A 56,589-nucleotide genomic window follows, 5' to 3' on the forward strand; every position below is an offset into this window, starting at 1 on the left:
CCTGAAACCCGCGAGCGGCGGTCCCTGCCACCCCACCCGGGGCCGAAGCAAGCAAGCTCACACTCGCTCTTGATGCCCCGGCACGCGCCGCGCGAATCCGCTATCAACCGGACGCTTCCCCTGGACGAACATCCGAGGCCTCATGACTCCCCCCAGTCCCTTCCAGGCCGGTTCCACGGCGGTGTCGTCCACGGAAGGGGGAATGGACTGGCTGTCCGGCGGCGGTGAGATGGGGCGGTTGATCCGCTCCATGGACTGGTCGAGGACGCCGCTCGGGCCGGTGGAGACCTGGCCGCAGAGCCTGCGCACGACGGTCAGCCTGTGCCTGTCCTCCACCTTCCCCATCCTCATCGCGTGGGGGCCGGAGCGCGTGCAGCTCTACAACGACAGCTACCGGCCCATCTGCGGCGCGAAGCACCCGGAGTCCATGGGCCAGCCCTTCCGCGACTGCTGGGCCACGGCGCTGGCGGCGGTGGGCCCCGTGTTCGAGAAGGCGGGCACGGGCATGGGTTCCTACATCGAGAACCAGCGCATGTTCCTGGACCGGTACGGCTACCTGGAGGAGGCCTTCATGACCTTCTCCTTCAGCCCCATCCGCGACGAGTCCGGAGGCGTGGGCGGACTCTTCCACCCCATCACGGAGGTGACGGAGAAGATGCTCAGCGCGCGGCGCACGCAGACGCTGCGCGAGCTGTCCGCCCTCCTGGGCAAGGTGAAGACGGTGGAGGACATCGGCGCCGCGCTGCCGCGGTTGCAGCAGGACGCCGCGCTAGACGTGCCCTTCCTCCTCTTCTACCGCCGCGACGAAGCGGCTCCCCGCGTCCAGTGGGTGGGCGGCATGGGCCTGCCCCCGGGCACCGCGTGGAGCCCGGTGGAGGCGGGGCTGGACGGACCGTGGCCCTTCGCCTCCGCGGGCGCGGACTCGGTGGACGTGCCGCGCGCGCCGCTGGACGCGGACCTGCTGCTGGGGCCGTACGAGGAGCCGCCGGCGCATGCGCGCGTGCTGCCCATCCACCCGGCCGGCATGGCGGAGCCCTTCGGCTACCTGGTGGCCGGCGTGAGCCCCCGCCGCGCCATGGATGATGCCTACCGCAACTTCTACGAGCAGCTCCAGGCCACGGTCACCAACGCCGTCGTCAGCGTGCGCACCTACGAGGCGGAGGCCCAGCGCGCGGAGGCACTGGCGGCCATCGACCGGGCGAAGACGGCGTTCTTCTCCAACGTGTCGCACGAGTTCCGCACGCCGCTCACGCTCATCCTGGGTCCGCTGGAGGAGTCGCTCGCGGACGCGTCCGCGCCCCTGCCGCCATCGCAGCGCGCGCGCCAGGAGCTCACCCACCGCAACGCGCTGCGCCTGCTGAAGCTGGTCAACTCGCTGCTGGACTTCTCGCGCATCGAGGCGGGCCGGGTGAAGGCGAGCTTCCACCCCACGGACCTGGCGCGGCTCACCGAGGACCTGGCCAGCGTCTTCCGCTCCGCCATGGAGAAGGCGGGGCTCCAGTACACCGTGGACACGCAGGACGTGGGCGAGCCCGTCTACGTGGACCGGGACATGTGGGAGAAGGTTGTCCTCAACCTGCTCTCCAACGCGTTCAAGTTCACGCTCCAGGGCTGCGTCACCGTGCGGCTTCAGCGCGAGGGGACGCGGGTGCGGCTCACCGTGCGGGACACCGGCACCGGCATCCCGGAGGCGGAGCTGCCGCGCGTGTTCGAGCGCTTCCACCGCGTGGAGTCCTCACGCGGGCGCACGCATGAGGGCACCGGCATTGGCCTGGCGCTCATCCAGGAGCTGGTGAAGCTGCACGGCGGCACGTTGGGCGTGCACAGCGTGGAGGGCGAGGGCAGCACCTTCTTCGTGGAGCTGCCGCTGGGCCGCGCGCACCTGCCCGCCGAACAGGTCCAGGAGGACGAAGGGACCCCGCACGCGGGCAAGCTGGGGTCCGCCTTCAGCGAGGAGGCCCTGCGCTGGCTGCCGGATGCGCCGGAGTCCTCACCGCCACCGGGTGCTGAGCCGATGAGGGCTTCCGTCGAAACCACCGTGCTGGGAGACACGGGCGCGGGGTTCTCGCTGCCCATGGGACGCGGGCGCATCCTCGTCGCGGACGACAACGCGGACATGCGCGCGTATGTGAGCGGCCTGCTGTCGGCCCACTGGACCGTGCGCGCGGTGGCGGACGGCGAGGCGGCCTTCGAGGCGGCGCTCGAGCTGAAGCCGGACCTCATCCTCAGCGACGTGATGATGCCCCGGCTGGACGGCTTCGGGCTGCTCCACAAGCTGCGCGGCGACGCGCGCACGCGCGGCATCCCCTTCATCATGCTGTCGGCGCGCGCGGGCGAGGAGGCCCGCATCGAGGGGCTCCAGGCCGGCGCGGACGACTACCTGGTGAAGCCCTTCTCCGCGCGCGAGCTGCTGGCGCGCGTGGACAGCCAGCTCCAACTGGGGCGGGCCCGGCAGCAGCTGTCCGACTTCTTCATGCAGGCCCCCGCGGCCATGTGCGTGATGATGGGCTCGGACCTCGTCTTCTCGGTCATCAACCCCATGTTCGCGAACCTGATGGGCCGGGACATGCTGGGCAAGCCCGCGCGCGACGCCCAGCCGGAAGGGGGCCACGGCGTGCTGCTCCAGCACCTGGAGCGCGTCTACCGCACCGGTGAGCCCTTCGTGGGCCGCGAGGTCCCGGCGCGCCAGCCGGACGGCCAGGGCGGCCTCAAGGAGCTGCTGCTGGACGTGGACATCCACCCCCAGCACGACGGCGGGGGCCGCATCCAGGGGCTGCTCGTCGCGGTGCAGGAGGTCAGCGAGCGGACCCACGCGCGCCAGCAACTGGAGGCCCTCACGCGCGACCTCCAGCACGCGGTCGCCGCGCGCGACAGCTTCCTGGGCGTGGCTTCGCACGAGCTGAAGACGCCCGTCACCGCGCTGCTCCTGCACCTGGAGATGACGCGCCGGCGCCTGTCTCCCAAGCGCGGCGATCCGCCCTCCCCGGAGAAGCTCACGTCGGCGATGGACTCCGCGCTGCGGCAGGTGGAGCGGATGTCGCGGCTGGTGGACGAGTTGCTGGACGTCTCACGCATCCGCGCGGGCAAGCTGGACTTCCACATGGAGGAGAGCGACCCGATGGAGCTGGTCCACGAGGTCCTCGACACCTTCCGCGAACAGATGGAGCAGGCCGGCTGCATCCTGCAGCTGCGGGCGGAGCTGAACCTGCGCGTGTGGTGGGACCGCTCGCGCATGCAGCAGGTGCTGACGAACCTGGTGTCCAACGCCATCAAGTACGCGCCGGGCACGGCGCTCGGCATCGGACTCAGGAAGCACGGCGACCGGCTCATCCTCTACGTGTCGGACGGCGGCCCGGGCATCCCGCGGGAGCACCAGGACCGCGTCTTCGAGCGCTTCGAGCGCGGCGGCCCGCCCCGCTCCGTGCACGGCCTGGGGCTGGGCCTCTTCATCGCCCAGCAGATCGTCCAGGGCCACCACGGCAAGCTGGTCCTGAAGAGCGCCGCCGGACAGGGCGCTACCTTCATCATCGACCTGCCGCTCCCCCCGCGCGCCCAGGCCTGAAGCACGCGCCTTCAGTGCGCGACGCTCGGGGGCTTCACCGGGCCGGGCAGGATGTTCTGGTTCACGTGGAAGAGGTTCTGCGGGTCGTAGGCCCGCTTCACCTCCACCAGCCGCGCGTAGTTGTCGCCGTAGGTGGCCTGCACGCGCTCCTGGCCCTCCTCCATCATGAAGTTCACGTAGGCGCCGCCCGCCGAGTACGGGTGCAGCGCGTTCCAGTACTCCTTCGCCCAGGTGGAGATGTCCGCCGCCCGCTCCGGTGACGGATCCACCCCGACGATGACCTCCGACCAGCGCGCGTCGCGGAAGCGGAAGGCCGTGTCATGCGGGCCCACGCGGTGCGCCGCCCCGTCGATGGGGTACAGGTGCATGGTGGACTGCATGGACGGCAGGCGCTCCGCGAAGGACACGTGGCGCTCGATGGCCGCGTCCGGGATCTCGCGCACGAAGTCCGCGCGCCAGTACCACTGGTGCCCCGGCGGATAGAGCGCGTCGAAGGCGGTCTGGAGCATGGGGAACGGCATGGGCATCACGCCGTGCAGCGCGGGCTTGAGCGCCAGCACGGGCTTGAACAGCTCGTCCGCGCGCGCGGGGTCGCCCGTGTAGCACCACACCACGCCGCACATCTTCTGGAGGTGGAGCTCCTCCGGGAAGGGCGGCGCGGGCGGCACGGTGATGAAGGCGAAGAAGCCGGTGAGGTCCTCCGGCGCGGCCGGGAGGAACTCGCGATACCAGCGCATCACCTCCGCCGCGCGGTCCAGGGGCCAGAGCGTGGGGCCACCGATGACGATGTCCACGGGGTTGGCGCGGAAGAGGAACGACGTCACCACGCCGAAGTTGCCGCCGCCGCCGCGCACCGCCCAGAACAGGTCCGGGTGCCGCTCCTCGTTCGCGGTGACGAAGCGGCCGTCCGCGAGCACCATGTCCACGGCGAGCAGGTTGTCGATGGTGAGCCCGAAGCGGCGCGTGAGGTGCCCCAGGCCGCCGCCCAGCGTGAGCCCGGCCACGCCCGTGGTGGAGATGATGCCGGAGGGCACCGCGAGCCCGAAGGCATGGGTGGCGTGGTCCACGTCCCCCCAGACGGCGCCGCCGGAGACGCGCACCGTGCGGGCCTCGGGGTCCACGCGCACGCCGCGCATGCGAGACAGGTCGATGACCAGTCCGTCATCCACCAGCCCCAATCCGCCGCCGTTGTGGCCGCCGCCGCGCACGGCCAGGGGCAGCTTGCGCTCGCGGGCCAGGGCCACCGCGGCGATGACATCCGCCACGTCCGCGCACCGGGCCACCATGGCCGGGCGCTTGTGGATCATCGCGTTGTACAGCTGGCACGCCTCCGCGTAGTCGGCGTCGCCCGGCTGGATGAGCGCGCCGCGCAGCTGTGCCCGGAACAGCTCCACGCTGTCCGGCGTCAGCCCGGCGGGCAGGCCGGGGCCTGTCTGCGGACGGTGGGTTTCGAGTGTCACGGCGGTTCCCTCCTCAAGAGCCGGCACCGGCACGGCGCCTGACTCAACGGATGCGCACGGTGACGGCCTCGCAGCACCAGAGGGCAGGAGGGGGCTGCCCGGCACGCGCTGGTGGGCGGGTACGGACGCAGCGCTCCGCCACTCCGCCCCCCGGGAGGGACGGCTCAGCCCGCCGCCACCTCGCGCAGGCTGTCCTCCACGCCCTGAAGCAGCAGGTCCAGGTCCGCGTCCGGGATGTTGAGCGCGGGCGCGATGTAGACGGTGTTGCCCATGGGGCGCAGGTACAGGCCACGGCGGCGAGCGGCCTCGTAGACACGCCAGCCGCTGTCCGCGAAGTAGCCTCCGCCGCCCAGGTCCACCGCGCCCACCATGCCCACCGCGCGCGGGCGCACGAGCCCGGGGAGGGTGGCGGCCATGCGCTCGAAGGCGGCCTTCACACGCGGCGCCTTGCGCTGCACCTGCCCCAGCACGTCCTCGTCGCGGTACACGGCCAGCACCTCGCGCGCCACGGCCGCGCCCAGCGGGTTGCCGCAATACGAGTGCCCGTAATACAGCGCCCGGTCCTTCGCCCCCAGGAAGCCCTGGAAGATGCGCTCCGACGCGAGCGTGGCGGCGAAGGGCAGCATGCCCCCGCTGAGCGCCTTGGCCAGGCACAGGAGGTCCGGCACCACGCCAGCCAGGTCCACCGCGAAGCGAGCGCCGGTGCGGCCCATGCCGGTGAAGACCTCGTCGGCGATGAGGAAGGTGTCCACCGCGCGGGTGGCCTCGCGCACCTCGCGCACGAAGTCCGGCGACGACATCCACATGCCCGCCGCGCCCTGGAGCACGGGCTCCAGGATGACACCGGCGATGCCGTCCGGATCCGCCGCGAGCGCGGCCTTCACCTGTGCCAGGGCGCGCGCGTGGCCGTCGGGTTCAGCGGGGGACGGCACGTGCACCACGTCGAAGAGGAGCGGGCCGAACACGTCGCGGAACTCGTGCACGCCACCCACGCTGGTGGCGCCAATCGTCTCGCCGTGGAAGGCGCCGGTCAGGGTGATGAAGCGGGTGCGGCGGGGGCGGCCGTTCTGCGCCCAGTACTGCGCGGCCATCTTGATGGCCACCTCCACCGCGGTGCTGCCGTTGTCCGAATAGAAGACGCGCGACAGCTTCTGCTCCGAGGGCACGTCCGCCCGGTCCGCGCCCGGGGCCAGCGCGGTCAGCTCCGCGCCCAGCAGGGCCGCGGGGCCGTGCGTGATGCCCGCGAGCGAGACGTGGGCCAGGCTGCCCAGTTGCTCGGTGAGTGCGTGCACGAGGCGCGGGTGGCGGTGTCCCAGGGTGGACACCCACCACGAGCCGTTGGCGTCCAGGTAGCGCCGTCCGTCCGCGTCATGGAGCCAGACGCCCTCCGCGCGGACGATGACCAGGGGGTCCGTCTTCGCGATGTACTGCTCCATGGCGGTGTAGGGGTGCCAGACGTGCTGCTTGTCCAGTCCGACGAGGGTTGCCCGATCCACGGTGGAGGCTCCTGGGCGCAAGGGGAGTGAAGCCCGGGGTGACGCGCCGCGTGCCCTTCTGCCCTCCCTCGGGACGGCCCGCAACGTCGCGGTGCGACACGAGGGACGGGGGCGAATGGGTGGCCGCACCGGGCCTTATCCACCAGCGGACAGGCAGCGGAATGGGACGCTCAATGGCGTGCGTCCGGGACGGGACGGTGGGGCCAGGTCGGTGCCGGTGACGTGGGGAGCGCTGACATTGCCATGACAGCGGGGGTGTTAGCCCTGTGTCTGTCATCACGGGAGAGTCATGGCCATCATCATCTTCTTCATCAGTCACTGGCTGCTCTGCGTCTTCTTCCAGAGCTTCTTCCAGCACCGTTACGCGGCGCACCGCATGTACAGCATGGGTCCGCGCACGGAGAAGGTGATGCACCTGCTCACCTACCTGGTGCAGGGCTCGTCGTACCTGTCGCCGCGGGCCTACGCCATCCTGCACCGTGAGCACCACGCGTACTCGGACACGGAGAACGACCCGCACTCGCCGCACTACTTCAAGGACGTGATGCGGATGATGTGGCACACGAAGGAGCGCTACACAGGCATCCTGACGCGGAAGATCCAGCCGGAGCCCCGCTTCGAAGGTGGCTATCCGGAGTGGAAGCTCGTGGACGAGACGCTGGGCCAGTCCTGGTTCGCGGTGCTGGGGTGGGTGGCGCTGTACACGGCGTTCTACGCGACGTTCGCGACGTCGCCCTGGATGTTCCTGCTGTTGCCGGTGCACTTCGTGATGGGGCCGGTGCACGGCGCCATCGTGAACTGGTGCGGGCACAAGTACGGCTACCGGAACTTCAAGGGCGCCGACAAGTCGCGCAACACGCTGCCGGTGGACGTGCTGTGCATGGGTGAGCTGTTCCAGAACAACCACCACAAGTACGGCAGCAGCCCGAACTTCGCGGCGCGCGCCTTCGAAATCGACCCCACGTGGCAGGTGATGCGCGTGCTGTCCAAGCTGGGCGTCATCCGCATCACCACGCCCCAGCGCGCCGTGTACCCGGAGCCGCGTGAAGTGGCCCGCCAGGGTGGCGCCGGAGCGCAGGCGGCCTGAGTTTCGGCACAGACGTGAAGCAACGCGGGGGAGCCGTCCGTCAGGGACTGCTCCCTCGTGGTGTTTCTCAGGCCTGCTGGAGCGCCGCGGCCAGCGTCGTGGTGGGCCGGCCGATGAGACGGCTCAGCGTGCGGCTCGTATCATTCAGGTCGCCTCGGGCGATGCCTTCGTCCGAGTTCGCCAGCACGTCGGCGTAGCCCTTGGGCAGCCCCGCCTGCATGAGCGCGGCGGCGAACTCCGCGGGCGGCAGGTCCTGATAGGGCACCGTCCTGCCGGACTGGCGTGACAGCTCCGCTGCGTACTCCTCCAGCGTGAAGCCGGTGTCGCTCGCGAGCTCATACACCTGGTTCTCATGGCCCGTGCCGGTGAGCACGGCGACAGCGGCGTCCGCGTAGTCCTGGCGGGTGGCAGGAGCGACGCGGCCGTCCTTCGCGCAGCCCCGGAGCACGCCCTGATCCAGCGTGCGCTTCGCGGCCTCCGTGTAGTTCTCCAGGTACCAGCCGTGCCGCAGGAACACGAACGGAAGCCCTGACGCGCGGATGGCCTCCTCCGTGAACAGGTGCTCGCCTGCCAGAATCATCCGCGACGTGTCCGCGTGCAGGATGCTCGTGTAGGCCAGCAGCTTCACGCCGGCCTTCTTCGCCGCGTCCACCACGGTCTGATGCTGCTTGCGCCGCTGGCCCACCTCACTGGAGGAGATGAGCAGGACCGTATCCCCGCTGGAGCACACGCCGTCCCACGTCTCCGGGCGGCTGTAGTCCGCCTTACGTACCTGCACGCCACGCGCGGCCCACTCCGAGGCCTTGTCCGGATTGCGCACCGCGACCGCGACCTGGTTCGCGGGGACCTGCTTCAACAGGCCCTCGATGACGAAGCGGCCCAACCGGCCCGTGGCTCCCGTGATGACGATCATGGCTGCCTCCGTGTTGATTGTAGCAGGGAGCATTCCAAGCCCCCGGCCCCCCTGCTCTACACCTCCCGGCCCGGTGCGGTCCCAAACCTGTCCGACTGTCGGACAAGTTTGAGCGAAGCGCAGCCGCCGGGGAGGCCCAGCAGGTCTCTCGCTTTCTCATCCCCGGGAACCGGACTCCTGTCCGACGACTTAGAGGAACTCGTCCACGATGAAGACGCCCCCGCCGGAGAACTCAAGGACGGCGGTTCCGGGGGCTGAGCCAGGGAGCTTCCTCATCTGTCCCTTGGCCGTCCGCGCCACCGCACAGATGGGCACCCGCTGTGATGCACCCGGTGGAAGTGCCTCGAAATAGCGGATGACTGCCTGGGGTCCGCTCGTCCAGACATATCCATAGAGACGCGCCGGTGCCTCCAGCGTCCCCAGGTCGTCGTTCAACACACTCTCGACACTCCCTTCGTGCAACGTGATGGACCGGCCATGCATCTGGTTCACATCGAATTCGACGGTCGCACCGTCCCCCACGCCCAATCGCAGATAGCGCATTGCCTTGAGCGCCTCTTCCGGGCATTTCTCGGGCCCAGGAGTTCCGTCGGACCGCAGACTCACCTTCCCTGTCGCGGTACCAGCGCAACCCGTGATCAGGGCCATGCAGAAGAGACCGCACGCGAACTCAAACGTCCTGGAAGCCATCCCGTGGACCTTAGAGGAACTTGTCCACGATAAAGACGCCGCCTCGTGAGTACTTGATGACGGCGGTTCCCGGGAGAGAGCCGGACAACTTCAGCATCTGTCCCTGGGCCATGCGAACCACCGCACAGATGGGAACCCGCGCCGCCGAATCCGGGGGGCGCGCCTCGTAGTAGCGGATGACCACCTGCGGCCCGCTTGTCCACACGTAGCCATAGAGCCGAGTGGGCGAGTCCAGCGGCCCCAGGTCACTCAACAGCATGCTCTCGACCCGGCCCTCGTACAGCGTGGTGGGTTCGGCGTCGCCCTGGTTCACATCGAACTCGACGAGCGCGCCGGCTCCCACCGCCAGACGCAGATAGCGCATCGCTTCAAGCGCTTCTTCCGAGCACCGCTCGGGTCCTGGAGTCCCATCAGATCGAAGCGACACCCGTCCCATTGTCGAGCCCGCGCATCCCGAGGCCAGTACCGACAAGGCAAGGCAACACACGCGTTCGAGCTTCCTGGAGACCATTGCCCGGCTCTTACTCACGCACCAATTGGGGGTCCAGCCGCACAGAGGCCTGGAGGCGCCCATCGTGCTGGTAGACCTCCAGCGCCAGCTCCTCGAACTTTCCCTCTGGGTTGAGGAATGCACTGCGGTCCACCACGAACGCGATGGCACCTTTCTGGCCTGCGGCGATCGACTCGCGTTGAGCCCGGATGGCCACGGTCCTCGGCGAGCGACTGGATGACGCGAAGAGCTTCGTCTGGGACAAGTGCCAGGTCCGACTCTCACTCTGATTCATCACGCTGAGCATGACCGCCGCCTTGCCCTTACCCGAATAGACCGTCATCGAGATCTGGGCATCCACGTCATATCCACGCCACGTGTGCTGCCGCTTGAACGGCGTTTGCGCCCCCGCTCCCGACACCAGCAGCGCCGCCAAGGCGTGGTCCGCGGAGGTCTCCTCTTCACGCAGCCGCGCGTTCTCCTCTTCCAACTCGCTCTTCGCCCTGAGCGTGCGTGTCAGGACGGAGACCAGGGCCTGATAGCTCTCCCGGTCCTTGAAGACGTCTACCTGCTGATCCGTCCAGCCGCCCTCCTCCGTGAAAGGCGGCCGCAGCAGGAACGACATCGCGGTCCCATCCGCGAGCGTCACGAGCAGGGGAACGCTCTCATCCGGCCCGAGGGCGCGGAGGGGTTCAATCACCACGCGCTTCCCCGCGACCACCAGCGGCTCGAAGCGTCCCTCCCACCCGAGCAGCTTCGTCTTCAGAGGGTCGCAGGGTTGCTCGAACCGGAGCACCGTGACGATCTGCCCCGCCACGTGGATGCGATGAGCCGCGTCGTCCGGGTGCTCCGACAGCACCAGGGTCCGGACCTGAGCCCTCTCTCTCGGCCCCGCCAGGGCAGGTGTGGCCACGAGGGCGAACAGGACAACGAACCAGCCAGGTAGGACGTTACGCATCGAACCTGGACCCTACCCAAGCCGCCCGTTCCACGCCAATCTTCCGGACCGGACACGTATGCACCGGTGACGTCCACGAACATGCAACGGCTGCTGGCCGAAATCTCCTCCCGCCACGCTCGCCCAGTTCGCCGTCTCCTTCAGCGACTTCCTGGAGAAGGCGCTCACCAGCGCCAGCACCTACTTCTGGCTGAAAGGGTGAGCGCCCCACCATGGCCGCAGTGTCCTCGCCTCTCTCCATGCCTTCTGGGGCACGCATCGTCCGGTCCCGGCCAACGTGTCGGGCCTGGCGGTTATGACCGGGCTCTGCACGCCGCACCGGAGTGCAGTCAGGAGGCGTGAGTGAGGGGCAACCGCTGGTGGGCTGTGCTGTGGCTGGGGCACCTTGCCAGGCGAGGAGCGGCGACGGCTTCGCCTGACTCCGGGGCTTCAGTCCCCAAGGGACCCTCCCGATCCTGGCCCTCACTGGCACGGCTGGAGGTGGCGCCGCTCGCGTTCCTTCCGCGCGCAGGTGGCGGAAGGCTTCATCCAACTGGTGGCCACAGGCGGCACGCGGCTGTTCCCGAACGTTGACGGGGCACTGCGTCCGGGTGCTTTCAGGTCAGTGGGCTTAGGGGTGGACAATGCGCGCTGATGCCCTGTTGCTGGCCCTGGTGCTGCTGGCCACGGGATGCGCCTCCGTGTCGCAGGCGCCTGGGCGTGGCCGAAGCTTGAGCTACGCGCCGCGTGAGGCCCGCTCGCCCGCGTGGGAGGATGTTCCGAACGATGAGCCCCCGCGCGCCTGGGACTCCGTCCCACGCGCCTTCTCCGGGTCTGAGCAGCGGCTCCTGCGTCGCCAGCCGCCGCGTGACGACGTGACAGCAGTGGGAGTCGGCAGCAGAAAGGGCGCTGTTGGGGGCGGGGCCCGGAGCGCTGCATCGACGCGTCAGGCAGTCCTCGACGCCACGGACGAAGTGAAAGGCTCCCTGCGCGGCGTCGAGGCCGCGTTCACCAAGCTGGCGGCCCGTCCTCCAGACCCTTGGGGCTGGAGCCTCACCGGCGTCTTCACGCGTTACCTCGACCAGGGCTCCAACCAGGTGACGTGGCTTCATGACGCGCTGGGGAGCGCCACCGCGTTGACGGATGCGGCCTCGGAGGTTGGCGACACGGACATGGAGCTGGGCCTCCTGCGTCTGACAGGGCCGAAGCTCCAGGCGGCTCAATTCGGGACACTCCTGCTGGCCACATGGGTGGACGTCCTCCACCTCGCGGACGCCGTGCTTCGCAATTGCCCGATGTGCAGCGTCGAGAAGCTCTTCACGGACCTGCATCGCGTGCAGGGGCTGATGGAGCCCACGCTGACGGACCTGGCTTCACTGGACCCGGAGCGCGTGGAGGCGGCGACGACCGCGATGCCCGAGTTGATGGGGAAGCTGACCCGCGAGTTCGACACGCTCCAGCGGGAAACCCGCGCGACCATGAAGTTCGGCGGGCAGGTCATCGCGGCAATGCAGGCGGTGGAGATGGTCACCATGATTTCCACGATGAAGATGGCCATGCCACGGGTGCCGCCCTCGGCCCCCGCGACACTCGGCCTGGGCCTCGTGATGGGCTCGGGTGGGGTCATGATGGGCTCGCGGATGGTGGTCTCCGCCGAGTGGGTAGAGATGATGCGAAGGCTCGTGCAGGCGGGCGTCATCTCCGTTCCCGCCGTCAGCGCAGCCGTCCTCATTCAGAGCGGACAGGTCATGATGGCCCAGGCGCATCAGGACCTGCCCAAGGGTGTACGCGACGCGCTGGGGGACAGCCCGGAAGTGCGCGGCATGCAGGTGACGGGCAGAGCGGGGGCGGGCATGGCGGACGCTCCGAAGCACCATGTGCTGCCGCAAGAGCACCGCGAGTGGTTCGAGCAGCGCGGCTTCAAGGGCGACATGGACATCGACCAGTTTTGCGTCCGGTTGGAGCAGGCCCACCACGAGGCGATTCACGGTGGGGGAAACTGGAAGCTGGGGCGCATGTGGCCCGGTGAGTGGAACCGGATGATGATGGAGGTACTGTTCAAAGCCGAGATGAAGGCCGGCCGAAAATTGATGCGGAATGAGATCTTGAAGGAAGTCGCGATGCGTATGCGGGACTACAGAATCCCGATGAGCTTCACCTCCGGAAGAAGCCGATGAGTGGCGGAGAAGCCTGGCGGGGCAACATCAAGGCGCGCTTGTACGAGAGGGCTCGTGAACGGGGCTTTGACTCCCTCATCGCTTTTGCCGAAGCACGCCCTGCTGTCCCGCTATACGCGCTGGCCGACGAGCTTGGCAGCGACGTTGCTGCCGTGCAGGTCCTAAGCGGCTTGCTGTACGAGGCGCAGCAACGCAAGCAAGTCACGCGTTTGGTTCGTGACGTCCTCGTGCGCGAGTTGGCCGAGAGGTTCCCAAATGGTTGGCCGGGGGCGCTGGACGACGTAAGCCGAGGAGAGGTGGCCCTGGGGCTCGGGACGTGGTTCGCCTACGCCCCAGAAACGCACAAGGAGCGCGTGGACCGGGCCGGCGATGCGCTCCTCGCCCATCCGCCACCGCCCGGCTGGCAACCGCTCGGGCCTGACGACGAGTTACTCCGCGCGCTTCTACCCGACGAGGAAGCCTGACCCGCGAGGTGACCTCGCGGGCCAGAGGGCGCCGCCCAAAACTCAGCCCTGCTTCAGCGCCGCGCCAATGGCGTTCCCGAACGGCGCAGTGGGCCGGCCGATAAGGCGGCTCAGCGTGCGGCTGGTGTCGTTCAGCTCCCCGCGCGACAGGCCCGCGTCCGCGTCCGCCAGCGTGTCCGCGAAGGGCTTGGGCACGCCCACCTGCTGGAGCGCCGCGGAGAACTCCGCCACCGGCAGGTCCACGTACTTCACCGGCTTGCCCGACTGGCGCGACAGCTCCGCCACGTACTCCGGCAGCGTGAAGCTCGCGTCTCCCGCCAGCTCGTACACCTGGTTCTCGTGGCCCGTGCCCGTCAGCACCGCCACCGCCGCGTCCGCGTACTCCTGACGCGTCGCCGTGGCCACCCGGCCCTCCTTCGCGCTGCCCTGCACCACGCCGTACTGGAGCGCCGGCCCCACGTGCTCCGTGTAGTTCTCCACGTACCAGCCGTTGCGCAGGAACACGTACGGGATGCCCGACGCGCGGATGGCCTCCTCCGTCGCCTTGTGCTCCCCCGCCAGCGACAGGCCGCTGCGGTCCGCGAACAGGATGCTCGTGTAGGCCAGCAGCTTCACGCCCGCCTTCTTCGCCGCTTCAATCACCACCGAGTGCTGCGGGAAGCGCTTCCCCACCTCGTTCGCGGAGATGAGCAGCACCGTGTCCCCCTTCCCGAACGCCCCGTTCAACGTCTCCGGGCGGTCGTAGTCCACCTTGCGCACCTGCACGCCGCGCGCGGCCCAGGCCTTCGCCTTGTCCGGATTACGCACCGCCACCGCCACCTGGTCCGCCGGCACCTTCTTCAGCACCCCCTCCACGACGAACTGGCCCAGCTTCCCCGTCGCTCCCGTGACCACGAACATGGCTCCGCCCTTCCTTCCCGCGCTCCAGGCGCGAAATCGAACTGGGGCTTACCGTAACGGGGGTACTCACTTTTCGTAAGTACGCACCTCGTGGTAAGTGTCCCATCATGAAGGCAAGCAAGGGCAGTCCATTGCTGGAGAAGGTGAAGCAGCGCGGGGACCTGTACGCGGCGGCGTGTCCCTCGCGCGGCGTCCTGGAGCACGTCACCAGCCAGTGGGGCGTGCTGGTGCTCGTCGCGCTCAAGGAGGAAGGCACCCACCGCTTCAGCGAGCTGCGCCGCAAGGTGGGCGGGGTGAGCGAGAAGATGCTCGCCCAGACGCTCCAGGCCCTGGAACAGGACGGCTTCGTGCACCGGGAAGCCCACCCCGTGATTCCCCCCCACGTGGACTACAGCCTCACGCCCCTGGGCGAAGAGGTGGCCGTCCACGTGGAGGCGCTGACCACCTGGATCGAGGACAACGTGGCCCGCGTGATGAGCGCCCGCACCAAGGCGCCGCCCCGCAAGAAGGCCTCCTGAGCGGCCCCGGGCCCCCTCGCCCGGATGCCCTCCAGCGGGACGAACGGGAGCGAAGGGAACAGGCCCGCGTTAAGACTGCTCCCGTGCCCGCCGACACCCCGCTCAAGGTCCGCATTCTCGATGCCATCCGCGATGTCCCGGCCGCCCAATGGGATGCCCTGGTCGCCGACGGCGCGCCCCCCTTCGTGCGCCACGCGTGGCTGTCCGCCATGGAGGAGAGCGGCAGCGCCACCGAGGACACCGGCTGGGCCCCGCACCACCTGACACTGTGGCGGGGCAAGAAGCTGGTCGCCGCCGCGCCCGCCTACCTCAAGTTCCACAGCATGGGCGAGTACATCTACGACTTCGGCTGGGCCAACGCCGCCGCCCAGCTGGGCGTGGAGTACTACCCGAAGCTGCTCGTGGGCGGCCCCCTGTCCCCCGCCACCGTGCCGCGCTTCCTCACCGCCCCCGGAGAAGACGCCGCGCTTCTGCGCCGAGCGCTCCTCCAGGCCGCCGTGGAGACCGCGCAGGCGCAGGACTGCTCCGGCGTGCACGTGCTCTACCCCACGGATGAAGAGGCGGACTTCCTGGAGGAGGCCGGGCTCGCGCGCCGGATTACCCTCCAGTTCCATTGGAAGAACCCGGGCTACCAGGGCTACGAAGACTACCTGGCCCGCTTCGACTCCAAGCGCCGCAACCAGCTCAAGCGCGAGCGCGCCGCCGCGGCCACGCAGGGCATCCAGGTGCGCACCGTGCGCGGCGCGGACCTGACGCAAGAGCACGCCCAACGCGCCTATACCTTCTACACGTCCACCTGCGAGCGCCACGCCTGGGGCCAGGTGCAGCTCACCCCGGGCTTCTTCGAGCGCGTCTTCCGCGACCTGCCCGACGCCGTGGAGATGGTGGAGGCGGTGAAGGACGGGCAGGTCATCGCCGGGGCCTTCAACCTGGCCACGCCGGAGCGGCTCTACGGCCGCTACTGGGGCTGCACGGAGGAGCACCCCTTCCTGCACTTCAACGTCTGCCTGTATCACTCCGTGGACGACTGCATCCGCTCGGGCCGCAAGGTCTTCGAGCCCGGTGCCGGCGGCGAACACAAGGTGTCTCGCGGCTTCGAGCCCACCGCCGTGCACAGCGCCCACCTGATTTTCGACAAACGCCTGGACAAGGCCGTGCGGAGCTTCCTGCGCATGGAGCACGCGCGGCTGGCACCCGCCGTGGAAGAGGCGGAGCGCATCTGCGGCCTCAAACCGTGGGGAACCCCTGGGTCAACCGGAGCCAGAGGGTCCACCGGAACCTGAAAACCTGAACGTCTGTCCGCCAGCCCACCGGCCGGTGGGCATCCGCGCTCGGTTCAAGTTGTGAAATCGGGGTGAACCTCTAGAGTCCGCCCTCATGAAAGTCCCGGAGACAGAGGAAGACTTCATCCAGTGGTACGAAGACTGCTGGGCGGACCGCGACGAGGTGGAGTACCCCAAGCTGTTCGGCGCCATCCGTGAGGAGGTAGACCTCCTGGAGGGCACCGGCGTGCTGGAGGGGTGGCTGGAGAGCGAGCTGGCCCAGGGCACGGAGATGGATCCGAACTGGCTGCCCATGGGCGTGCGCGTGGCGCCTCCCAGTCCGGAGCACCCGTACTGGACCTACGTGACCAGCGGCCTGTCCAACCCCTTCACGGTGGCCCCCGGCGAGGACCTGGCGGACGACGCCAGGAGCGGCCTGGGCTACGAGATGGTCATCCACACGCCCGAGGAGGAGCGCTGGCCGGTGCTGCGCCTCCTGGACATGATGGCCTACAACCTCGTGTGCGCGCGGCTGTTCGCCATGGGCCACCGCTACCCGGTGGACGGCACGCTCACCGGCAGTGAAACGAAGCTCGCCGGCTTCGTGTTCGTGAAGGACGCCAACCGCCCCAGCCACTTCACCCTGCCCAGCGGCCAGGTGGAGCTGCTCACGCTGGTGGGCGTGACGAAGAACGAGATGGCCTTCGCGCGCTCCAACGGCATGGACAGCCTGCTGAAGCGGCTGGCCGACCCCGCGAACCCGAGCACCGCGTTCATCACCCGCCCGGAGCGCGACGAGGTGAAGCTGTAGCGCCCCCACTCTCGCCGCCGCGCTGACCGGCGCGCGGCGGCGAGGACTCCACCAGCGAGTGCAGGAGGCCCGGCTCGAAGGGCTTCTCGATGCGCGGCAGCGGCACGGCCTGGAGGAAGGCGCGGGCGCGCTCCGTGAAGCTGCCGCCCGTCATGAACACGAAGCGCGACAGGAGCTCCGGCCGGCGCCGCGACAGCTCCGCGTGCACGTCCATGCCGGTGAGGTCCGCCATCATCAGGTCGCAGAAGACGCGGTCGAAGGCGTCGTCCTGCTCCAGCAGCGTCAGCGCCTCCCGGCCGCTGTGCGCCACCACCACGTCATGCTGCCGGCCGAGGATGCGCCGGAGCACCGAGGTGAGCTGCGGCTCGTCGTCCACCACCAGCACGCGCTTGCGCAAGGGCCCGTCGTCCGTGCGCACCGCGGGGACGCCCGGGTGCACGATGGGCTCCGAGACGGGCAGCCGCACCTGGAAGGTGCTGCCCAGGCCGGGGATGCTGGTGGCCGTCAATTCGCCGTGCATGCTGCGCACGAGCCCCAGGCAGATGGACAGCCCCAGGCCGCTGCCCTCCCCCACGGGGCGCGTGGTGAAGAACGGCTCGAAGGCGCGCTGGAGCACCTCCGGCGTCATGCCCAGGCCGGTGTCGGACACCTCCGCCAGCACCCACGCGCCCTCGCGGCGGGTGGTGAGCGTCACGCTGTGCCGGTCGAAGGCGCCGGCGGGGATGGCGTGCGCGGCGTTGATGAGCAGGTGGAGGAACACCTGCCCCAGGCGCGCCTCGTGCGCCAGCGCGGGCGGCACCTGGCCGTAGTGGCGCTCCACCTGGGCGCGGCTTCGCAGGTGGGTCATCGCCATGGAGATGCCGAACTCCAGCGCCGTGTGCACGTCCACGGGCCCCAGGCGCAGCTCGTCCGCGCGGGCGAAGGTCTGCAGGTCGCGCACGATGACGCGGATCCGCTCCGCGCCCTCCTTCGCCTCGCGCAGCGCCTCCAGCGCCTCGCCCACCGCGTCCTGGAGCTCCGGGCGACGGGCGAGCGGCGTGAGCTGCTCCACCGCGAACTGGAGGTTGCCGGCGACGTAGGACAGGGGGTTGTTGATTTCGTGGCCCACGCCCGCTGCCAGCTGGCCCGCCATGGCCAGCTTCTCCGACTGCACCAGCCGCTCGCGCGCGGCCATCAGCTCGTGCGTGCGGCGCTGGGCCAGGGCCTCCGCCTCCAGGCGGCCGGAGTGCTCGCGGGTGAGCAGCGCGTCGCGCTCCGCCTGCACGCGCTTCTTGTCGGTGATGTCGCGCGCGTAGGTGGAGATGTTGCGGCCGCTGGACCAGGCGTGCACCTCGTGCCAGCGGTCCCTGCCGGTGCGCAGCTCGAAGAGGCGGTAGCTCTCCTCGGCGGCCACCTCGCGCATCGTGCGCTCGAACGGGGTGCCGCACAGCTCCGGGCACGCCTCCCATAGCACGCGGCGGAAGAGCTCCTCCTGGGGGCGGCCGGTGAGCGCGGCGGCGTTGCGGTTCACGTAGGTGAGGCGCCAGTCCGTGTCCACGGTGAAGAAGGCGTCCGGCATGCTCTCCAGCACGTCGCGCACCCAGTCCAGCGTCTCGCGCAGCCCCTCCTCCACCCGCTGGGCGCTGGTGATGTCACGGAGGCGTAACAGCACCCCGTCCCGCAGCGGCACCGCCGTGCCCTGCAGCAGCACCTCCCCTTCGGTGAAGTGGTCCGCGTGCGGCCGGCCGGACTCCACCACCTGGCGCAACAGGTCCAGGCGGCCGGCGATGCCCCCCTTCGCGGACACCTCGCCCAGGCGCCGGCCGCGCAGGTACTCCGGCCCCCGGCCCAGCGCACGCGCCGCGGCGGGGTTCGCCCACAGCCACTCGAAGTCCAGGATGGCGCCGCCCGGCGAGCGCACGGCGCGCAGCACCATGCACGCCTCGGGGTGCTCGCGCTCGGCCTCTTCCAACGCGGCCAGGAATGCATCCGGGAGCGGAAGGGCCACGGTCGTATCGGTCGCGGACATCCGGCTCCTCGCGGCCCAGGTACCGCCCAACCCCCGGGAAGCCCGCATGTCGCCACGAATCGCACGGCGGCTCAAGCCAGCCCCAGTCTTCGTATCTTTCTTAACCTTCTCGAATTACAGACACGTGAGAGTGAAAGCCGGAAGGAAAGGAAAGACTCCCCTCTGGACCGGAACGTCGGCCACACTCGTGCCTGCCCATGCGCCCTACCCTCATCACGCACGTCGCGTTCGAACCGCTGCACCTGTCCCTGACGGAGCCCTTCGCCATCGCCACCGGCGCGCAGCTGGCGGCGGAGAACGTGCTCGTGCGCGTGACGCTCGCGGACGGCACCGTGGGGTTGGGCGAGGCGGCGCCCTTCACCGCGGTAAGCGGAGAGACGCAGGTCAGCACGCTCGCTTCCTTGGAGCCGGTGCGCGAGCTGCTCGTGGGCCGCGACGCCCAGGAGTGGCGGCCGGCGTCGGAGGCGCTGGGGGATGCGCTGGCGCTGGCGCCGGCCGCGCGGTGTGGCGTGGAGATCGCGCTCCTGGACGCGCTCACGCGGCACCACCGCATCCCGATGTACGCCTTCTTCGGCGGGGCGGGGACGTCGCTGGACATCGACATGACGGTCACCGCCGGAGACGTGACGCACGCGGTGGCGTCGACGCGAGCCATCCTGGGGCGGGGCATCGACACGGTGAAGGTGAAGGTCGGCGCGCTGGACCCGGACGCGGACGCGGCGCGGCTCGTGGCCATCCACCAGGAGGCCCCGAAGGCGCGGCTCATCGCGGACGCGAACGGGGGCTATGACGTGGCGGAGGCGCTGGCGTTCCTCAAGGAGCTGGAGCGCGCGGAGGTGCCGCTGTCGCTGTTCGAGCAGCCGGTGGCCGACGTCGCGGGGCTCGCGGAGGTGACGCGCCGCTCGCGGGTCTCCGTGTGCGCGGACGAGTCGGCGCGCTCGGTGAAGGACGTGCTGCGGCTCATCCGTGAGAACGCGTGCCACGGCATCAACATCAAGACGATGAAGTGCGGGATGGTGGACGCGGTGACGATGTGGAGCCTCGCCCGAGCGGCGGGGCTGGAGCTGATGGTGGGCGGCATGGTGGAGAGCGTGCTCGCGATGACCGCGTCCGCGCACCTGGCGGCGGGGCTGGGCGGCTTCAGCTACGCGGACCTGGACACGCCGCTGTTCATCGCGAACCACCCGTTCCAGGGCGGCGGCCGGTACGAGGGCTCGCGGCTGACCCTGGACCCGGACGCGCTGGGGCACGGCGTCACGCTGCGCTGAAGGCCTTCAGCCCTTCACCTGGGAGGCGGCCACGTCCAGCGCCCGCTCCTTCTGCGGGTCGTCGCCGGCCGCGTACGGCAGCGCGTCCGGGACCTCCACGTCCACGGGGACACCCACGCCCTCCAGCCGCTCGCCGTCCACGGTCACGTCCATGACGGCGAGGTAGAGCAGGTCCCCGTTGGACAGCTCCTGCGGCCCGCCGGCCAGCACCGCGCCCGCGGTCCGCTCGCCCACGAGCGTCGCCAGCCGGTGGCGCTTCATCGCGAAGGCCACCAGCTCCTTGCCGCTGCGCGAGTTGCCGTTGACGAGCAGCACCACCGGCTTGCGCCAGGACAGCGCGTAGGGACGCATCTTGCCATCGCGGCCGGTGTTGACGAGGAGGGAGACCTGGGGGTTGAAGAGGTTGATGAAGGCCGGGCTGCATCCGCCCCAGCCGTCGCGGAAGTCGATGACGAGCGCGTCCGCGTCCGCGAAGGTGTCCTGGAGCGCCTCCTCCAAGGCCTGCTGGTACTCGTCGCCCGCGCACGCATAGACGTGTTGGTAGGCGACGCGGCGGCCCTGGCGCTCCACAACCTGCCCACTGGCCTTCTGGACCGCGAGCCATTCCTTGCGCGGGTTCATGCGACGGGGCGTGACGGTGAGTGACAGGGGCGCGGCGCCCTTCACGCGCTCCACGGTGAGGCGCGTGGCCTTGCCCGCGCGGTTCGTGAAGGCGTACCAGGGGTGGAAGGGCTTGCCCTCCACGGTGACGAGCCGGTCCCCGCGCAGCAGACCCGCCTTCGAGCCGGGGCCGTCCGCGAAGACGTGGCGGACGAAGAAGCCTTCCGGAGTCTCCCGCACGTCCACGCCGATGCCGGTGGCCGCGATGTCCTCCTTCTTGAGGAAGGTCTGGAAGATGGAGGTCACCTCCGCGTGGCCGGGGCTCTCCTTCGGGTAGTAGGCCGTGTGGGAGGTCTTCAGCTCCGCGAGCGCCGCGTTCGTGCGCCGGGTGAAGTCCTCCACGTCCTTCGCGTCGGCGGCGTAGCCCTGGTGCGCATCGGCCCAGGCGGCGCCCTTCGCCGCGTCGACGTAGCGGGTGCGCACGAGGTTGACGATTTCATCGCCGCGCTTCGTGAAGGGGGACGTGGCGGCCTGGGCGCTCGCCACGAAGAGCAGCCCCGCCACCCACCACCGCGTCGTCCGAACCGTCATTGCGTACCCCTCCCGGGAGGACTTCACGATTCTTCACAGGGGCGCGGCCCAGAGGGAAGCAAAGGCGTCCTGCGCCGTGCGGTGTGGCGAACGCGGCGGGCGCGGTTAGGGATGAGGGGCTCATGTTGGATGCGCCCTCGTCATCGCCCAGGCTCGCGCTCGTGTCGGAGGACCCCCTGGCCCGGGGTGCGCTCGCACGGGCGCTGAGCGACCAAGCGGAGGCCTGGACGGTGGTGGCGGCGGGCACACAGGAGGAGCTGGAGGCAGCGCGGGGTGAGCCGCCCGACGTGGTGCTCTGGGACACGGGCCTGCGGCTGGAGGAAGGCGCGGCGCCGGACCTGGGCGCGCCGGTGCTGGCGCTGGTGGCGGACGAGGCGGCGGGGGAGTTGGCGCTGGGCGCGGGCGCGAAGGGCCTGCTGTTCCGCGACGTGGCGCCGGGGATGCTGGGCGCCGCGCTGCACGCGGTCGCGCGAGGCCTCACGGTGTTCGAGCCGGGCCTGTCCCACGTGCGCGCCGCCCCCAGGAGCACGGCGCCCACGGGAGCCCCGGGCCCGGACACGCTGACGCCGCGCGAGCGCGAGGTGCTGGGGCTGCTGGCGGAGGGCCTGTCGAACAAGGCCATCGCGGACCGGCTGGCCATCAGCGAGCACACCGCCAAGTTTCATGTGAACGCGGTGCTGGCCAAGCTGGGCGTGCAGCGCCGCACGGAGGCGGTGGTGCGCGCGGCGCGGATGGGGCTGGTGACGCTCTAAGCGCTCAAGGTGCGAGGAACGATTCCGCGAGCCGCTGTTCGTCATACAGGCTCGCTTCCACCCACTCGCGCTGGAAGGTCGGGAGGGGCCACAGCTCGAACCGGAACTGGTCGAAGGTCATGACCGCGTGCTCGTCGCGTTTGACCTCCGCCGCCGCCCACGCGCGCCCGGCTTCGTCTCCCTTCAACTGGGCGCCCTGCTCCATCAACTCGGAGCCCTTCCAGACCTCCCAGGTCGTGGAGCCCTCCCGGAAGTGTCCGCCCAGCTTCCACAGCGCATGCCCCAGCCGGAGCCGCTCCTCGGGCGTCAGCCGCTCCTTCGTCACCTCCAGCCGTGACAGCAGCTGCCTGGGACCGTGCAGGAGCCGCGTCCCCATGGCCGCCCAGTAGAACGGCCAATCGGGATAGCGGACCCCTTGCGACTCCAGGCGCCACTGGGCGCTATCGCCCAGCCCGGCCATGCGCGTCGCCCGGTATTGGGGCAGCTCCGCGATCCGCTCCAGCTCCCGCAGTTCGTCCTGCGTGAGCGGCGCCTGCTCGGAGGTCTCGCCCAACAGCAGCAACAGCGGCAGGTCGGAATGGTCCGACCGGGAGGCCAGCGCCACCATCTCCGGCCGCAGGAGGTCCCGCCCCCGCTTGCGCGCCTGCGCCACCACACGCGGGCCGATGCTCCGGTGGAAGTATTCGAACGCGGCGAGCCTCAGGACCGGGTTCCGCAGTCCGGAGAGGTGGTCCATCATCCACTGTTCCTGCGCCTCGGACACCGAGCCCGTCAGCATGGCGATGAACCGGTCCTCCACGTCCTCGGTCCGTGCCCAGACGATGGCGACGACGTTCTGCATCTCCGGGACGAGCTCCGTGCGGTCGTCATGGTGGTGGAAGCTGGGACGTCCCGCGTCGAACCACGCCTGCCGCATGGCATCCAGCCAGCTCCCCTTCGGCTGAAGACGGCGCTGGTCGATGAGGGCCGCGAGCACGCGCGGCTCCGGGTCCCCGGGCGCCAGCTCACGCAAGCGCTCCACCACCCGAGCCGCCGCATCCAGCTTCCCCGCTTGCAGGAACAGACACGCCCGGACGATCCACGCCGACCGGGACAGCGGCTCCTCCTCCAGGACTCCGTCGATCTCCGCGTGTGCCAGGTCCAGCTTCTTCGCCCAGGCGTGGTCCACCGCCCGCTGGAGCCGCGTGGCGACAGGTTCGCGCGGGGTGGCGGAGGATTTCGGCACGGACGCGCAGGCACAGAGCCACCCGCCCAGGAACAGCGACGCCAGGAGTCGCGAGGGAGTCCGCTTCATCCCATCATCCTAGCGGGTCTCCAGACAGGCTCCGGCGGATGCTTGCCCGGTGATGGGTGCTCAAGGCGCGACGATGTTGCTCAAGAAAGCCCACTCGTTCTGGACCTGGGCCTGTAGCCACTCGCGCTGGAGCGTGGGCAGGGGCCAACTTCCACTCTGCATCTGCCGGGCGGATTGAAGGACCGGGCGCATCGACTCAAGGGCCTCGGCCAGTTGGGCGCGCATCATCTCGTTCCCCACCAGGACCGCGCCCTGCTCCATCATGCGCGTGCCCACGAAGCGCTCCAGCACTGTGTCCCCTGTCCGAATGCGCGCTCCCAACGTGAGCAACGCCTTCCCCAGTCGGTCCTGGTCCTCCGGGGTGAGCCGGTCCTTCGTCGCCGCGGCCCGTTGGGTGAGCACCGAGGAGGGATCCACGACCAGGTTCGCGACCGCCACCATGAAGGTCTTGTCGGCTCGCGAGGAAGCGCCCGTGGCCGCCAGGCGCCGCTCCGCATCCACATACAGCTGGGACAGCGGAGCGTTCCCATAGCGCTTCAAGCTGGCGATCCGATCCACCGCCACGATGTCCTCGTGGGTGAGCGGCGTCTCTTTCGAGACATCCGCCATCAACAGGAGCAGCGGGATGCGGGACTCGCTCGCCCCAGCGCCGTGCGCCTCGAGCTTGAGTCGCACCACCTCGCGCGCTTGTCTCCGTTGGTCCGCGGACAGTCCGTCGGCATGACTGAAATACTCGTGGGCGGAGAGGAGCAGATCCAGCTCCTTCATCTCGGACACATGCTCCACCAGCCACTGCTGCTGGGCCTCCGAGGCCTTGCCATCCGCCAGGACGGCAACGAGGCGCGACTCCACGGACTCGGTCCGAGCCCACACGTCGGAGACGGCATCCTTCGCGTCCATGACGACCTCCGGATACCAGCGGGTGTCCTCGAAGGAAGGGCGTCCCGCGATCTTCCACGCCTGGCTCAGCGCCTTGGTCCACCCGGGCTTGGGCGTCCGGCGCCGCTGCTCGACGAGCGCCACGAGCATGATGGCGTCCGGTTTGTCGGGGCCCGTCTCCAGGAAGCGGCTCGCGGTCCGGGCTGCCTCATCCTCGGCGCCCTGCTCCAGTTGCAGACAGGTCTGGACCATCAGCGCGCCAGGATGCTGGGGCGCCTCCTTGAGGATGGCGGCGAGCTGCGTCTGGGCCTGGGACAGCTGCCCCTCCCAGACCTGGTTCGCGGCCACATGGACCCGCGCGTCGATACGCTTCCGGATGGCCTCCTGTTCCTCCTCGGAACGCCGGCAGGCCGTGCTGGTGAGAAGCAGGCCCAGGGCCAGCAGGGAGCAACAACCACGAAGGGATGCCATGCCCACGGCCTATGCCGACCTCAAGCGCCGACGCGAAGCTCGCGCAGGTGTTCGACGACCCAGAGGTATACCGGCTCGACGTCCTTGAACTGGTTGTTGGAGATGGCCATCACCAGCGTCTCCGCTTCATCGATCGTAGCGTCCACCTCCAGGCCCATGCACGCCAGGGCCTCGCACATGGCGAGCCAGGAGATGCGCTTGTTCCCGTCCACGAAGACCTGCTTCGTCGCGATGTAGAAGAGCAGGTAGACGGCGAACATCAGCCCCGGGACCGCTTCCGGCGGGGCGCTGTACTCCTCCGCGGTCCAGGCCGCTCCCAGGGTCGCGCCAGGGCCCAGGGCATCACGGACCCCTCCCCTGCCGCCATGCGCGGCGATGCCCTTGGCCTGCAGCTCCTGGAGCCGGGTCAGGCCGCAGAACCGGTCATACGGCTGCGCGTCGCTCATTGGGCCAGCCTCCGCAGCAGTTCACTCCACTTCCGCAGGGCGTGCGCGTCACGCTCCTCCGCGCTTGGAACCGGCACGTCGGCGCCCTGCTCGCGAATCCAGACGAGCCGAGGGGTGGGTCCCATGACGACCATCGCGGAGACCTCTCGCAGGTGAGCGGCCTGCTCCACCTGCTCCGCCGTGGCGGTCACCGCGAGAGTCGCGCCCTCCCGCGGGGCAAGCTGGATCGTCGGCGTGTTCGACACGCCAGGGTCAATCCCCTCGACAGTGCCGTGAATCACTTCCAGGTGAGGCAGCATCATGACTTCTTCTTTCTGACCCCGGACCGAGACGCCCGCTTTCTCGGGGCAGGCGACGCTTCCGCACGAGCCAGGTCCATCTGGCTGCTGCCCGCGGACCACTGCCGGCCTTCGCGCGACTCCCACTCACGCACCGCGCGGGCCACGAGCGGAGCCTTGTCCTCCAGATAGTCCAGCGTCACACGCCGCCGCTCGTACTCCTCCAGCCACTGCCTCCGATACCGGACCACCCGCTCATCGTGGTCCAGCCCCAGGAGGCGCAACGTCTCAACCGCCCGCTCTCGCAGTTGCGGCGGGCAGCGTTCCGTGACCTGGAGTTGAAGCGATGGGAGTAGGAGCGCGAACCAACCATCCTCGATTTCGAAGGGATCCATCAGGCGCTCGGAGACAAGCGCCTGTTTACGGCTGTTGAGCCATCCGGCGGAGTACCGGAAGTTGGTCCATTCGTAGGCGAGCCGCCGATCTTCATCGAGGGGGATGAAGTGATCGACGGTCCCTGGCGCGCCCAGATACATCGCGGTGTAGGCACAGCGCTCGAAGAAGGCCTCCGCGAGTTGAGCATTGCAACGCCGCCAGTACGCGGGCGGCCGGCTGGGGGACTCCGGATTGCGGCGCAGCCACCCGCGTCCGGGCGTTCTCACCCTCGAGTCGAAGTCCTCAGGCTCGCTTCCTGGAACGCACCGGATCACGGCCGCCTCCCCCATCGCGAGCGACGACCCACCGGGGCCAGAACGGATCCTGCTCCGGGAGCAGGCGTCGCAGTTCAGCGTCGATTTCCTTCAGCGTGCCCAAACCCTCACGCTCGCCTCGCATGTAGGCCTCGGCGGCTTCCACCGCGCGTTCAGCCTCCCAGGCACGCGCCTGGGCCAGCCCCATGACAGGCGACGTCAGCCAGTCGTTCGCATCTCCCTGCTTCGCCCAGGGGAGATGCCGCAGGCGCACCTGCTCTTTTTCGAGCTGGAAGAGGAAGAGAGCATCCTGCTCCTCGTCGAAGAATGGCTCCAGGGAGGCCAGCACCAACGGGGAGTGGGTCGTCAGGAACGTCTGGACGGACGTCTCGCTCGCGAGGCCGTCGATGACCTGGATGAGCGATCCGACGATGCGGCGCTGCCACAGCGGATGGAGGTGGGTCTCCACTTCATCCACCAACAGGATGAACCGGGGATCCGGCGCCTGCCCGAGGAACTCCGAGGCCTGGAGATGTTCATGCCACGCCCAGACGACGAGGTAGGCCAGGCCCAGGATGCGGCGCATTCCCGCGGAGGCATGCACCACTGGAATGGTGCCGTACGGCATGTCGAGGGTCGGGTAGTTCTGGACGTCCTCGATGGCCAACCGCATGGGCCGCCCGGGGCGGATGGGCTCGTCGCGAGGGGACAGCTGTTCCAGCGCCCGCTTCAACATCTGGAACGGTGACTGCGCGGAACCATCATCCTGCAACTGCCAGGTCAACCAGTCCCGGACGAGCCCGTTACAGACCGTCGTCCCCTCGTACTTCAGGCCATCCCAGAGGTCCTGGGGCGAGAAGTGGAAGGCGTCCGGCCTTCGAGGCGCATCCGGATCCGCGCGCGACGTCTTGTGCCAGTAGTTCCGTGCGGGGTCCCAGACGGAGAAGCTTCCGTCGACGCGCGCATAGACGGTCAGGCCCGGCATGCTCGGGCGCCCTTCGGGCCAGGGCCACAGCTGCCGTTCCGGGTCGAAGTCGCTCGTCTTGTTCGATGCCCGCCGCGCCTTGCCCGTCAGGGTCCAGTCAATCCGACGACGCCGAGCGCCGCGATGAGGCCACGCGGGCAGACCCGGCCAGGTCCCGGTCAGGCTCCACCACGCCACATCGAGCAGGAAGCTCTTGCCCAACCCGTTGTCACCCGTCAGGACGTTCAGCCGGGGTGCGAACTCGACGTCCAGGCGAGGCGCGGGGCCGACCCCCTGAAGGTGAAGCTCTCGGAGCATGCGCCGACACTTAGCGCATCCCGTCCATGCCGCCCACTTCCGGAAGCCTGGATGGTGGGGGTACACCCATCCAGCTCACACCCGCCCCCGCTCTCCCGCTGCTACACTCCCCACCCTCCATGGCCAACCAGGATTGGGTCTCGCGCCTGCTCACCGGGCGTGCGTCGGCGGACAAGGGCCTCAGCGTCCACCTCTCCGAGCGCGACGGCGGCAGCCTCCACGACAAGATGCGGCAGGCGTATTGGTGGATCACCAACAACGCCGTCATCTGCCCCTACTACGACATCGAGTTCGGCGGCACCGCCGCCCTCAAGAACACCGCCGGGGACGAGGTCCACCTCCCGGAGGACATGAGCTACAGCTCCTTCGTCCTCATCCCGCTGCTCACCCTCTTCACCTGCCGCCGCGCCCTGCTCGTGGGTGGCCCGGGCCGCGGAAAGACAACCTCCGCCATCCTCATGGCCCTGCTCTCCGGCATGGGCCGCGAGGACGTCCACCGGGGCATCCAGCGCGGCCACCCGCAGCTGTCCATCGCGGACCTGCTCGGCGCGCCCCTGCCCTCGGACATGCTCAAGGCGGAGGACCTGTCCGCCGTGAAGGTCAGCTGGCGCAAGTGGATTGGCCAGCGCGTGAAGATCATCGACGAGTACAACCGCATCCCCACGAAGACCCAGTCCGCCCTGCTGTCGCTCCTGGGCGAGGGCTACGCGGAGATGATGGACCAGTACATCTACACCGGCCGCTCGTCCTGGTTCCTCACCGCCAACGACGACCAGGGCGGCGGCACCTTCCAGGTCATCGAAGCGCTCAAGGACCGCCTGGACGTCGTCGTGCGCGCCGTGCCCTTCAACTCCGGCTTCGTGGACACGCTGCTCCAGCGCATCGAGTCCGACAAGTCTCCGGAGGAGCTGCTCCCCAAGGACATCGTCTTCACGCCCGGCGAGTTGGAGAAGGCCTACGACTCCATCCTCGCCGTGGAGGTGCCCAAGGGCGTGCTGGAGCGCGTGGCCTTCTTCCTGGGCCAGCTGGACTTCTGCCGCATGGCGTCCCCGCGCTTCGAGTTCAAGCACAAGGACACGCTGAAGCTCGCGGGACAGACCGTGTCCGCCGTGTGCAACGAGCAGTGCCCCTTGGACAAGAAGGTGCACCTCTGCACGCAGACGGAGAACGGCACCAGCGTGCGCGCGTACCAGACCATCCTCCACTTCGCGAAGGCGCTCGCGTTCTTCCGGGGCCACCGCGTGACGGAGCTGGAGGACTTCCGGCAGATCATCCCCTGGGTGCTGCACGAGAAGCTCACCCCCAACGCGCGCAGCCCCTTCTTCGAGGCGAAGGGCAACAAGCTGCTGCTCCAGGACCGCGTGGCGTGGATCCGCAACATGTTCGACATGGCCATGGCCCGCTACGGCACGCACGCGCCCGTGCGCCAGAAGGTCGCCGCTTTGCGCACCGAACTGGACCTGGGCCTCTCCGGCGTGGACCTGCGCACCACGGAGAAGCGCCTGTCCACCGTCACCGCGCTGATGAATGACCTGATGACCCGCCAGGAGTTGTCCGGTCCGGTGTACGAGGACCTCATCCACTTGAAGTCCCTCTACAGCCGCTACCGCAACTACGCGACGTGGCTGAAGGAGAACCCGGGCGGTCAGGGGAAACAGCCATGAGCGAGTTCGTCGACGACCTGGAGAAGGAAGCCCGCGGCCGGTTCGTGCGCTGGGACCGCGCGCTGTGGAGCGCGTTCCTCAACGGCCCGGTGGTCCGCTTGGGCCGGGGGCTCGCGAGCGGTGACGCCGCGTCCGGAGAGGAGCTCCTGCGCAACTACATGCGCCTGGGCGCGGAGGGCATCGGGCTGGGCTACATGTATCCGGGGTCCGCCGGGCGGGAGAACTTCTTCACGCTCGCGTGGCGGGACCTGCTACCGCGCCTGTTGCCGAACCTGCGTCAGGAGGAGCAGGCCCCGGCGCTCGCGCGCGTGTGGAACCTCAGCGAGAACCTGGAGTCCGCGCCGCCGTGGGTGCAGCGGCTGTTCTGCCGCCTGGGCGCGAACCTGTCCTCGCTGGAGGACCTGGAGGGCCACCTGCACACCATCGCCAACGAGGCGATGGAGCCACCGACCCAGGCGCTGGGCGACACGTCCACCGCGCAGTGGGTGGACCTGTCCCAGGAGGACGCGCGCTTCATGCCCGGGGAGATGCACTTCCTGGCGCCCGCCGTCGTCTGCGTGCACGACCGGCACCGCGCCACCGCCGCCGGTGGACGCGACGCCGCCACGCAAGGCGTGTGGCTGGTGAAGAAGCCCATGCTGCTGGGGCCCATGGGCTGCAACGAGCGGCTGGAGCCCGCGACGGGCAAGCCCTCCAAGGCGCTCACCTCGCTGGCGCAGCGCGACCCTCGCGCGGGGGACTGGTACAGCACCCAGCACAACGAGTGGCGCGCGGTGGCCACGATGCACACGTCCCAGTGGCTGGCGGTCATCCTGCCGGCATGAGCGCGGGCGCGGCCTTCACCCCGGAGGAGGTGGAGCGGTGCTGGCGCGACGCGCTGGCGCTGTGGGACGTGCACGTGCAGTTGAGCCCGCCCGAACCGCACCAGCCCTTCCGGCCCGGTGAGGCCACGCCGGACGAACCGCTCGCGTACATCGACCTGGTGCGCCGGCAGGTGTTCGTCCACTTCGACCTGCTCGTCCGCATGGGCGCGCGCGACAGCCTCACCGCCGTGCTGGCCCATGAAATCGGCCACCACGTGCGCTTCCCCCACACGCTGGGGTGGGACGCGGAGCTGCGAGTGCTGGAGCAGCGCCTCATTCCGGGCCTGGGCCAGTCGCTCACCAACCTGTTCTTCGACCTCCAGGTGAACGAGTTCGTGGGGCGCACCCACGCGGAAGCGCTGTGTCAGGTGTACCGGGGCTTCCTGCGCACGCCCGACGGGCGCAAGAAGAACAAGAAGAAGAAGGAGGACGGCGACACGGGCGGGCCGTCCCCGCTGTTCTGCTTCTATCTGGCCATCTACGAGGAGCTGTGGCGCAGGGAGCCCGGACACCTGGTGCCCGAGGCCCTGCTGCCGAAGCTGGAGGAGGCCTACCCGGGCTTCCGCGCGCAGGCGCGCATGTTCGTGCAGACGTTCTACGCGCTGCCCGACCCGCGCCTGCAATTCCTCTACTTCTGCGCCGCGTTCATCCGCTTCATCGACATGCCCTCCGAGGTGGGCTTCTGCATCCCGCTGGCCGGCGACCTCGGCACTCCGGACGAAGGCGACCTGGACGCGGCGGTGCAGTCCGGCGGCCGGTGGGAGGACGCGCTGGACGAGGCGCGCGCCAATGGCTGGCTGGACGACTCGCACGACACGAAGGAGTCGGACCCGCTGGACACCATCCGCCGCGTGACGGCGCACCTGCCCGGCAACGACGGCGGCAGGCTGCGGCGCGCGCTGGTGGCCCGGTACTACCGGCGGCTCGTGGACCAGTACATCCTCAAGCTGCCCGCTTCGGCCTCGAAGCCGGAGCCCTACCTGCGCACGATTCCGGAGGCGTGGGAGTACGGCGACGACCCGTCCACCATCGACTGGACGCTCACGGTGATTTCGCAGGGTCACCTGGCCGCCGTGGCCCCGCTGCGCCGCGAGCTGGAGGCGGACCTGCCACCGCCGTCCGACCTGGGCGTGCCCGCGCTGGAAATCTATCTGGACACCAGCGGCTCCATGCCCAACCCGCAGCAGGACCTCAACGCGATGACGCTGGCCGCGCAGGTGCTGTCGGCCTCCGCGCTGCGCAAGGGCGCCACGGTGCGCGGCATCATCTATTCGGCGGACAACCCCATCGTATCCCCGTGGATGTACGACGAGGAGACGGCGCGCGACTTCTTCTTCCACTACATCGGTGGAGGGACGTGGTTCCCGGTGGAGGTGATGGAGCAGCTGTCCGAGGAGCGGCCGGACGCGCTGCGCGTCGTCATCTCCGACAGCGACTTCCTGTACAACATGCGGCAGGAGGGCGCGCTGCCGCGGTTCGCCCGCGGGATGAACCGGTCGCGCCGCGTGGTGGCCTTCCTCGCGCTGCCGGACGACGCCCCCGCGCGGCAGGTGCTGGCGCCGGTGCTGGGAAGCCCGCGCTTCCGGCTGGCGACCGTGCAATGGATGTCTGACTTTGGCCGTGCCGCCGCGGCACTGGCCGATGCCCTGTTGGAGAAATGATGGCCGTTTCGATTCCCCACCTCCGTGAGCAGCTGGCGGCCACGCCCATCGTGTCGCCGTATCCGCATGACCTGGCGGTGGCCATCGTCTGCGACACCTTCCGTCTGGCCAGCCAGCGCCCCCCGTCCCAAGCCGAGTGGGCGAAGCTGGAGCAGCGGGTGAAGAACCCGCTGTTCCAGGAGCAGGTGGGCATGCTCGCGCACGTGCTGGTGTCGTCCGACCTGCGCAAGAAGACGGTGCTCTACCTCACCGCGGACCGCACCCCGCAGGCGCGCTTGCAGCAGTTCTTCGAGGAGGTGCATCCCCTCACCGCGGAGATGATCCGCTCCAACGCCTTCCGCCAGGAGGAGTTCCTGCGCAAGTGGCTGGCTGCCTTGGGCGCGGACATCGAAGGCGAGACGGAGGCCGAGTCGAAGCGCCACCTCAAGGACCTGGACTACCGGCAGGCCGTGACGGACCTGCGCAAGGTGGAGGAGGCGCGCAAGAAGGAGGCGGACCGGCGCCAGGAGATGCTCCAGGAGGCAGCACGCAAGGACGCCGAGGCCCGGGGCTGGCGCGAGTGACGCTCGGGGTCGCGCCCAGGGCCCGGATCCGCCGCGACAGCCACACGCAGCGCCCGCACCTGCCGTGGGCGCTGGACGTGGCGGCGGGCCTGGCGCGCGGCGCGGCCACGGTGGACGAAGCCGCCGCCCGCGCGGAGCTGGAGGCGCGCCTGCCGGCCCTCCGCGAAGCGCTCCGGGGCTCGCCCTACTACGTGCGCGTGCTGCGCGAGTCGGGCCTGCACCCGGGCGACCTGCGGCGTCTGGAGGACCTGCGGCACTTCCCCGCGCTGGACCGCGCCACGCTCGCGCGCCACTGGGAGGACGTGCCCACGCTGCCCGCCGCGTCCGACGAGTGCGTGGTGGTGAAGAGCTCCGGCACCACCGGGGACCCGGTGAACGTGCTGCGCGACCGGCGCGACTGCCTGCTCATGTGGGCCGTGCTGCGCTTCTTCACCGAGCGCACCAACACCGTGCCCCCGCCGCGTCCGCGCGTGGTGCTGCTGGATGCGCTGCCGGGCGGGCTGGAGTACTCGGTGCGCCTGCCGCTGTTCCACGACGGCGCCCTGCACCGCGTCTCCGTGCTGCGCGACGACGCGGTGGCGCGTCTGCAACGGGTGAAGGCCTCCGTCGTCTTCTCCGACCCGGAGGGGTTGCGCTGGCTGCTCGCGCATCCGGAGGTGCCGTCCCCCTTGCTGGTGCTCACCTCCGCGCAGCACCTGCCGCACGCGCTGCGCGACGCCTGGAAGCAGGAGCGCGGCGTGCCGGTCCTCGACTACTACGCCGCCACGGAGACGGGGCCGCTCGCGTGGGAGTGCCTGGAGGACACGAACCGGGGCCGCTTCCACGTGCTCACGCCGGACGTCTGGCTGGAGCCGGATGGGGACGAGGTGGTGGTGACGCGGCTGCGCCCCAGCGTGCTGCCGCTGTTGCGCTACCGGCCCGGGGACACGGGCACCGTGCGGCGCAACGCATGTTCCTGCGGCTTCCACGGCTGGACGCTTACGGGCTTCGGCGGACGCGGGGCCTGCGCGTTCCACACGCCTTCTGGCCGCACGGTGGACGCGTGGTCGCTGGCGTGGGTGTTCAAGCACCACCCGCTGCGCGCGTTCCGGCTGACGCAGGTGACACGGGAGCGCTTCACGCTGGAGCTCTCAGGCGCCCCCGAGGACAGCGTGGCGGCGCTGTGCGAACGGCTCACCGCCGCGCTACGCAACCTGGGATGGACGATGCCGGTGGTGGAGGCGCGCGGGGCGCAAGGGCTGGCACCGGCCGCCAAGCCGCTCCCCTTCCGTTGCGAGCTGCCGCTTCCGGGATGAGCCAGGCCTTCGCCTGGTCGTTTGCCCTGGATTCCCGCGCCTCGCGTGAAGATTGTCCCAGGGAGGGTGCACCCGCACGGAGGACACATGGAGACTCGGAAGCTGGGCAGGCAGGGCCTCACCGTTTCGGCGCTGGGCCTGGGCTGCATGGGCATGTCGGACTTCTACGCGGGCCGCGACGACGCGGAGTCGGAGGCCACGCTGCTCCACGCGCTGGAGCGGGGCCTCACCTTCTTCGACACGGCGGACGCCTACGGGCCCGGCCGCAACGAGGAGCTGGTGGGCCGCGTGCTGGGCCCCCACCGTCAGAAAATCGTCCTGGCCACGAAGTTCGGCCTGGTGCGCGACCCGGCGAATCCCCAGTCGCGCGGCGTCAACGGCCGGCCGGACTACGTGAAGCAGGCGTGCGACGCGAGCCTGAAGCGCCTGGGAATGGACGTCATCGACCTCTACTACCTGCACCGGGTGGACCCGAAGACGCCCATCGAGGACACCGTGGGCGCGATGGCGGAGCTGGTGAAGGCCGGCAAGGTGCGCTTCCTGGGGCTGTCGGAGGTGAACTCGGAGACGCTGCGCCGCGCGTGCGCCGTGCATCCCATCACCGCGCTCCAGTCGGAGTACTCGCTGTGGAGCCGGGACCCGGAGGACGGCGTGCTCCAGACGTGCCGCGAACTGGGCGTGGGCTTCGTCCCCTACAGCCCGCTGGGCCGCGGCTTCCTCACCGGCCAGTTCAAGCGCTTCGAGGACCTGCCGGAAGACGACTACCGCCGCCACTCACCCCGCTTCCAGGGGGAGAACTTCCAGCGCAACCTCAAGCTGGTGGAGCACATCGACCGGCTCGCCAGCCAGAAGCGGTGCACGCCCGCGCAGCTCGCGCTCGCCTGGGTGCTGTCGCGCGGCGAGGACGTGGTGCCCATCCCCGGCACCAAGCGCCGCAAGTACCTGGACGACAACCTGGGTGCCCTGGACGTGAAGCTCACACAGGAGGACCTGGCGGCCATCGAGTCCATCGCGCCGCCGGGCGTGGCCGCGGGCGAGCGCTACCCCACCGCCATGCAGGGCTTCCTCCAGACCGACGCCCGGAAGGAGACACGCTGACGGCGGGCCCCAGGCCCGTCCGCCCCGCGCATCCATGACCGCGCCCGCTCCGTCCGCCCCGCGGTATCCGCCGGTGCCTCCCTCCTCCCCGCCTCCGCGCGCGCCGGAGCCGTTCCGCAAGGAGGGGGGCTCCGAGTTGCTGAACTACGGGCTGGCGGTGGCGGCCGTCGTGGTGGCGTACTTCGCCCAGCGGCTGCTGTGGCCCTACATGTCCAGCGCCCCGTTCCTGTCCTTCTTCGCCGCCGTCGCGTTCGCGGGCTGGTGGGGAGGCTGGGGGCCGGGGCTGCTCGCGACGGCCCTCTCGCTGGTGACGGTGGACTACTTCTTCCTGTCCCCGCTGGGGAACTGGATGATCCACCCCGGCAACCTCATCGCGCTGAGCGTCTTCCTCGCGCTGTCGATGTTCGTCACGTTGCTCAACGTGCGCCTGCGCCGGGCCAACGAGGAGCGCGCGGACCTGCTGGAGCGCGAGCGCACCTCCCGCGCCGCCGCCGAGTACGAACGCGCGCGCCTGCACGAACTGTTCATGCACGCGCCCGCGCACCTGGTCATCTTCCGCGGGCCCCAGCACGTCTTCGAGCTGTCCAACCCCCTCAACTCCGCGATGCTCGGCAACCCTCCGAGGCTGTTGGGCCTGCCCGCGCGCGAGGTGGGGCCGAAGGAGGAAGCGGAGCGCGTGGCCCGCATCCTCGACCACGTCTACACGACGGGAGAGCCCTTCGTGGGCCGGGAGGTGTCCCTCAAGCTGCCCCAGCTGGATGGCACCCTCCGGGAGTACATCTTCGACGTCACGTACACGCCCACGCACGACACGAACGGGCAGGTGGACGGCATCGCGGGCTTCGGCTTCGACGTGACGGACGTGGTGCGCGCCCGCTCCCGGGCGGAGCGGCTGGCGCGAGAGCTGTCGCACAACGAGGAGCACCTGCGGCTGCTGGCCGGGGCCAGCTCCTTCCTGGCCACGTCGCTGGACTACAAGGCCACGCTGCGCAACGTGGTGCGCCTGGCGGTCCCCACGCTGGCGGACTGGTGCCTCATCGACAGCGCGTTGGACGACGGCACCTTCCAGCGCATGGAGGTGGAGCACTCGGCCACGGAGCCGGAGTCGCTCGCGGAGCCGCTGCGGTCCCGCACGACGTACGTGTCAGGCCTCCCCAAGATGGCCGGCCCCGGGTCGCTTCATCACGGGCAGCCCTTCTTCATCGAGAACTTCACCGACGACCTCCTGCCGCGGTTCACGAGTGATCCCGAGCGCATCGCGCTGCTGAAGGAGCTGCGCGTCCGCTCGCTGGTGGTGGTGCCGCTGGTGGCCGGGGAGCGTTCGCTGGGGCTGCTCAGCTTCGTCACCACGCACCGCTCCGGCCGGCGCTACACGACCGCGGACCTGCCCTTCCTCCAGGAGCTGGCCAACCGCGCCGCGCTCTCCATGGAGAACGCGAGGCTGTACCGCGAGGCACGCGAAGCGGTGCGCCTGCGCGACGAGTTCCTGTCCATCGCGAGCCATGAGCTGAAGACGCCGCTCACGCCGCTCAACCTCAAGCTCCAGGCGCTGCGGCGCGAGATGGAGCGCCACCCGGGCCCGGTGCCGCGAGAGCTGGTGGAGCGCTACCTGGATGTGGGCTCGCGGCAGATGAAGAAGCTGGCGGAGCTGGTGAACGACCTGCTGGACGTGTCGCGCATCGCGGCCGGGCGGCTGTCGCTGGAGTGCGTGCCCATGGACCTGGCGGAGCTGGTGCGCGACGTGGTGGCCGTCTACGAGGGCCCCGCCGCGCGCTCCGGCTCCGTGCTCCAGCTGGAGTGCACGGACACCGTGACGATGGGGGTGTGGGACCGGCCGCGACTGGAGCAGGTGGTGGTGAACCTGGTGGACAACGCCATCAAGTACGGCCGGGGGCGCCCCATCCAGGTCCGCCTGGAGACGCGTGACGGCAAGGCGGCGCTGACGGTGCGGGACCAGGGCATCGGCATCTCGGAGGAGTCCCTTCCGCGCCTCTTCGGCCGCTTCGAGCGAGCGGTGAGTGACCGGCACTACGGCGGCCTGGGTCTGGGCCTCTACATCACCCGCACGCTGGTGGAGGCCATGGGCGGCACGGTGCGCGTGGAGAGCCTCCTGGGCCAGGGCTCCGTCTTCACGGTGGAGCTGCCGCTGCCCGCACCGTCGGCGGACGTAGGCGTTCCGGCGCCCTGATCAGGAAGCGGCGCGAGCGCGCGGCAGCTGCGCGTGGGGTTCCCAGGGGCCGCTGGAGCCCAGGCAATGGCGGCACGTGGCGAGCGGCGTGTCCCGTTCCAGGTAGCCCAGCAGGCGCGTGAGCAGGTCCGGGTCGTCGAGCGGCACGCCGTCGTGTTCGACGAGCGCGGGCAGGTGCGGATGCTCCGCGGCGAAGACGGTGGCGACGTGGGGCGGCCGGGTGCAGGTGTAGAAGCGGCCCTGGTGGACCAGGTGGCAGCGCTGCTTGAGCCAGCACTTGTCGAAGACGTCCCGCACCTCCGCGTCGGACGTGAGTGGGGCGTCCGGGGTGATGCGCTGGAAGCGGTCGATGGCCTTCACCGTGAGGTGGACGCCGTGCTGGTCGCAGCGCTCGGTGATGCGGGCGATGGAGCGTTCGGGCAGGGGCGCGGACGTGTAGAACGACAGCGTCATCCGGTCGAGCCGTTCGTACACGGCGTCGGTGGCACTCTGGGCGAGGAAGCCGTTGGTGGTGACGGACACCTGTTCGGTGAGCCCGGAGGCGCGCACCACGTCCAGCACGGCGGGCAGGTCCGGATGGAGGAAGGGCTCACCGCCGGTCAGCTTGAAGACGTTGGGCTTGAGCACGCGCGAGAGCCGGCGCAGGTCCTCCGCCAGAGCCTGGGGGGACACCGCCCACGCGGGCAGGTGCGGCGACAGCGGGCAACACTGTGCACAGCGCAGGTTGCAGTGCGTGGTGACGTGCGTCTCCAGGGACCAGGTGAGGACGCGGCTGTCGTGAAGCTCGTAGCGCACGGCGCGGGAGTCTAACCGACACACCCACCGCCCTGGGGGCCCGTATCCCTCCACGAAGTCCCAGGGGTACAGGTGCGCCCATGGCGCCGCCCGAGCAGTTCGAGTCCTCGAAGCTCCGCACGCTCGACGTCCTCCTCCGTGAGGGCTTCGACCGGGCCACCCTGGAGAAGACCGTGGCCGCGCTCGTAGGGGCGGAGCCATGGATCATCCGCCCGGTGCCGTTCGAGCCCACCGGCCGCTCGTTCGACCTCCTCCCTACCGGCACCGTCGAACCGGCGCAGGCGTGGGAGCTGGCGCGCCGCCTCCAGGCGGACCCGAGCGTGGAGGATGCGGATCCGGCTTTCGAGGCGGTCTACGCGGAACACACCTCCGTCACGGACACTGCGCCCACGCTCCTCAAGGCGCAGAGCGCGGAGCCTGGGCCTGAGACGTTCAACGAGAACGATTGCGATTGGAGCCCGCGCTTCGTGAAGGCGGACGAGGCGTGGAAGCTGTCCGGCGGCGCGAGCCAGGGCGAGGGCATCCTCATCGGCCATCCGGACAGCGGCTACCTGCCCAGCCCCGAGCTGGGACCGAACTTCACGCCAAGGCTTGGCTGGGACTTCATCGACGATGACCCCACGACGGAGAATCCCGGTGGAGGCCATGGGCTCGGCACCGCGAGCGTCATGTCGAGCCCGTACAACGGACCGAGCGTGGACGGACCGGAGCTGTTCGTGAATGGAGTCGCGCCGAAGGCCGAGGTCGTCCCGCTGCGCGTCGCGAAGCCCACGCTCTTCGTCCCCTCGCCCGTGCTGTTCAACGTGGGCGTCGACCGGCTGCGCGACTCCATCGGGTTCGCCATCCAGCGGCGGGTCCATGTCATCAGCATCAGCCTCGGGTGGCTGCCCAACGCGGGACTGCACCGGATCATCCAGCAGGCGGTGCGTGAGAACATCATCGTCATCGCCGCCGCGGGCAACTACACGGGCCCCATCGTCGTCTGGCCGGGCGCGTATGACGAAGTCGTCGCGATGGCCGCGTGCAACGCGAGCGCACAACCCTGGGCCTTCTCCGCCTGGGGCAAGGCGGTCGACGCCACCGGCCCGGGTGAGAACGTCTGGGTGGCGCAGCCTGCCGACAAGGTCGGGCAGAGCAGTGGAACGTCGTATGCGACCGCGACTGTCGCGGGAATCGCCGCGCTCTGGCTGGCGCACCATGGCCGGGACAACCTGCTCGCGAAGTACCAGGGAGGGCCAACGCTCGCGCAGGTCTTCCGCCACGTGCTGCGCGCCACCTGTGACAGCTGGCCTCAAAGCCAGCTCGCGTGGGGCGCCGGCCTCGTCAACGCGAGGGCGTGCCTCGAATCCGCGCTCCCGGACGTGACGGAGCTGGAGTCATTCACCGCGAGGGCGCTCCGCCAGGAGTCCTCGGACACCGTGGCCGCCACCTTCAGCGGCCTCCCGCAAGCCGACGTCCTGAGAGGCCTCGCGACCACGCTTGGGGTCGATGAACAGAAGGCGGTGCGGCTCGACTCGGAATACGGGCGTGAGCTGCGGTTCTGGGCGCTCACCTATTCCCCCTTCCGTCGAGCGCTACAGGAAGGCGCAGGCAGGGACCGGCAGGCGCTCAAGACACGGGCCCAGGCCGCCCTGCCACCCTTCTCACCGAGCCTGCGGGCCGCGATCGGCTGAACGTTCACCGCCCTTCACAGAACGTCAGCACCTGGGCGAACGGCCACTCCGCCAGGGTGCCGAAGAGCTTGTGCCCGGTGAGCTTCGCCTTGGAGAGCGCGGGACTGCTCAGGCCGCAGAGGAACCGGGCCGCCTGCCTGGGATGGCCCAGCGCCTCCGGATGCTTCGCGACGAGCGACCGGAACGTGGCCACGTCCAGCTGTTCGCGCAGGTCCAGCCGTGGATGCGGCGGCGGCAGCACGCGCGCCACGCCCGTGCGGCAGAAGGTGCAGTGGCCGCACGGAGCTTCGCGCTGCTCGCCGAAGTGGGCCACCAGTGCGTTGCTCTGGCAGCCATCGTGCGTGACGAGCCGGAGCACGTCGCGCACCCGCGACACCTCCTGGACCTCTCGCTTCTGGAAGCGCTCCTGCAACAGGGCCACGAGCGCCTTCGTGTCCTCGCGCTCGCGCAGCCGCGTGTAGCGCTGACGCGGCTCCGCCACCTGCACCTCCGCGTAGCCCTGCTCCTGGAAGTAGTCGATTGCCTTCACCACCCGATCTCGCGGCTGGCCCAGCGCCTTCGCGATTTCGGAAGGATCGAACGTGTACCAGGTGCGTCCCTTCTTCGCGTGCGCGAACAACTCCTTCACGAAGCGCGCGCGCTCCCCCTGGAACTTCCCCACGAGCGCTTCCACCGAGCCCGCCGGCTGCACCTTGTAGCCCGCGTAGAACGGCGTGCCCTGGCGCAGCACACCCTCCAGCTCCAGGTACGTCAGCGCCGTGCGCAGCACCAGGGGCCGCAGGTCATGGCGGTTGCCCAGCGCGTACATGTCCAGGTGCAGCTCCGGCCCCGAGGACAACAACTCCTTCACCAGCGCGGTCAGCGCCTCCGGCAGCGGCGTGTCCCCGAGCGCGAAGTTCTCCAGCGTGGGCACGTCGTCCGGGCACGCGAGCAACTCCACGACGGACGGTTTGCCGTCACGGCCCGCGCGGCCGATCTCCTGGCTGTAGCTCTCCAGGCCCTTGGGCAGGTTGTAGTGATACACGGCGCGCACGTCCGCCTTGTCGATGCCCATTCCGAACGCGATGGTCGCCACGACGATGCCCTCCGCGGAGTGGGTCCACGCGTCCTGCACCCGCTCGCGATCCTCGGACTCCAGGCCCGCGTGGTAGGCGCTGGCGGGCAGGCCCTCCGCACTCAAGAGCGCCGCCACGCGCTCCGCGGTCTTCTGCAGCGTGACGTAGACGATGGTGGTGCCGGGTGGGCGCGACTTGAGCCGCTCCACCAGCAGGGCATCGCGCGCCTCCGGCCCCGTGGGCGTGGTCTCCAGCGTGAGGTTGTTCCGGTAGAAGCCGGTGACGACCGCTTGCGACTCCGGGATGCCGAAGCCCTCGCAGATGTCGTGCACCACTTGCGGCGTGGCCGTGGCGGTGAGCGCCAGGATGCGCTCGGCCCGGAGCGTGCGGGCCGCCTGCGCGAGCTTGAGGTAGTCCGGCCGGAAGTTGTGGCCCCACTCGGAGACGCAGTGCGCTTCGTCCACCGCGAAGAGGGAGATGGGGAGTTCACTCAGGAGCCCCATGAAGCGCTCGTTGTTGAAGCGCTCGGGGGCCACGTAGAGGAGCTTCAGCGTTCCGTCTCGCAGGGACTCCGTCACTTCGCGCGACTCCTCCAGCGACAGGGAGGAGTCCAACCGCGCGGCGCGGATGCCCCGCCGCTCCAGCGCGTCGATCTGATCCTTCATCAACGCGATGAGCGGTGACACCACCACCGTGAGCCCTTCGAGCAGCAGCGCGGGGAGCTGGTAGCACAGCGACTTGCCGCCGCCCGTGGGGAACACCGCGAGCGCGGAGCCGTGGGGCTTGAGCAGCTCCGTGAGCACCTCGCGCTGTCCGGGCCGGAAGGACTCCAGCCCGAAGCGCTCCCGCAACACGACGTCCACCGCATCCGTCCTCATGTCCCGCCCTTCCCTGTTCGCGCTGTCCAGGAGGGTTATCGCACCCTCCCTGACTTTCCGCTGACGACTCCCAGCTCCCTATGATGCGGACCGCATGCCGACCCGACCTCCCAAGGTGTCTCCCGCGCGTGGCCTGTCTCCCCGGGCGGTGAGCGACCTGCTGTTCCATGCCCGCGCGTCCAACGCGGACCTGCGGCCAGACACGGAGCCCATCGGCGTGGCGCTGCCGCGAGTCATCCGGGAGGCGGAGGCGCGGGATGAGGAAGGGCTCGCGGCGCGGCTGCTGGCCGCCTGGTCCGACACCGTGCGGGCGCATGTCGAAGCGGGCACGCACGAGGTGAGCCTGAGCGGCGGGGTGGACAGCGCGGCCCTGTGCGCGATGGCCGCGCGGCACGCACCGGGGAAGGTGCGCGCGTGGACGATGGACGTGCACTTCGCGGACGCGGTGGAGCGGAGCAACGCGCGGCGGATGGCGAAGGTGACGGGCGCGGAGCTGGTGGACGTGCTCATTCCTGACACCGTGCTCCCGGACCTGTTCGAGCACGCGGTCCTCGCCAACCAGACGGCCATCCTCAACGCCCGGGCCGTGGCGAGCTACGTGTTCTATCTGGAGGCCCGGCGGCAGGGCGCGGGCCCCGTCCTCCTGAGCGGCGCGGGAGCGGACGAAGTGCTCCAGGGCACCCCGGGCGCGCTCGCCTCCGCGAAGGCCCGCGTGGATGAAGACCGGACGCTGGCCGTGCGGGCCCTGGGCTTCGAAGCCATGGCGGCTGTGGACAACTTGCGGGCGCCGTTCCCAGCCGGCTCGCGCGATCATGAAGAGCCCCCCGGAGCGGCACGGGGGGCTGTGGACAACTCGGGGAGGCCCCTGGATGAGGCTCCGCACGGCGATCAGGAATCAAAGCCATCCACGGGGCATTTCCCCTCTGGAAACGACGGTTCCGATCAAGCCGTGGGACGCCGTGAGGACTCCACACCTGTGGACAACTTGAGGACTGTTTCCGAGCGCCGGAACAGCGATCACGCCCCGCGCGGTCCCCCTGTGGACAACCTGGGGACCGTGCTCGCCTCGCTGCCCGCGCCGTGGGAGCTGCCGCAGGAGGATGCGCTCCCGTCCGAGGAGCTGCGGTACGCGAAGTGGGTGCTGGCCGAACTCATCCTCCCGCCCGAGCTGCGAGGCGCCCGGGCCCATGGGCTCACGGTCCGCACGCCGTACCTGGATGAAGGCTTCGCGCGGGTGGCGCTGGCCCTGCCGGAGTCCGTGCTGCAAAGGGATGGGTTCGGCAAGTGGCTGTTCCGGCACGCAGTGCGGTCGCTGGTGCCGGACGAGGTCCGCCTCGCGCGCAAGACGCCCCGGTATGGGCACACCGCCCTCTCCAGTCCCGTGCGGTCACGCTGGCTGGAGCTGTATCGCGCCTGGCTCTCCCCTTCGCGGCTGGACTCCCTCCAGGTCATCAACACGCAAGGGGTGCTGGGATTGATGGAGCGCTACTTCCGCCTGCCGCCCGACGACGCACAGGCCGGACCGATGGATCGGTTGTTGATGCGCCTCATGTCCCTGGCCATGCTCCAGGCCCACACCAAGGCGCCCCCCTGAATGTCCCGAGTCCTCATCGCCACGTCTCCCGAGAAGGGCCACCTCAACCCGATGGTCGGCGTGGCCCAATGGCTGCGCCGCCTGGGGCACACCGTCGGATGGCTGTGCATCCCCGAACCCGCGCCGCAGCTCGAGTCCCTGGGCGTGGAGGTGCTGCGCCTGCCGCACGCCGAAGCCACGCCGCCGGGCATCGAGACGGGAGGCGAAGCGCTGGCGAAGCTGGTGCTCGATGACGTGGCGCTGGGAAGGTGGATCCGGGGATTGTTGCTGGACGCGGCTCCCGCGCTCCTGGAGCCCGTGCGCGAAGTGGTGCGCGCCTTCCGGCCCGACGTGATGGCGCTGGACGGGATGCAGTACGCGGCGGTGCTCGCGGCGCACACGGAGGGCATTCCCTGGGCGGGCGTGTCCTCCGCGCTCACGCTGTTGGAGCCAAGGCCGGAGATTCCCCTGCTGCGCAACGTGCGGGCGCTGAAGGACGACCGTCAGGCCCTGTTCCGCCGTCACGGCTTCGACGCGCGCTTCCGCACCTGCGAGTGCCTGTCGCCCCGGCTCAACGTCATCTTCGCCACCGAGGCCTTCCTGGGCCCGGACGCGGGAGTGCCCCCGGACACGCTGCTGGTGGGGCCCTCCATTCCGCCGGAGGCCCGGGGTGACGAGGTGCCCTTCCCCTGGGAGCGCCTGGGCGAAAAGCCGGTGCTGTACGTGTCCTTCGGCAGTCAGATTTCGTATCAGCCAGAGCTGTTCCGCCTCATCGCGGAGGCCGCGAAGCCCTTCAACGTGACGCTGGTGTTGTGCGCGGGCGAGCTGGCGGACACGGACTTCCCGAGCACGCTGCCCGGTGACGTGGTGGCGGTGCGCTACACGCCGCAGCGGCAGGTGCTGGAGCGCGCGGCGGCGTTCATCTCCCACGGCGGCGCCAACTCCGTGATGGAGGCGATGACGGCGGGAGTGCCGATGCTGCTGCTCCCGGTGTGCAACGACCAGCCCGTGCAGGCGCACTTCCTGGAGAAGGCCGGAGCGGGGCTCGCGAGGGACCCGAGGACCCTCACGATGGAGTCGTGCCGCGAGGCCATCGCGCAACTGCTCGCACCGGAGTCGCCGATGCGCGACCGCGTGGCGGAGATCTCCCGCTCCTACCGCGCGCACGATGGCGCGAGGACCGCGGCTGAACGCATCGCAGGGCTGGTGACGTGAGCGCCGCCAGGTGGAGTCCTCGCCGGCATCGCCCTGAGGGGATCACACCACTGGAGGTGTGGAACCTGCCCGTGTTCGGCCGTGAGCTGTGGGAGCTGTTGGGTTCCCCGTGGGTGGAGGACGACCGGCGCGCGGGAGTTCCCGGAGCCACGCTCTCGGCCCGCATGATGCTTCCGCTGGCGGAGGCGCTCGCGTTGCTGGTGAAGAAGCACGCGCCGGATGCGGCGTACCTGAGTGGAGGTCTGGCGGAGCTGGACGGCTTTCCCGCCGCATTGAGGGATGCCACGGCGTCGCTGCGCTGCCCGGTGCACATCGCGCTGTCACCGCGCTTCGCTCCTGTGCGCGCGGGGCTGCGCATGCTGGAAGCCAGTGGTGCGCGAAGCCCACTCTGCGTGGACGTGGGCCAGACGAGCATCAAGCTCGCGCGTGCCGGCGCCACGCGCGTCGTTGAACGGAACCTCTCCACCCTGCCCCCGCTGTTCATCGGCCAGCCGCGTCCGGCGGACGGCCACCACATCCGGGACACGGTGGCATTCATCGCGGGAGCGCTGCGGACGTTCCTCGCGGAGGACAGCCGCGAGCCTCCGGACGCGCTGTGTCTGGCATTGCCGTGTCCGCTGGATGAGGCCCTGATGCCCGGAGGCTGCACCTACGGCTTCGAGGGCACGGCCTCCCTGGTCCCGGACATCCTCGCCCACGCGGGCCTGCCGGACACGGGAGGCCCGGTGCTCGTGCTCAACGACGCGGAGCTGGCGGCCGAATCCGCGCGACGGGCCCCCCAGGTGAAGGGACGCCGCGTGCTGTGCCTGTCCCTGGGCTTCGGTCCGGGTGGAGCCCTGCTCGAAAAGCCGGGGTCCTGACCGGAAGGAGAGGCTTCCTGCCCGAACGGGTAGGTCACCGTCCTGCCCGGTCCGCCGATGTGGCGCGATTTCGAGCCCTTTAGTTTCAGGCTCGAAAGGAACACGCCATGTCCACCGACGCCCTCCAGTCCCTCTCGCAGTCCATCTCCACTGTCGTCGAGCGCATCGCTCCCTCCCTCGTCCGTGTCGAGGCCCGCCGTCGCCGGGGCGCCAGCGGCATCGTCTGGGATGCCGACGGTCACATCCTCACCACCAGCCACGCGGTCGAACACGAGGGCTCCATCCAGGTGGGCCTCGCGGACGGCCGCTCGGTGTCCGCCGAGCTCGTCGGTCGCGACCCGAGCACCGACCTCGCGCTCCTCAAGGCCGACGCCCGTGGACTTACCGCGCTCGCGCCCGCGCCGCTCGATGACGTGAAGGTGGGCAACATCGTCCTGGCCATCGGCCGGCCGGGGCGCACGGCGCGGGCCACGCTGGGCATCGTCAGCGCGTTCGGCGGCGACTGGCGCACGCACGCGGGCGGACAGGTGGACCGCTACCTGGAGACCGACGCGGACCTGCCTCCGGGCTTCTCCGGCGGCGCGCTGGTGGACGCGCAGGGCCGCTTCCTGGGCATCCCCACGGCGGCCTTCTCCCGCACCGCCGCGGTCGTGCTCCCCGGCGGCACGCTGACACGCGTGGCGAACTCCCTGCGCGAGCACGGAGGCATCCGCCGCGGATACCTGGGCGTGGGCGCCTACCCGGTGCGCCTGCCGCGTGAAATCGAAGGCACGAAGGCGGGCCTCATCCTGCTGTCCGTGGATCCGGAGGGGCCCGCACAGAAGGCCGGGCTGCTGATGGGCGACGTGCTGGTGAGCCTGGGCGGCCAGTCGCTGCACGGCGTGGAGGACCTGCTGGGCTACCTGGGCGACGAGAAGGTGGGCACGTCCGTCCCGGCGAAGGTGTTGCGCGCGGGCGAGCTGCGCGAGGTGCCCATCACCGTGGGCAAGCGTTCTTGAAAGGAGCCGGCGATGAAACTGTTGCAGCAACTCTCGGATGACCTGGAAGGACTCGTGGCCGGCGCGGCTCCGGCGGTGGTGGGCGTGGAGCACGCGCGCGGCCACGGCACCGGCCTGTTCCTCACGCCGGACGGCTACGTGCTCACCAACCGGCACGTGGTGATGCGCACGCCCAAGCGCCTCACCGTGCAGCTCCACAACGGCGAGGAGCGCCGGGCCACGCTGGTGGGCGGGGATGCCCCCACGGACCTCGCTGTGGTGCGCGCGGAAGGCGATGACTTCCCCACGCTGCCGCTCGCGGATCCGGAGACGGTGCGGGTGGGGCAGTTGGTGATGGCCATTGGCAATCCCTTCCGCCTGGAGCAGTCGGTGTCGCTGGGTGTGGTGAGCGCCATCAACCGCTCCATCACGCTGCCCGACGGCGTCATCCTGGAGGGGATGCTCCAGACGGACGCGGCCATCAACCCGGGCAACTCCGGCGGGCCGTTGCTCGACACGCGAGGGCGCGTGGTGGGGCTCAACACGCTGGTGCTGCCGTTCGCGCAGGGGATTGGTTTCGCGGTGAGCGCCACCACGGCGGCCTGGGTCGCGAGCCTGCTCATCCAGCGCGGCCGGGTGGACCGGAAGTTCCTGGGCATCGCCGCCACGGCGGTGAACCTGGAGCCCGCGCTCGCGAAGGACACCGGCCAGCCGCGAGCCGTGCGCGTGTTGAAGGTGCAGGAGGGCACGCCCGCGGACGACGCCGGTCTCCAGCCGGACGACCTGCTGCTCGGCATCAACAGCCGGCCGGTCAACAGCGTGGACGACCTGCAACGGCTGATGGCGCTCGCCTCCGAGGAAGAGGTGCACCTGGACGTGCTGCGCAAGGGCCGCCGCAAGGACGTCTCCGCCCGGGCCCGCCACCGCCGCGAGCCGGTGGCGGCCTGAGCCTTCCGGGCTCCGGTTCCACCGGGCGGGTATGCCGCGTGGAACCGTGCGCCCGTTATGCTGCGCTCCACGATGTCCTCAGCGAGGGCGCACGACATGGCTTCGGAGGAACTGGCCACGCGCATCGAGCGCCAGGGCTTCGCCATCCTCCCGCACGGCATCACGCCCGCCACCGCGGATGCGCTGCTCCAGGCCCTGCGTCCCGTGAATGAAGAAGCCGCGACCTCCCGGCGGCGAGGCGGCGTGCGAAACCTGCTGGAGAACGTGCCCGCCGTCCGTGAACTGGCCCGCTCAGGTCCGGTGCGCGAAGCCGCGGAGTCCGTCCTGGGCCCGCACTGCTTCGCGGTGCGAGGCCTGCTGTTCGACAAGACGCCGGACGCGAACTGGAAGGTCATCTGGCACCAGGACCTCACCGTCGCCGTGCGCGAGCGCCGCGACGTGCCCGGCTTCGGTCCCTGGTCGGAGAAGGCCGGTGTGCCCTGCGTGCAGCCCCCCACGTCCGTCCTGGAGGACATGGTCGCGGTGCGCGTCCACCTGGACGACTGCGGAGAGGACAACGGCCCCGTGCGCGTGCTCGCGGGCTCACACCGTGAAGGCCGTCTGTCCTCTTCGAGCATCCCAGGCCGGCTCGAACGAACTCCCCCCGTGGACTGCCTCGTGCCCCTCTGCGGCCTGCTGGTGATGCGGCCCCTGCTGCTGCACGCCTCGTCACCGGCACGCGTCCCCGCGCACCGTCGGGTCATCCACCTGGAGTTCGCGGCACGGCCCCTGCCCGGCGGGCTCGAATGGCACGCGCGCGTCTGAGGCTCACGGCCACGTCAGCATCAAGCCCACCCCGTCCGGCGCGGGCACCAGGCGCGCCGTGAGTTCCCCGTTCAGCTTCGCGTTGAGGAACGTCAGCACGCCGTCGAACACCAACAGGAACGCGCCCTGCACGAGCACGCTCTTGCCCCAGCCCCGCAGGCGCTCCGAGTCCTTGCGCAGCCCGCGCTCCCACAGAAACCCGCCGAAGGCGATGTAGCCCACGTCCAGGCCCGCGTTGAAGAGCAGCAACTTCTCCATCCGCTGCCCTTCGGACAGGCTGCGCGCCAGGTCCCACGAGGCCGGATCCGCCGTCGCCTGTCCGTGATACCCGAGCCCCGCGATGACCAGGTTCACCACGTTCCAGGCCGCGTTCGCCTGGAAGAAGGCCCGCGTCTCGCCCTCGCTCGCGAAGTGCCCGGCGACGCCCGTACCGATGTTCAGCACCGCCCAACCGAACAGGATGCCCATCGCGGTCTGGTTCACGCGCACCGCTTCCGCGTTGTGCTCCGCGAGCCATGTCTGCGCATCCGGGGCAGGTGTCTCCTGCGCCACCCCTGGCATCGCGAAGAACAACAGCATCAGGACGCAGCAGGAACGCACGAGGCGGGCGGAGGCCATGTCGGCACTCTAGGCCCCAGGCCTCCAGGCCGTGCACCTCCCGCCCGGTGCGGTCTCAAAACCTGTCCGACTGTCGGACAGGTTTCCGCGGCTCGGCTCCCCGGCGCCCTCGCCCACCGCGAGACGGGTAACGCTACCGTTCGCCGTCGTCGCTGAGCGGCGGCGCTTCCCTCGCGGGCTCCGTGCCCTTCTGCGCGCCGTAGCCGCCAATGCCTTTCTGGAGGATGCGGTCCTCGCCCACGTCCTCGTCCGTCACGTCGCCCCGTTCGGTGCCCGGGCGCTGGTGCCTGGCTTCACGCTCCAGTTCCTCCGCGCTGTGGGTATCCGTACGCTCGGGCCCCTTCACCGGCGGCCCCTTGTTGCTGGCCATGTTCGCGTCTCCTGTCTGGATGTCCTGCCCTCCAGGACAAGGTCCGGCGCGTCCCATCCTCCGACAAGGCCACTGCATGCGACACACGGGCCGGCGGGGGCACGGCGTGCCGTCACGAAGCGAGATAGCATCGCCAATCGCCTTGCTTCCCGGAGCCGTCCCGCCATGACCCACTCGGCCGACGCTGTCCCCTCCAGCTGTCCCTTCAGCGGCGCGGGAAAGCCATCCGCCGCTCGCGTGCCCGGCCCCGTCTACCGGAAGCCGTTCTGGCGAGCGCGTCTGCCCGAAGTGAGCCGGGAGATCGCCTCCCTGGACGCACTGCGTGACTGCCAGCGCATCGTGCACCTGCTGACCAACTACGAGTTCCCCTTCGACATCGTGCGGTCCACGGAGATCGCCCTCTTCCACACGTACGGCAGCCGCTCCGTCTCACGCCTCCTGGACCGCACGGGTGAGTTCAACAAGCGAGGCCAGAAGCGCTACGACGACACGCGGCTGCTCATCGCGCGGTTCATGGAGTGCGGCTGGGAGGGCGAGGATGGACGCCGCTCGCTGGAGCAGATGAACCACATCCATTCCTTCTTCCGCATCCCGAACGAGGACTTCCTCTTCGTGCTGTGGACGTTCATCGACTTCCCCATCCAGTGGATGCAGGAGTTCGGCTGGCGCCCGTTCACCCAGCACGAGCAAGAGGCCTGGTTCCATTACTGGTGCGAAATCGGCCGCCGCATGGGCCTGAAGGACATCCCCGAGGACAAGCCCGCTTACGACGCCTTCATCCGCGACTACGAGGCGCGCGAGTTCGTCCCCGACGAGGCCAGCCACCGCGTGGCCCAGTCCACCGTGGACATCCTCGCCGGCTGGGTGCCGCGCCCGCTGCGTCCACTGGTCGCGCCCATCAGCCTCAGCCTGGTGCCGCCGCGCCTGCTGCCCGCCATCCAGTTCGAATCCCCACCCGCCTGGGTGGGCGGGCTGGTCCGAGGCGCCCTCAAGCTGCGCAAGCGCGTCAAACGCCACGTCTCCCTGGAGCGCTACCCGTCGACCCTGGAGACGACGCTCAACCGCACCTACCCCGGCAACACCTACCGCATCGAAGGCCTGGGCCCGGACTACGCCCACCGCGGCGCGGAATGAAACCGGGTGAGCCAGGCACAGAGGGCCGCCACGGCTTCATCCAGCGTCTGACGCGGCCCCCAGAACATCGGGGCAATCGCCTCGAAGGCGGCTTGGATGGCCGCGGTGCCGTCACCCTCTGGGAGGAAGTGCCGAGCATGACCGGAAGGAGGCGTCGCGATCTGCTTCTGCCGGATCATCTCCTCGGCCAGCGCACGGACGTCTGGGTAGTCAGCAAGAGGCGGTAGCGCATCCTCGGCGGCGATGATCCGTGCCGCATCCTCGTAGTGGCGCACGAAGGTGGCAGGCTCCAGCGGCTCCTTCTGGAGCCGGCGCTGGATGGCATCCACCTTTTCCAACAGCGTGACCAAGGGATGAACGCACCGCACGGCCCTGGGGCGGTTGTCCTTGAAGTCCGCCAACTGATGCTGGGCCTCAAGCTCTTCGTGGACGAATGACGCCATGTCGCGCCGGACAAAGGGCGTCACCCGCGCATTGCCAACTTCCAGGAGGACGAAGGGACGCAGGATTCCCACCATGCCGCCCAGGTGCTGCGCCGGATACAGGATGCGCACGCTGGCAGAGCGCCAGTACCGATCCGCTCCGTCGATATCCAGCTCCGTCCGTGCCCCGGGAACCTGGATGCGCTCGGACAAGGCCTCGAAGTACGCCCGGCGGGCCTTCGTCGCTCCTGCTCCGGTGCGGCTCCAATCCGTCACCTGGGGAAGCTCGACCGACCCTGCCTCCAGCTTGAGGTCCAGGTCTTCCGAGAACCGCTGGATGAGCGAGAAGCCCTTCGAGAGCGACGTGCCGCCTTTGAACCAGACATCAAAGCCCGCGTCATGAAGGGCCCATAGCGTATGGGTGACCCAGTAGTCCTTCTCTGTGAGGCCCAGGGAGAGCCGCCTTTTGTCGGCGACGATTCGCAGCAGTTGATCGAATTCGGGGTCGTCGTGGATGAAGGTCATGCAGAGGCAGAGCGGATCGCTTCGTGGATCCACTCACGCGTGCTCTGCCTACCAAACCGGTCAGACATCTCCCCGAGCCGCCGGGCATCGAACGCGCCTCGCTTCAGTGCGCGCATCAATGCACGCGTCAACCCAGCGGGCGTGACGCCGGCACTCCCGGCGTTTTCGAAGAGATCCACCACGAACCATTCCAGCGTCGGGGGTTGGGGGAAGGCGACCCGCCGCAGCTCGAAGGTCCTGCCCCCCAACTCGAAGCGACCCGAGCGCTTCGTGTTGTAGACGAGCGCCGAAGCGAAGACCGCCGTGGCCCCCAACCCGAGCGCGTTCCATCGGTCAGGCCCGGTGAAGACGAACGGGCTGCCCTCCAGGAACGCCTTCATGATCGCTTCATCGGACGGGGCCACCACGCCGAAGCGTCCCCGCTTCGGACAGGCGTAGAGCCCATGCGCCAGGGGAATCAGCACGCCCTCGTCCACCAATCGCCGGGCCAGCCGAGGCGCATTCGCGCCCCACGTGGCCAGCTCCTTCGTCCGATAGACGCGGCCCGGCTCCAGCACGGGATGGACGGCGGCGGGCATGGTGGTACGAAATTTCCCGAAGAAAAAGGACAACGTCAACTTCGAAAAAGCCCGCGTCCCCTCGCAGGGACACGGGCCTTCAAACCTCACGACGGACAGCGGCTCAGCTCTTGTACTTCACGGAGCAGCCGTACGGCTCGGAGGTCGGGGTCGCCACCTGCTTGCCGTTGAGGAGCGCGTCCACCGCCGTCTGCACGTAGTTCACCTTGGTGGCTTCCTTGCCGCGCGGGTCGTTGTCGATGGCGCCCGCGTAGCGGACCACGCCCTCACCGTCGATGACGTACATGTGCGGCGTCGTCTTCGCCGCGTAGCTCTTGCCCACCGCTCCGTCCGTGTCCAGTAGCACCGCCTGGCTGAAGCCCTCCTTCTTCTTCCAGTCCGCGGCGCTCTTCGCGTTGTGCGTGGAGGACGAGTCCACCGTCAGCCACACCACTTTCTTCGCGTCGAAGCCCTTCTGCGTGTTCTGCATCGTCTTGGCCTCGTAGTGCCGCTTCACGAACGGGCACTCCGGGTTCGTCCACTCGAGCACCACCACCTTGCCCTTGTACTCGGACAGCGAGTGGGCCTTGCCCGCCTCGTCCTTCAGCGTGAACGCCGGAGCGGGCTTGCCCACCTCCGCGGTGTCAGCCGCGAAGACAGGAGCGGAAACGAAAGCCGCGGTGAGAGCGAGAGCCTTGAAGACCTGCTTCATGACGGAACCTCCAATGAGTTGAACGCCGCGCAACGAACAGCCCTGCCGCCACTTCACTCCCGGCTCAAGGCCGGGCACACACCACCGAGCCACCCTTCAGCGGCGACCCACACTCCGCCGCGCGCTGCACCGCCTGGATGACGCTGTCCGCGGTGAGCAACTCGTTGAGCACCTCCGGCTTGTCCGGCGCGCCCGGGCTCAGCACCAGGTACATGGGCACGCCCGCGCGGCCATGCTCCGCCAGCTTCGTGGTGATGCGCGCGTCCCGCCGCGTCCAGTCCGCCACGAAGAACGCCACGTTGTGCTTCAGGAACGCCTGCCGCACATCGTCGCGCGACAGCACGGTGCGCTCGTTGAACTTGCACGTGAGGCACCAGTCCGCCGTGAAGTCCACGAACACCGGCTGCCCCGCCGCCAGCGCCGCCGTCACCGCCGCCTCGTCCCACGCCTGCGCGCCACCGTGAGACGCCACCGCCGCGCCGCGCGTCTCCACGGACGCCTGCGCCTCCTCGAAGCGCAGCGCCACCGCGCCCGCGCCCACCAGCACGAGCACCGCCAGCGCCACCGTCACGCCCCGGCGCCCACCCTCCAGACCCTGCGACTGGCCGTACAGCCACGTGACCAGGCCCACCGCGATGAGGAACGCCAACAGCCGCGCCATGCCGTCCACGCCGGCCAGCCCGCCCATCACCCACACCAGCCACACCGTCGTGCCCAAGAGCGCGAAGCCCAGGACCTGCTTGCCGCGCTCCATCCACATGCCCGGCTTGGGCAGCCGCTTCGCCAGCCCCGGCACCAGCACCAGCAGGCAGAAGGGCAATGCCAGACCCAACCCCAGCGCCATGAACACCGCCACCACCGTAGCCGGGCCCGCCGCGAACGCGAAGCCCACCGCCGTGCCCAACAGCGGCGCCGAACACGGCGTCGCCAGCACCACCGCGAGCACACCCTCGCCCGCGCTGCGCATCAGGCCGTGGCTCTGGTCCACCTTGCCCGCGAGCGCCGTGCCGTCCGCGCCCAGCGTGTAGACACCGAAGAGGTTGAGCGCGAACGCCACCAGCACCGCGCTCACACCCGCGACGAACAGCGGCTCCTGGAACTGGAAGCCCCAGCCCACGCTGGCACCGCCCGCGCGCACCGCCAGCACCGCGCCCGCGAGCAGCAGCATCGTCGCCAGGATGCCGCCCGCGTACGCCGCCGCGTGCGGCGCCACCTTGCCCTTCTCCTCCTGCACCATCCGCGTGAAGCCGTACGCCTTGAGCGCCAGCACCGGGAACACGCACGGCATCAGGTTGAGCAGCGCGCCGCCCAGGAACGCGAACAGCAGCGCGACGCCCAGCCCCAGCGGGGACTCGCCCGACGCCACCGGCGCCGCCGCCGCGGGCTGCACCTTGCCCACCGCGTCCTTCACCGACGGAACCTTCAGGGGCGCGGGGCCCGCCGCCGCGCCGGCCGCCGCCACCATCGGCGCGAGCGCCGTGTCCACGTCCACCGCCGTGAAGCCCGTGGCCTTCGTGCCCAGGCGCAGCGCGCCCGTGAGCCGGGGCTCGCCCTTCGGCACCACCGACGACGCCTGGCCCTCCAGCGCGAATGTCCCCGGCGCCGTCTGCTTCAGCTTCACAGTGTCCACACCCAGGATGCGGCCGGGCACGAAGAAGTCACCCTCCACGTCACCCGCGAACGGCTTGCCGTCCGCCGCCGTCACCGTGAGCTTGCCGGTGAACGGCTTGCCCGCCGTCAGCGTCGTGCCGTCCAGCGCCAGGGCCACGCGCGGCGCGCCTTGCGCATCCACCGGCGCCGGCACCTGGGCCTGCGCGGCGTCGAACTGCGTCGCGAACTCCGGATCCGTCACCGTCTCCGGCCCCACCGGCAGCGTGCGCGTCAGCACCAGCTGCGCGGGGATGCAGTGCACCTTGCACGCGAGCGCGTCCACCGCCGCCGACACGTTCAGCGTGCCCGAGGCGTTCTGCGCCACATGCGCGGGCGCGAACAGCAGCACCTCGTCGTGGTAGCCGTGCGTGGTGATGAAGCCGTCCGGCGTGCGGAACGTGCTGGGGAAGGGCCAGCGCAGCTCGCCCACCGTGACGCCCGGGATGTCCCACGACACATCCGTGGCCAGGCCGGAGTCGCCCGGGTTCTTCCAGTAGACGTGCCACTCCGGGTCCATCCTGAGGCGCACGCCCACGCGGAAGTCGCCGCCCGCCTTCACCTGCGTGGCGTCCAGGAGCAGCGCACCCTCCAGGCGAGGGTCACCCTCGTCCGGCGCGGTGCTGCCCACGGCGGTCGGCGGCAGCGCGGCCTGGGCCCACGTCGCCAACAGCAACGCGCCCACCACGCCCAGCCCACCGAGCCGGCTTCCAGACCTCTTGCTCCACGGATGCGTCATTCGACTCCCGTTAATCCACCTGGAAACGCCGTGCTACCTGGGATGCGTCCCCACAGGATGCACTCAACCTTCCGGGCAGCCGGGCATTCCGCATGCCCGCACGCCCGGCGTCAGGGGCCACCCGGGCCTCCGCGCCTTCCCCGTACGCTCAAGGACTCCGGGCGGTTACGGCTCGGTGTTGCCCGTCTTCCAGGGCAGCAGCGCCGCGCCGTCCAGCGTGCCCGCCGGGGGCGCACCGCCGTTCGCCTTCGCGGGCAGGGCCGGCCTCGGAGGCGGACCCACATTCACCGCGGCCGGGAGCGCCGGCCCGATGCGGCTCATGGTGATGCGCGACACCTCCGACTGCGCCCGGCGCACTCCCAGGGCGGACGGCTGGGCCGCCCGGCGCTCCACCGCTCGGCGCAGGTCCGCCAGCCGGTCCACGTGCCGCTGCGCGGGGACCTCCGCGGAGCCCAGGCGGGCCAGCTTGTAGAGCCCCTTGTCCGCGCCCTCGAGCGCCCGCTCGGCCGCGTCCTGCTGACGGCGGGAGAGCGCCTTCCAGGCGGCGGCCTCGTGGGAGACCAGCTCCAGCTCCGCGGACACCGCGCGCACGAAGCGGCCCTCGTCGCTCTCCGGCAACAGGCGCGTCACCGGCACGGACAGCCGCCGGGTGTCGCCGTGCTCCGTGTACGAAGCGGTGACGGTGAGGTTCCAGTCGCCCTTCTCCAGCCCGCCCGCGAAGAGGACGCGGCGCGGGAACGCGTGCGACACCGCCCCCAGCGCGGCGCTCATCGCGTCCCCCTCCACGCGCGACGGGTAGCGGTGACGGCAGCGCAGCTCCGCGAAGCCCGTGGGCAGCACGTACACGCGCGCGTCCGCCACCACCTCGCCGAACAGCTCCGCGCCCAGCGCGCCCACCGCCAGCGGCAGCCCCTCCGCGTCGTCCACGTGCGTGAAGCCCGTGCCGGACGGACCGGTGAGGGCCTCCAGAATCTCTGGCAGGTAGTGCTTGCCCAGCCCCAGCGCGTGCAGCGCCACGCCGGAGTCGTGCACCCGCTGGCCCAGCACCTTGAACTCGCCCAGCGCGGTGGGCCCCACGGAGGGCTCGCCGTCCGTGAGCATCAGCAGCTGCGGCCGGGCGCCCGGCACCAGCACGCGCCGCACGGCCTCCGCGCCGTTCTCCACGGCCTCGTGCAGCGCGGTGCCTTCACCCGAGTCCAGGCGGGACAGCGTCTTCAGGAAGGCCGACTTCGCGCCCGGCTCCATGGCGCGCACGGGCAGCACCTGCTCCGCGTCCGCGTCGAAGGTGAGCAGGCCCACGTAGTCCTTGGGCCCCGCCCGCTCCACCAGCGCGCGCGCCGCCTCCACCGCCGCCGCCAGCGGCGCGCCCCGCATGGACGCGCTGCGGTCGATGACCAGGTTCACCGCCACCGGGGCCCGAGGCGTCTCCGCTTCGGCCTCCAGGGTCACCAGCAGCAGCACTTCGCGGCCGCCCTCCGCGTCGCGCTCCACTGCCCAGGCCGTCTGCTTCATCCGCACTCCCGCATGGTGGGTGGGCCCATCCTGCTCTTCGCGATTGCCGTCGCGACGACCCCCTGGCCCCGGACGCCCCTGCACGGGCCCGCGTCCGCCCGGAAGTCCTGTCGCTGGTTCCCGGAGGATGTCGGGTTTCCGGTCGTGAAAGCAACGTGTCCGGCCCGACCAACCCCTGGCCTCCGGAGCACCGGCGATCACCCACCCGGCGCGTCTCGGGACGCCCTGCGTCACCTACAAACGCGCGGAGTTCGGCAGATTCGTTCAGCGCTTTACGGATTTACTTTTGGCGGTCCGACACCGGTCATTCCGGGGACCCCGCCGCGGGGCTCGACCCGGCCTTGGGCGGGGAGCGTCACGGCGTCCAGCGCACTGCATCAGCGTCCGGGAGTGCCAGTCCCGCGAACCTGTCCGACAGTCCGACAGGTTCGACAACGAAGGCCCCCGCGCAGGCCACGGGCCGCGGGGGCAGGGCGTCACTCCGCCACGTGCCAGCCGCCCCAGGCCTCTTCATCCAGATGGGCCCAGCGCCGGTCATCCGTGGAGTCCAGCGGAACCGAACGGCCGTGTTCACCCGTCGCGGACAGCTCCAGGTCGTCCAACCCCTCGTCCAGGTACGTGCTCTCGTCGTGGCTCATGTCCGGCTCCTCGGCGCTCCATTCACGGGGTGTACGGCCTGTGACGGCTCGCGTCCCCTTGGACGCCCTGCGTCGGTCACCGGGCCCGCCCCATGCGGGTCCCTTTACAAGCGCTTCTTGACCGATTTACGAACATGTTGGGAGTCCGCCCAGATTTTGTAAAGCCCTCGGGACAGCAAAGTTCGTGGAGCGTCCGGCGAACCACGCCCGGCCGCCTGCCTTCCAGCACGCCAGGCGTGGTGGTTTCGCGCACGGCAGGTCCTGGGGCGGAGGGTGGGTG

General features: G+C 70.0%; 49 protein-coding genes. 24 read left to right on the forward strand and 25 right to left on the reverse strand.

Annotated elements, in window-relative coordinates; genetic code table 11:
• The first annotated feature begins 142 nt into the window (after positions 1-142).
• Positions 143-3,562, forward strand: coding sequence for an ATP-binding protein (locus D7Y21_RS12920; protein WP_121713440.1), 3,420 nt, complete (start codon positions 143-145; stop codon positions 3,560-3,562).
• A gap of 11 nt (positions 3,563-3,573) precedes the next feature.
• On the opposite strand, the gene D7Y21_RS12925 is transcribed toward D7Y21_RS12920, so the two are convergent.
• Both D7Y21_RS12925 and bioA read right to left on the reverse strand, forming a co-directional pair.
• A complete protein-coding gene (locus D7Y21_RS12925; protein WP_120565304.1) occupies positions 3,574-5,022 on the reverse strand; it encodes an FAD-binding oxidoreductase in 1,449 nt (482 codons plus the stop codon).
• Positions 5,023-5,186: 164 nt separating this feature from the next.
• Positions 5,187-6,518 (reverse strand): adenosylmethionine--8-amino-7-oxononanoate transaminase, encoded by a 1,332-nt coding sequence (gene bioA, locus D7Y21_RS12930; protein ID WP_121713442.1) that lies wholly within the window; start codon positions 6,516-6,518, stop codon positions 5,187-5,189.
• 289 nt (positions 6,519-6,807) lie between these two features.
• Here bioA and D7Y21_RS12935 point away from each other — a divergent pair, with 289 nt between their 5' ends.
• Positions 6,808-7,605: an acyl-CoA desaturase gene (locus D7Y21_RS12935; RefSeq protein ID WP_120565306.1), complete on the forward strand. Its 798-nt coding sequence runs from the start codon at positions 6,808-6,810 to the stop codon at positions 7,603-7,605.
• A 67-nt stretch (positions 7,606-7,672) separates the two neighbouring features.
• Here D7Y21_RS12935 and D7Y21_RS12940 read toward each other — a convergent pair whose 3' ends face one another.
• From D7Y21_RS12940 to D7Y21_RS12955, 4 genes are all read right to left on the reverse strand, one after another.
• Complete coding sequence (locus D7Y21_RS12940) at positions 7,673-8,518, reverse strand: SDR family oxidoreductase (RefSeq protein ID WP_121713444.1); 846 nt, start codon at positions 8,516-8,518, stop codon at positions 7,673-7,675.
• Between the two features lie 189 nt (positions 8,519-8,707).
• The gene (locus D7Y21_RS12945) at positions 8,708-9,208 is read right to left on the reverse strand and encodes a serine/threonine protein kinase (protein ID WP_120565308.1); all 501 of its coding nucleotides are present in this window, start codon (positions 9,206-9,208) and stop codon (positions 8,708-8,710) included.
• Positions 9,209-9,218: 10 nt separating this feature from the next.
• On the reverse strand, positions 9,219-9,572 hold the full coding sequence (locus D7Y21_RS12950; protein ID WP_370038531.1) for a serine/threonine protein kinase: 354 nt from the start codon (positions 9,570-9,572) through the stop codon (positions 9,219-9,221).
• A 157-nt stretch (positions 9,573-9,729) separates the two neighbouring features.
• Positions 9,730-10,656 (reverse strand): DUF2381 family protein, encoded by a 927-nt coding sequence (locus D7Y21_RS12955; protein ID WP_120565310.1) that lies wholly within the window; start codon positions 10,654-10,656, stop codon positions 9,730-9,732.
• A 953-nt stretch (positions 10,657-11,609) separates the two neighbouring features.
• On the opposite strand from D7Y21_RS12955, the gene D7Y21_RS12960 reads away from it, so the two are divergent.
• Both D7Y21_RS12960 and D7Y21_RS12965 read left to right on the forward strand, forming a co-directional pair.
• The gene (locus D7Y21_RS12960) at positions 11,610-12,812 is read left to right on the forward strand and encodes a DUF2380 domain-containing protein (RefSeq protein ID WP_370038533.1); all 1,203 of its coding nucleotides are present in this window, start codon (positions 11,610-11,612) and stop codon (positions 12,810-12,812) included.
• Entirely contained in the window at positions 12,809-13,276 is a 468-nt protein-coding gene (locus D7Y21_RS12965; protein WP_121713448.1) for an NUDIX hydrolase, read from the forward strand. The genes D7Y21_RS12960 and D7Y21_RS12965 overlap by 4 nt, the downstream gene beginning before the upstream one ends.
• 42 nt (positions 13,277-13,318) lie before the next feature.
• On the opposite strand, the gene D7Y21_RS12970 is transcribed toward D7Y21_RS12965, so the two are convergent.
• A complete protein-coding gene (locus D7Y21_RS12970) occupies positions 13,319-14,176 on the reverse strand; it encodes an SDR family oxidoreductase (RefSeq protein ID WP_121713450.1) in 858 nt (285 codons plus the stop codon).
• Between the two features lie 107 nt (positions 14,177-14,283).
• On the opposite strand from D7Y21_RS12970, the gene D7Y21_RS12975 reads away from it, so the two are divergent.
• The 3 genes from D7Y21_RS12975 to D7Y21_RS12985 all read left to right on the forward strand — a co-directional run bounded on the left by D7Y21_RS12975 (position 14,284) and on the right by D7Y21_RS12985 (position 16,767).
• Positions 14,284-14,694: a helix-turn-helix domain-containing protein gene (locus D7Y21_RS12975; protein ID WP_014400500.1), complete on the forward strand. Its 411-nt coding sequence runs from the start codon at positions 14,284-14,286 to the stop codon at positions 14,692-14,694.
• Positions 14,695-14,777: 83 nt separating this feature from the next.
• Complete coding sequence (locus tag D7Y21_RS12980) at positions 14,778-15,977, forward strand: GNAT family N-acetyltransferase (protein ID WP_121713452.1); 1,200 nt, start codon at positions 14,778-14,780, stop codon at positions 15,975-15,977.
• A 94-nt stretch (positions 15,978-16,071) separates the two neighbouring features.
• Positions 16,072-16,767 carry a suppressor of fused domain protein gene (locus D7Y21_RS12985; RefSeq protein ID WP_120565315.1) on the forward strand — a complete coding sequence of 232 codons (696 nt, stop codon included), beginning with the start codon at positions 16,072-16,074 and terminating at the stop codon, positions 16,765-16,767.
• Here D7Y21_RS12985 and D7Y21_RS12990 read toward each other — a convergent pair.
• Positions 16,733-18,775, reverse strand: a complete 2,043-nt coding sequence (locus D7Y21_RS12990) for an ATP-binding protein (RefSeq protein WP_121713454.1) — start codon at positions 18,773-18,775, stop codon at positions 16,733-16,735. The genes D7Y21_RS12985 and D7Y21_RS12990 overlap by 35 nt on opposite strands.
• 197 nt (positions 18,776-18,972) lie before the next feature.
• Between D7Y21_RS12990 and D7Y21_RS12995 the strand changes: the two genes are divergently transcribed.
• On the forward strand, positions 18,973-20,043 hold the full coding sequence (locus D7Y21_RS12995) for a dipeptide epimerase (RefSeq protein WP_120565317.1): 1,071 nt from the start codon (positions 18,973-18,975) through the stop codon (positions 20,041-20,043).
• A gap of 6 nt (positions 20,044-20,049) precedes the next feature.
• Here the strand turns inward: D7Y21_RS12995 and D7Y21_RS13000 are convergent, their stop codons facing one another.
• Entirely contained in the window at positions 20,050-21,234 is a 1,185-nt protein-coding gene (locus tag D7Y21_RS13000) for a S41 family peptidase (protein ID WP_121713456.1), read from the reverse strand.
• Between the two features lie 122 nt (positions 21,235-21,356).
• Between D7Y21_RS13000 and D7Y21_RS13005 the strand changes: the two genes are divergently transcribed.
• Positions 21,357-21,986 (forward strand): LuxR C-terminal-related transcriptional regulator, encoded by a 630-nt coding sequence (locus D7Y21_RS13005; RefSeq protein ID WP_120565319.1) that lies wholly within the window; start codon positions 21,357-21,359, stop codon positions 21,984-21,986.
• Positions 21,987-21,990: 4 nt separating this feature from the next.
• Here D7Y21_RS13005 and D7Y21_RS13010 read toward each other — a convergent pair whose 3' ends face one another.
• From D7Y21_RS13010 to D7Y21_RS13035, 6 genes are read right to left on the reverse strand one after another with little or no spacing between them, the layout of a single operon-like run.
• A complete protein-coding gene (locus D7Y21_RS13010) occupies positions 21,991-23,280 on the reverse strand; it encodes a M48 family metallopeptidase (RefSeq protein WP_121713458.1) in 1,290 nt (429 codons plus the stop codon).
• 60 nt (positions 23,281-23,340) lie between these two features.
• Positions 23,341-24,630, reverse strand: coding sequence for a hypothetical protein (locus tag D7Y21_RS13015; protein WP_121713459.1), 1,290 nt, complete (start codon positions 24,628-24,630; stop codon positions 23,341-23,343).
• 20 nt (positions 24,631-24,650) lie between these two features.
• Entirely contained in the window at positions 24,651-25,076 is a 426-nt protein-coding gene (locus D7Y21_RS13020; protein WP_120565322.1) for a type II toxin-antitoxin system death-on-curing family toxin, read from the reverse strand.
• Positions 25,073-25,378 (reverse strand): hypothetical protein, encoded by a 306-nt coding sequence (locus tag D7Y21_RS13025; RefSeq protein WP_120565323.1) that lies wholly within the window; start codon positions 25,376-25,378, stop codon positions 25,073-25,075. The genes D7Y21_RS13020 and D7Y21_RS13025 overlap by 4 nt, the downstream gene beginning before the upstream one ends.
• Positions 25,375-26,016: a hypothetical protein gene (locus D7Y21_RS13030; protein ID WP_199724537.1), complete on the reverse strand. Its 642-nt coding sequence runs from the start codon at positions 26,014-26,016 to the stop codon at positions 25,375-25,377. Before D7Y21_RS13030 ends, D7Y21_RS13025 begins: the two co-directional genes overlap by 4 nt.
• A gap of 16 nt (positions 26,017-26,032) precedes the next feature.
• Positions 26,033-27,325 carry an AAA family ATPase gene (locus D7Y21_RS13035; RefSeq protein WP_120565324.1) on the reverse strand — a complete coding sequence of 431 codons (1,293 nt, stop codon included), beginning with the start codon at positions 27,323-27,325 and terminating at the stop codon, positions 26,033-26,035.
• A gap of 119 nt (positions 27,326-27,444) precedes the next feature.
• Here D7Y21_RS13035 and D7Y21_RS13040 point away from each other — a divergent pair, with 119 nt between their 5' ends.
• The 7 genes from D7Y21_RS13040 to D7Y21_RS13070 all read left to right on the forward strand — a co-directional run bounded on the left by D7Y21_RS13040 (position 27,445) and on the right by D7Y21_RS13070 (position 36,657).
• The gene (locus D7Y21_RS13040) at positions 27,445-28,989 is read left to right on the forward strand and encodes a MoxR family ATPase (protein ID WP_120565325.1); all 1,545 of its coding nucleotides are present in this window, start codon (positions 27,445-27,447) and stop codon (positions 28,987-28,989) included.
• A complete protein-coding gene (locus tag D7Y21_RS13045) occupies positions 28,986-29,813 on the forward strand; it encodes a hypothetical protein (RefSeq protein ID WP_121713461.1) in 828 nt (275 codons plus the stop codon). The genes D7Y21_RS13040 and D7Y21_RS13045 overlap by 4 nt, the downstream gene beginning before the upstream one ends.
• Positions 29,810-31,513 carry a M48 family metalloprotease gene (locus D7Y21_RS13050; protein WP_121713463.1) on the forward strand — a complete coding sequence of 568 codons (1,704 nt, stop codon included), beginning with the start codon at positions 29,810-29,812 and terminating at the stop codon, positions 31,511-31,513. The genes D7Y21_RS13045 and D7Y21_RS13050 overlap by 4 nt, the downstream gene beginning before the upstream one ends.
• Positions 31,510-32,076 (forward strand): hypothetical protein, encoded by a 567-nt coding sequence (locus tag D7Y21_RS13055; RefSeq protein ID WP_233591752.1) that lies wholly within the window; start codon positions 31,510-31,512, stop codon positions 32,074-32,076. Before D7Y21_RS13050 ends, D7Y21_RS13055 begins: the two co-directional genes overlap by 4 nt.
• Positions 32,073-33,371 (forward strand): AMP-binding protein, encoded by a 1,299-nt coding sequence (locus D7Y21_RS13060; RefSeq protein WP_121713465.1) that lies wholly within the window; start codon positions 32,073-32,075, stop codon positions 33,369-33,371. The genes D7Y21_RS13055 and D7Y21_RS13060 overlap by 4 nt, the downstream gene beginning before the upstream one ends.
• A gap of 87 nt (positions 33,372-33,458) precedes the next feature.
• Complete coding sequence (locus D7Y21_RS13065; RefSeq protein WP_120565330.1) at positions 33,459-34,469, forward strand: aldo/keto reductase; 1,011 nt, start codon at positions 33,459-33,461, stop codon at positions 34,467-34,469.
• Positions 34,470-34,542: 73 nt separating this feature from the next.
• On the forward strand, positions 34,543-36,657 hold the full coding sequence (locus D7Y21_RS13070) for an ATP-binding protein (protein WP_233591753.1): 2,115 nt from the start codon (positions 34,543-34,545) through the stop codon (positions 36,655-36,657).
• On the opposite strand, the gene D7Y21_RS13075 is transcribed toward D7Y21_RS13070, so the two are convergent.
• Positions 36,658-37,452, reverse strand: a complete 795-nt coding sequence (locus D7Y21_RS13075; RefSeq protein ID WP_121713475.1) for a radical SAM protein — start codon at positions 37,450-37,452, stop codon at positions 36,658-36,660.
• An 80-nt stretch (positions 37,453-37,532) separates the two neighbouring features.
• Between D7Y21_RS13075 and D7Y21_RS13080 the strand changes: the two genes are divergently transcribed.
• A complete protein-coding gene (locus tag D7Y21_RS13080) occupies positions 37,533-39,125 on the forward strand; it encodes a S8 family serine peptidase (protein ID WP_120565333.1) in 1,593 nt (530 codons plus the stop codon).
• Positions 39,126-39,129: 4 nt separating this feature from the next.
• On the opposite strand, the gene D7Y21_RS13085 is transcribed toward D7Y21_RS13080, so the two are convergent.
• Positions 39,130-41,058: an ATP-dependent DNA helicase RecQ gene (locus tag D7Y21_RS13085; RefSeq protein ID WP_121713477.1), complete on the reverse strand. Its 1,929-nt coding sequence runs from the start codon at positions 41,056-41,058 to the stop codon at positions 39,130-39,132.
• A 94-nt stretch (positions 41,059-41,152) separates the two neighbouring features.
• Here D7Y21_RS13085 and D7Y21_RS13090 point away from each other — a divergent pair, with 94 nt between their 5' ends.
• From D7Y21_RS13090 to D7Y21_RS13115, 6 genes are all read left to right on the forward strand, one after another.
• Positions 41,153-42,652, forward strand: coding sequence for an asparagine synthase C-terminal domain-containing protein (locus tag D7Y21_RS13090; RefSeq protein ID WP_121713479.1), 1,500 nt, complete (start codon positions 41,153-41,155; stop codon positions 42,650-42,652).
• On the forward strand, positions 42,653-43,846 hold the full coding sequence (locus tag D7Y21_RS13095; protein WP_121713481.1) for a glycosyltransferase: 1,194 nt from the start codon (positions 42,653-42,655) through the stop codon (positions 43,844-43,846). It begins immediately after the preceding gene.
• A gap of 71 nt (positions 43,847-43,917) precedes the next feature.
• On the forward strand, positions 43,918-44,706 hold the full coding sequence (locus D7Y21_RS13100; protein ID WP_233612080.1) for an ROK family protein: 789 nt from the start codon (positions 43,918-43,920) through the stop codon (positions 44,704-44,706).
• Positions 44,707-44,813: 107 nt separating this feature from the next.
• Complete coding sequence (locus tag D7Y21_RS13105; protein WP_120565338.1) at positions 44,814-45,704, forward strand: S1C family serine protease; 891 nt, start codon at positions 44,814-44,816, stop codon at positions 45,702-45,704.
• A 12-nt stretch (positions 45,705-45,716) separates the two neighbouring features.
• The gene (locus D7Y21_RS13110; protein ID WP_120547197.1) at positions 45,717-46,631 is read left to right on the forward strand and encodes a S1C family serine protease; all 915 of its coding nucleotides are present in this window, start codon (positions 45,717-45,719) and stop codon (positions 46,629-46,631) included.
• A gap of 96 nt (positions 46,632-46,727) precedes the next feature.
• Positions 46,728-47,435: a phytanoyl-CoA dioxygenase family protein gene (locus D7Y21_RS13115; RefSeq protein ID WP_121713499.1), complete on the forward strand. Its 708-nt coding sequence runs from the start codon at positions 46,728-46,730 to the stop codon at positions 47,433-47,435.
• A 3-nt stretch (positions 47,436-47,438) separates the two neighbouring features.
• Here D7Y21_RS13115 and D7Y21_RS13120 read toward each other — a convergent pair whose 3' ends face one another.
• The gene (locus tag D7Y21_RS13120; RefSeq protein ID WP_121713483.1) at positions 47,439-48,053 is read right to left on the reverse strand and encodes a hypothetical protein; all 615 of its coding nucleotides are present in this window, start codon (positions 48,051-48,053) and stop codon (positions 47,439-47,441) included.
• Positions 48,054-48,186: 133 nt separating this feature from the next.
• The gene (locus D7Y21_RS13125; RefSeq protein ID WP_120565340.1) at positions 48,187-48,423 is read right to left on the reverse strand and encodes a hypothetical protein; all 237 of its coding nucleotides are present in this window, start codon (positions 48,421-48,423) and stop codon (positions 48,187-48,189) included.
• 165 nt (positions 48,424-48,588) lie between these two features.
• On the opposite strand from D7Y21_RS13125, the gene D7Y21_RS13130 reads away from it, so the two are divergent.
• Positions 48,589-49,557, forward strand: coding sequence for an oxygenase MpaB family protein (locus D7Y21_RS13130; RefSeq protein ID WP_121713485.1), 969 nt, complete (start codon positions 48,589-48,591; stop codon positions 49,555-49,557).
• Here D7Y21_RS13130 and D7Y21_RS13135 read toward each other — a convergent pair.
• The 6 genes from D7Y21_RS13135 to D7Y21_RS41770 form a co-directional block, all read right to left on the reverse strand.
• A complete protein-coding gene (locus tag D7Y21_RS13135) occupies positions 49,533-50,504 on the reverse strand; it encodes a nucleotidyl transferase AbiEii/AbiGii toxin family protein (protein WP_121713487.1) in 972 nt (323 codons plus the stop codon). The two genes, D7Y21_RS13130 and D7Y21_RS13135, sit on opposite strands and share 25 nt — an antisense overlap.
• Entirely contained in the window at positions 50,501-51,115 is a 615-nt protein-coding gene (locus D7Y21_RS13140) for a hypothetical protein (protein ID WP_233612081.1), read from the reverse strand. Before D7Y21_RS13140 ends, D7Y21_RS13135 begins: the two co-directional genes overlap by 4 nt.
• Before the next feature lie 70 nt (positions 51,116-51,185).
• A complete protein-coding gene (locus D7Y21_RS13145) occupies positions 51,186-51,773 on the reverse strand; it encodes a redoxin domain-containing protein (protein ID WP_121713491.1) in 588 nt (195 codons plus the stop codon).
• A gap of 64 nt (positions 51,774-51,837) precedes the next feature.
• Positions 51,838-54,159, reverse strand: coding sequence for a protein-disulfide reductase DsbD (locus D7Y21_RS13150; protein ID WP_121713493.1), 2,322 nt, complete (start codon positions 54,157-54,159; stop codon positions 51,838-51,840).
• A 165-nt stretch (positions 54,160-54,324) separates the two neighbouring features.
• Positions 54,325-55,671 (reverse strand): VWA domain-containing protein, encoded by a 1,347-nt coding sequence (locus tag D7Y21_RS13155; protein ID WP_121713495.1) that lies wholly within the window; start codon positions 55,669-55,671, stop codon positions 54,325-54,327.
• A gap of 476 nt (positions 55,672-56,147) precedes the next feature.
• The gene (locus D7Y21_RS41770) at positions 56,148-56,309 is read right to left on the reverse strand and encodes a hypothetical protein (RefSeq protein ID WP_158619363.1); all 162 of its coding nucleotides are present in this window, start codon (positions 56,307-56,309) and stop codon (positions 56,148-56,150) included.
• Positions 56,310-56,589 lie beyond the last annotated feature (280 nt).

The organism is Corallococcus sp. AB045, assembly GCF_003668895.1.
In the GTDB taxonomy this organism is placed as follows: domain Bacteria; phylum Myxococcota; class Myxococcia; order Myxococcales; family Myxococcaceae; genus Corallococcus; species Corallococcus coralloides.

Excerpts from the sequence above, each read along its gene's own strand:
- D7Y21_RS13145 (WP_121713491.1), bottom strand. The coding sequence starts at position 51,773 with ATGAAGCAGGTCTTCAAGGCTCTCGCTCTCACCGCGGCTTTCGTTTCC.
- D7Y21_RS12935 (WP_120565306.1), top strand. The coding sequence starts at position 6,808 with ATGGCCATCATCATCTTCTTCATCAGTCACTGGCTGCTCTGCGTCTTC.
- D7Y21_RS12940 (WP_121713444.1), bottom strand. The coding sequence starts at position 8,518 with ATGATCGTCATCACGGGAGCCACGGGCCGGTTGGGCCGCTTCGTCATC.
- D7Y21_RS13135 (WP_121713487.1), bottom strand. The coding sequence starts at position 50,504 with ATGACCTTCATCCACGACGACCCCGAATTCGATCAACTGCTGCGAATC.
- D7Y21_RS13110 (WP_120547197.1), top strand. The coding sequence starts at position 45,717 with ATGAAACTGTTGCAGCAACTCTCGGATGACCTGGAAGGACTCGTGGCC.
- D7Y21_RS13085 (WP_121713477.1), bottom strand. The coding sequence starts at position 41,058 with ATGAGGACGGATGCGGTGGACGTCGTGTTGCGGGAGCGCTTCGGGCTG.
- D7Y21_RS13105 (WP_120565338.1), top strand. The coding sequence starts at position 44,814 with ATGTCCACCGACGCCCTCCAGTCCCTCTCGCAGTCCATCTCCACTGTC.
- D7Y21_RS12990 (WP_121713454.1), bottom strand. The coding sequence starts at position 18,775 with ATGTCCGCGACCGATACGACCGTGGCCCTTCCGCTCCCGGATGCATTC.
- D7Y21_RS13045 (WP_121713461.1), top strand. The coding sequence starts at position 28,986 with ATGAGCGAGTTCGTCGACGACCTGGAGAAGGAAGCCCGCGGCCGGTTC.
- D7Y21_RS13130 (WP_121713485.1), top strand. The coding sequence starts at position 48,589 with ATGACCCACTCGGCCGACGCTGTCCCCTCCAGCTGTCCCTTCAGCGGC.
- D7Y21_RS13065 (WP_120565330.1), top strand. The coding sequence starts at position 33,459 with ATGGAGACTCGGAAGCTGGGCAGGCAGGGCCTCACCGTTTCGGCGCTG.
- D7Y21_RS13095 (WP_121713481.1), top strand. The coding sequence starts at position 42,653 with ATGTCCCGAGTCCTCATCGCCACGTCTCCCGAGAAGGGCCACCTCAAC.
- D7Y21_RS12955 (WP_120565310.1), bottom strand. The coding sequence starts at position 10,656 with ATGCGTAACGTCCTACCTGGCTGGTTCGTTGTCCTGTTCGCCCTCGTG.
- D7Y21_RS12995 (WP_120565317.1), top strand. The coding sequence starts at position 18,973 with ATGCGCCCTACCCTCATCACGCACGTCGCGTTCGAACCGCTGCACCTG.
- D7Y21_RS12975 (WP_014400500.1), top strand. The coding sequence starts at position 14,284 with ATGAAGGCAAGCAAGGGCAGTCCATTGCTGGAGAAGGTGAAGCAGCGC.
- D7Y21_RS13055 (WP_233591752.1), top strand. The coding sequence starts at position 31,510 with ATGATGGCCGTTTCGATTCCCCACCTCCGTGAGCAGCTGGCGGCCACG.
- D7Y21_RS13155 (WP_121713495.1), bottom strand. The coding sequence starts at position 55,671 with ATGAAGCAGACGGCCTGGGCAGTGGAGCGCGACGCGGAGGGCGGCCGC.
- D7Y21_RS12950 (WP_370038531.1), bottom strand. The coding sequence starts at position 9,572 with ATGCGCTATCTGCGTCTGGCGGTGGGAGCCGGCGCGCTCGTCGAGTTC.
- D7Y21_RS12920 (WP_121713440.1), top strand. The coding sequence starts at position 143 with ATGACTCCCCCCAGTCCCTTCCAGGCCGGTTCCACGGCGGTGTCGTCC.
- D7Y21_RS13050 (WP_121713463.1), top strand. The coding sequence starts at position 29,810 with ATGAGCGCGGGCGCGGCCTTCACCCCGGAGGAGGTGGAGCGGTGCTGG.
- D7Y21_RS13010 (WP_121713458.1), bottom strand. The coding sequence starts at position 23,280 with ATGAAGCGGACTCCCTCGCGACTCCTGGCGTCGCTGTTCCTGGGCGGG.
- D7Y21_RS12985 (WP_120565315.1), top strand. The coding sequence starts at position 16,072 with ATGAAAGTCCCGGAGACAGAGGAAGACTTCATCCAGTGGTACGAAGAC.
- D7Y21_RS13125 (WP_120565340.1), bottom strand. The coding sequence starts at position 48,423 with ATGGCCAGCAACAAGGGGCCGCCGGTGAAGGGGCCCGAGCGTACGGAT.
- D7Y21_RS13090 (WP_121713479.1), top strand. The coding sequence starts at position 41,153 with ATGCCGACCCGACCTCCCAAGGTGTCTCCCGCGCGTGGCCTGTCTCCC.
- D7Y21_RS13005 (WP_120565319.1), top strand. The coding sequence starts at position 21,357 with ATGTTGGATGCGCCCTCGTCATCGCCCAGGCTCGCGCTCGTGTCGGAG.
- D7Y21_RS13025 (WP_120565323.1), bottom strand. The coding sequence starts at position 25,378 with ATGATGCTGCCTCACCTGGAAGTGATTCACGGCACTGTCGAGGGGATT.
- D7Y21_RS13150 (WP_121713493.1), bottom strand. The coding sequence starts at position 54,159 with ATGACGCATCCGTGGAGCAAGAGGTCTGGAAGCCGGCTCGGTGGGCTG.
- D7Y21_RS13120 (WP_121713483.1), bottom strand. The coding sequence starts at position 48,053 with ATGGCCTCCGCCCGCCTCGTGCGTTCCTGCTGCGTCCTGATGCTGTTG.
- D7Y21_RS41770 (WP_158619363.1), bottom strand. The coding sequence starts at position 56,309 with ATGAGCCACGACGAGAGCACGTACCTGGACGAGGGGTTGGACGACCTG.
- D7Y21_RS13000 (WP_121713456.1), bottom strand. The coding sequence starts at position 21,234 with ATGACGGTTCGGACGACGCGGTGGTGGGTGGCGGGGCTGCTCTTCGTG.
- D7Y21_RS12965 (WP_121713448.1), top strand. The coding sequence starts at position 12,809 with ATGAGTGGCGGAGAAGCCTGGCGGGGCAACATCAAGGCGCGCTTGTAC.
- D7Y21_RS13115 (WP_121713499.1), top strand. The coding sequence starts at position 46,728 with ATGGCTTCGGAGGAACTGGCCACGCGCATCGAGCGCCAGGGCTTCGCC.
- D7Y21_RS13020 (WP_120565322.1), bottom strand. The coding sequence starts at position 25,076 with ATGAGCGACGCGCAGCCGTATGACCGGTTCTGCGGCCTGACCCGGCTC.
- D7Y21_RS13040 (WP_120565325.1), top strand. The coding sequence starts at position 27,445 with ATGGCCAACCAGGATTGGGTCTCGCGCCTGCTCACCGGGCGTGCGTCG.
- D7Y21_RS12945 (WP_120565308.1), bottom strand. The coding sequence starts at position 9,208 with ATGGCTTCCAGGACGTTTGAGTTCGCGTGCGGTCTCTTCTGCATGGCC.
- D7Y21_RS13080 (WP_120565333.1), top strand. The coding sequence starts at position 37,533 with ATGGCGCCGCCCGAGCAGTTCGAGTCCTCGAAGCTCCGCACGCTCGAC.
- D7Y21_RS12970 (WP_121713450.1), bottom strand. The coding sequence starts at position 14,176 with ATGTTCGTGGTCACGGGAGCGACGGGGAAGCTGGGCCAGTTCGTCGTG.
- D7Y21_RS13035 (WP_120565324.1), bottom strand. The coding sequence starts at position 27,325 with ATGCTCCGAGAGCTTCACCTTCAGGGGGTCGGCCCCGCGCCTCGCCTG.
- D7Y21_RS13015 (WP_121713459.1), bottom strand. The coding sequence starts at position 24,630 with ATGGCATCCCTTCGTGGTTGTTGCTCCCTGCTGGCCCTGGGCCTGCTT.